Annotated in this window: 49 protein-coding genes (1 of these 49 cut by a window edge); 6 read left to right on the forward strand and 43 right to left on the reverse strand. The window is 71.5% G+C overall.

Translation table 11 applies throughout. The features are described from left to right. Nucleotides 1-235 precede the first annotated feature (235 nt). Nucleotides 236-1444 (reverse strand): ROK family transcriptional regulator, encoded by a 1209-nt coding sequence (locus tag ACFXOA_RS18630; RefSeq protein ID WP_385029157.1) that lies wholly within the window; start codon nucleotides 1442-1444, stop codon nucleotides 236-238. Nucleotides 1445-1580: 136 nt separating this feature from the next. Here ACFXOA_RS18630 and ACFXOA_RS18635 point away from each other — a divergent pair, with 136 nt between their 5' ends. Then, nucleotides 1581-2810, forward strand: coding sequence for an MFS transporter (locus ACFXOA_RS18635; RefSeq protein WP_385029160.1), 1230 nt, complete (start codon nucleotides 1581-1583; stop codon nucleotides 2808-2810). Between the two features lie 48 nt (nucleotides 2811-2858). On the opposite strand, the gene ACFXOA_RS18640 is transcribed toward ACFXOA_RS18635, so the two are convergent. The 8 genes from ACFXOA_RS18640 to ACFXOA_RS18675 all read right to left on the reverse strand — a co-directional run bounded on the left by ACFXOA_RS18640 (nucleotide 2859) and on the right by ACFXOA_RS18675 (nucleotide 12396). Continuing rightward, the gene (locus ACFXOA_RS18640; RefSeq protein ID WP_385029163.1) at nucleotides 2859-4244 is read right to left on the reverse strand and encodes a phosphomannomutase/phosphoglucomutase; all 1386 of its coding nucleotides are present in this window, start codon (nucleotides 4242-4244) and stop codon (nucleotides 2859-2861) included. Continuing rightward, on the reverse strand, nucleotides 4228-5823 hold the full coding sequence (locus ACFXOA_RS18645; protein WP_385029431.1) for an alpha-amylase family glycosyl hydrolase: 1596 nt from the start codon (nucleotides 5821-5823) through the stop codon (nucleotides 4228-4230). Before ACFXOA_RS18645 ends, ACFXOA_RS18640 begins: the two co-directional genes overlap by 17 nt. Nucleotides 5824-5828: 5 nt before the next feature. Then, nucleotides 5829-7028 carry a Gfo/Idh/MocA family protein gene (locus ACFXOA_RS18650; RefSeq protein ID WP_385029166.1) on the reverse strand — a complete coding sequence of 400 codons (1200 nt, stop codon included), beginning with the start codon at nucleotides 7026-7028 and terminating at the stop codon, nucleotides 5829-5831. Further along, nucleotides 7025-8098, reverse strand: coding sequence for a glycosidase (locus ACFXOA_RS18655; RefSeq protein ID WP_385029169.1), 1074 nt, complete (start codon nucleotides 8096-8098; stop codon nucleotides 7025-7027). The genes ACFXOA_RS18650 and ACFXOA_RS18655 overlap by 4 nt, the downstream gene beginning before the upstream one ends. A 6-nt stretch (nucleotides 8099-8104) precedes the next feature. Then, nucleotides 8105-8977 (reverse strand): carbohydrate ABC transporter permease, encoded by an 873-nt coding sequence (locus ACFXOA_RS18660; protein ID WP_385029172.1) that lies wholly within the window; start codon nucleotides 8975-8977, stop codon nucleotides 8105-8107. Nucleotide 8978: 1 nt separating this feature from the next. Further along, nucleotides 8979-9932, reverse strand: a complete 954-nt coding sequence (locus tag ACFXOA_RS18665) for a carbohydrate ABC transporter permease (protein ID WP_385029175.1) — start codon at nucleotides 9930-9932, stop codon at nucleotides 8979-8981. Next, nucleotides 9929-11221: an extracellular solute-binding protein gene (locus tag ACFXOA_RS18670; RefSeq protein ID WP_385029178.1), complete on the reverse strand. Its 1293-nt coding sequence runs from the start codon at nucleotides 11219-11221 to the stop codon at nucleotides 9929-9931. The genes ACFXOA_RS18665 and ACFXOA_RS18670 overlap by 4 nt, the downstream gene beginning before the upstream one ends. 155 nt (nucleotides 11222-11376) lie before the next feature. Further along, complete coding sequence (locus tag ACFXOA_RS18675) at nucleotides 11377-12396, reverse strand: LacI family DNA-binding transcriptional regulator (protein WP_385029181.1); 1020 nt, start codon at nucleotides 12394-12396, stop codon at nucleotides 11377-11379. Nucleotides 12397-12764: 368 nt separating this feature from the next. On the opposite strand from ACFXOA_RS18675, the gene ACFXOA_RS18680 reads away from it, so the two are divergent. Beyond that, nucleotides 12765-14159 (forward strand): uracil-xanthine permease family protein, encoded by a 1395-nt coding sequence (locus tag ACFXOA_RS18680; RefSeq protein WP_385029183.1) that lies wholly within the window; start codon nucleotides 12765-12767, stop codon nucleotides 14157-14159. A 173-nt stretch (nucleotides 14160-14332) separates the two neighbouring features. After that, entirely contained in the window at nucleotides 14333-16600 is a 2268-nt protein-coding gene (locus tag ACFXOA_RS18685) for a penicillin acylase family protein (protein WP_385029187.1), read from the forward strand. 46 nt (nucleotides 16601-16646) lie between these two features. On the opposite strand, the gene ACFXOA_RS18690 is transcribed toward ACFXOA_RS18685, so the two are convergent. From ACFXOA_RS18690 to ACFXOA_RS18710, 5 genes are all read right to left on the reverse strand, one after another. After that, the gene (locus ACFXOA_RS18690) at nucleotides 16647-18338 is read right to left on the reverse strand and encodes a flavin monoamine oxidase family protein (RefSeq protein WP_385029190.1); all 1692 of its coding nucleotides are present in this window, start codon (nucleotides 18336-18338) and stop codon (nucleotides 16647-16649) included. A 79-nt stretch (nucleotides 18339-18417) separates the two neighbouring features. After that, on the reverse strand, nucleotides 18418-19215 hold the full coding sequence (locus tag ACFXOA_RS18695) for a carbon-nitrogen hydrolase family protein (RefSeq protein WP_385029193.1): 798 nt from the start codon (nucleotides 19213-19215) through the stop codon (nucleotides 18418-18420). A 238-nt stretch (nucleotides 19216-19453) separates the two neighbouring features. After that, nucleotides 19454-19909 (reverse strand): Lrp/AsnC family transcriptional regulator, encoded by a 456-nt coding sequence (locus ACFXOA_RS18700; protein ID WP_385029196.1) that lies wholly within the window; start codon nucleotides 19907-19909, stop codon nucleotides 19454-19456. Between the two features lie 119 nt (nucleotides 19910-20028). Next, nucleotides 20029-21489: an aldehyde dehydrogenase family protein gene (locus ACFXOA_RS18705; protein WP_385029199.1), complete on the reverse strand. Its 1461-nt coding sequence runs from the start codon at nucleotides 21487-21489 to the stop codon at nucleotides 20029-20031. A gap of 193 nt (nucleotides 21490-21682) precedes the next feature. After that, nucleotides 21683-23149, reverse strand: a complete 1467-nt coding sequence (locus ACFXOA_RS18710; protein ID WP_385029202.1) for a GuaB1 family IMP dehydrogenase-related protein — start codon at nucleotides 23147-23149, stop codon at nucleotides 21683-21685. Nucleotides 23150-23439: 290 nt separating this feature from the next. Between ACFXOA_RS18710 and ACFXOA_RS18715 the strand changes: the two genes are divergently transcribed. Beyond that, the gene (locus ACFXOA_RS18715) at nucleotides 23440-24558 is read left to right on the forward strand and encodes a terpene cyclase (protein ID WP_385029205.1); all 1119 of its coding nucleotides are present in this window, start codon (nucleotides 23440-23442) and stop codon (nucleotides 24556-24558) included. A 72-nt stretch (nucleotides 24559-24630) separates the two neighbouring features. Here ACFXOA_RS18715 and ACFXOA_RS18720 read toward each other — a convergent pair whose 3' ends face one another. The 4 genes from ACFXOA_RS18720 to fmt form a co-directional block, all read right to left on the reverse strand. Further along, nucleotides 24631-25617 (reverse strand): sugar-binding transcriptional regulator, encoded by a 987-nt coding sequence (locus ACFXOA_RS18720; RefSeq protein ID WP_385029434.1) that lies wholly within the window; start codon nucleotides 25615-25617, stop codon nucleotides 24631-24633. 139 nt (nucleotides 25618-25756) lie between these two features. Next, a complete protein-coding gene (gene rpe, locus ACFXOA_RS18725; protein ID WP_385029208.1) occupies nucleotides 25757-26440 on the reverse strand; it encodes a ribulose-phosphate 3-epimerase in 684 nt (227 codons plus the stop codon). Nucleotides 26441-26543: 103 nt separating this feature from the next. Beyond that, a complete protein-coding gene (locus tag ACFXOA_RS18730) occupies nucleotides 26544-27977 on the reverse strand; it encodes an RsmB/NOP family class I SAM-dependent RNA methyltransferase (RefSeq protein ID WP_385029211.1) in 1434 nt (477 codons plus the stop codon). Between the two features lie 91 nt (nucleotides 27978-28068). Further along, the gene (gene fmt, locus ACFXOA_RS18735) at nucleotides 28069-29001 is read right to left on the reverse strand and encodes a methionyl-tRNA formyltransferase (RefSeq protein ID WP_385029215.1); all 933 of its coding nucleotides are present in this window, start codon (nucleotides 28999-29001) and stop codon (nucleotides 28069-28071) included. 260 nt (nucleotides 29002-29261) lie between these two features. Here fmt and ACFXOA_RS18740 point away from each other — a divergent pair, with 260 nt between their 5' ends. Beyond that, complete coding sequence (locus ACFXOA_RS18740) at nucleotides 29262-29765, forward strand: hypothetical protein (protein ID WP_385029218.1); 504 nt, start codon at nucleotides 29262-29264, stop codon at nucleotides 29763-29765. A 90-nt stretch (nucleotides 29766-29855) separates the two neighbouring features. Here the strand turns inward: ACFXOA_RS18740 and ACFXOA_RS18745 are convergent, their stop codons facing one another. The 14 genes from ACFXOA_RS18745 to pyrR form a co-directional block, all read right to left on the reverse strand. Then, complete coding sequence (locus ACFXOA_RS18745) at nucleotides 29856-31994, reverse strand: primosomal protein N' (RefSeq protein WP_385029221.1); 2139 nt, start codon at nucleotides 31992-31994, stop codon at nucleotides 29856-29858. A 179-nt stretch (nucleotides 31995-32173) separates the two neighbouring features. Continuing rightward, nucleotides 32174-33382: a methionine adenosyltransferase gene (metK, locus tag ACFXOA_RS18750; protein ID WP_385029224.1), complete on the reverse strand. Its 1209-nt coding sequence runs from the start codon at nucleotides 33380-33382 to the stop codon at nucleotides 32174-32176. 219 nt (nucleotides 33383-33601) lie between these two features. Next, nucleotides 33602-34813, reverse strand: coding sequence for a bifunctional phosphopantothenoylcysteine decarboxylase/phosphopantothenate--cysteine ligase CoaBC (coaBC, locus tag ACFXOA_RS18755; protein ID WP_385029227.1), 1212 nt, complete (start codon nucleotides 34811-34813; stop codon nucleotides 33602-33604). 179 nt (nucleotides 34814-34992) lie between these two features. After that, nucleotides 34993-35265: a DNA-directed RNA polymerase subunit omega gene (gene rpoZ / locus ACFXOA_RS18760; protein WP_003970369.1), complete on the reverse strand. Its 273-nt coding sequence runs from the start codon at nucleotides 35263-35265 to the stop codon at nucleotides 34993-34995. A 102-nt stretch (nucleotides 35266-35367) separates the two neighbouring features. After that, entirely contained in the window at nucleotides 35368-35985 is a 618-nt protein-coding gene (gene gmk, locus ACFXOA_RS18765) for a guanylate kinase (RefSeq protein ID WP_385029230.1), read from the reverse strand. Between the two features lie 39 nt (nucleotides 35986-36024). Further along, on the reverse strand, nucleotides 36025-36348 hold the full coding sequence (locus ACFXOA_RS18770) for an integration host factor (protein WP_003970367.1): 324 nt from the start codon (nucleotides 36346-36348) through the stop codon (nucleotides 36025-36027). 245 nt (nucleotides 36349-36593) lie between these two features. Beyond that, nucleotides 36594-37433 (reverse strand): orotidine-5'-phosphate decarboxylase, encoded by an 840-nt coding sequence (gene pyrF / locus ACFXOA_RS18775; protein ID WP_385029233.1) that lies wholly within the window; start codon nucleotides 37431-37433, stop codon nucleotides 36594-36596. Next, complete coding sequence (locus ACFXOA_RS18780; RefSeq protein WP_385029236.1) at nucleotides 37430-38539, reverse strand: quinone-dependent dihydroorotate dehydrogenase; 1110 nt, start codon at nucleotides 38537-38539, stop codon at nucleotides 37430-37432. The genes pyrF and ACFXOA_RS18780 overlap by 4 nt, the downstream gene beginning before the upstream one ends. Before the next feature lie 138 nt (nucleotides 38540-38677). Then, nucleotides 38678-41983, reverse strand: coding sequence for a carbamoyl-phosphate synthase large subunit (gene carB, locus ACFXOA_RS18785; RefSeq protein WP_385029239.1), 3306 nt, complete (start codon nucleotides 41981-41983; stop codon nucleotides 38678-38680). Beyond that, a complete protein-coding gene (carA, locus tag ACFXOA_RS18790; protein ID WP_385029242.1) occupies nucleotides 41976-43118 on the reverse strand; it encodes a glutamine-hydrolyzing carbamoyl-phosphate synthase small subunit in 1143 nt (380 codons plus the stop codon). The genes carB and carA overlap by 8 nt, the downstream gene beginning before the upstream one ends. Further along, complete coding sequence (locus tag ACFXOA_RS18795; RefSeq protein WP_385029244.1) at nucleotides 43115-43738, reverse strand: hypothetical protein; 624 nt, start codon at nucleotides 43736-43738, stop codon at nucleotides 43115-43117. Before ACFXOA_RS18795 ends, carA begins: the two co-directional genes overlap by 4 nt. After that, nucleotides 43735-45021, reverse strand: coding sequence for a dihydroorotase (locus ACFXOA_RS18800; RefSeq protein ID WP_385029247.1), 1287 nt, complete (start codon nucleotides 45019-45021; stop codon nucleotides 43735-43737). Before ACFXOA_RS18800 ends, ACFXOA_RS18795 begins: the two co-directional genes overlap by 4 nt. Nucleotides 45022-45023: 2 nt before the next feature. Beyond that, complete coding sequence (locus ACFXOA_RS18805; RefSeq protein ID WP_385029249.1) at nucleotides 45024-46040, reverse strand: aspartate carbamoyltransferase catalytic subunit; 1017 nt, start codon at nucleotides 46038-46040, stop codon at nucleotides 45024-45026. 89 nt (nucleotides 46041-46129) lie between these two features. After that, nucleotides 46130-46714 (reverse strand): bifunctional pyr operon transcriptional regulator/uracil phosphoribosyltransferase PyrR, encoded by a 585-nt coding sequence (gene pyrR / locus ACFXOA_RS18810; protein ID WP_385029252.1) that lies wholly within the window; start codon nucleotides 46712-46714, stop codon nucleotides 46130-46132. A gap of 221 nt (nucleotides 46715-46935) precedes the next feature. Between pyrR and bldD the strand changes: the two genes are divergently transcribed. Then, nucleotides 46936-47436, forward strand: coding sequence for a transcriptional regulator BldD (bldD, locus tag ACFXOA_RS18815; protein ID WP_014157378.1), 501 nt, complete (start codon nucleotides 46936-46938; stop codon nucleotides 47434-47436). Between the two features lie 170 nt (nucleotides 47437-47606). Here bldD and nusB read toward each other — a convergent pair whose 3' ends face one another. The 11 genes from nusB to alaS all read right to left on the reverse strand — a co-directional run. Then, nucleotides 47607-48038, reverse strand: a complete 432-nt coding sequence (nusB, locus tag ACFXOA_RS18820; protein WP_385029256.1) for a transcription antitermination factor NusB — start codon at nucleotides 48036-48038, stop codon at nucleotides 47607-47609. 2 nt (nucleotides 48039-48040) lie between these two features. Further along, nucleotides 48041-48607 carry an elongation factor P gene (gene efp, locus ACFXOA_RS18825; RefSeq protein WP_385029259.1) on the reverse strand — a complete coding sequence of 189 codons (567 nt, stop codon included), beginning with the start codon at nucleotides 48605-48607 and terminating at the stop codon, nucleotides 48041-48043. 50 nt (nucleotides 48608-48657) lie between these two features. Further along, a complete protein-coding gene (locus ACFXOA_RS18830) occupies nucleotides 48658-49764 on the reverse strand; it encodes a M24 family metallopeptidase (RefSeq protein ID WP_385029262.1) in 1107 nt (368 codons plus the stop codon). Between the two features lie 69 nt (nucleotides 49765-49833). Continuing rightward, entirely contained in the window at nucleotides 49834-50661 is an 828-nt protein-coding gene (locus ACFXOA_RS18835; protein WP_385029265.1) for a Pro-rich N-terminal domain-containing protein, read from the reverse strand. A 115-nt stretch (nucleotides 50662-50776) separates the two neighbouring features. Then, nucleotides 50777-51220, reverse strand: coding sequence for a type II 3-dehydroquinate dehydratase (aroQ, locus tag ACFXOA_RS18840; RefSeq protein WP_385029268.1), 444 nt, complete (start codon nucleotides 51218-51220; stop codon nucleotides 50777-50779). Continuing rightward, nucleotides 51217-52863, reverse strand: coding sequence for a 3-dehydroquinate synthase (aroB, locus tag ACFXOA_RS18845; protein WP_385029270.1), 1647 nt, complete (start codon nucleotides 52861-52863; stop codon nucleotides 51217-51219). Before aroB ends, aroQ begins: the two co-directional genes overlap by 4 nt. Then, on the reverse strand, nucleotides 52860-54044 hold the full coding sequence (aroC, locus tag ACFXOA_RS18850; RefSeq protein ID WP_385029273.1) for a chorismate synthase: 1185 nt from the start codon (nucleotides 54042-54044) through the stop codon (nucleotides 52860-52862). Before aroC ends, aroB begins: the two co-directional genes overlap by 4 nt. Before the next feature lie 199 nt (nucleotides 54045-54243). Further along, entirely contained in the window at nucleotides 54244-55074 is an 831-nt protein-coding gene (locus ACFXOA_RS18855; protein WP_385029276.1) for a shikimate dehydrogenase, read from the reverse strand. Beyond that, the gene (mltG, locus tag ACFXOA_RS18860; protein ID WP_385029279.1) at nucleotides 55071-56825 is read right to left on the reverse strand and encodes an endolytic transglycosylase MltG; all 1755 of its coding nucleotides are present in this window, start codon (nucleotides 56823-56825) and stop codon (nucleotides 55071-55073) included. Before mltG ends, ACFXOA_RS18855 begins: the two co-directional genes overlap by 4 nt. Nucleotides 56826-56925: 100 nt before the next feature. Continuing rightward, nucleotides 56926-57399: a Holliday junction resolvase RuvX gene (gene ruvX / locus ACFXOA_RS18865; RefSeq protein WP_385029437.1), complete on the reverse strand. Its 474-nt coding sequence runs from the start codon at nucleotides 57397-57399 to the stop codon at nucleotides 56926-56928. An 8-nt stretch (nucleotides 57400-57407) separates the two neighbouring features. Beyond that, on the reverse strand, nucleotides 57408-57409 hold a 2-nt sliver of the coding sequence (alaS, locus tag ACFXOA_RS18870; RefSeq protein WP_385029282.1) for an alanine--tRNA ligase. 2668 nt of this gene lie beyond the right edge of the window; a 2-nt sliver of its 2670-nt coding sequence is all that appears in the window; the start codon falls outside the window, past its right edge; its stop codon straddles the right edge of the window (only 2 of its three bases are visible, at nucleotides 57408-57409).

Genomic DNA, 57409 nt, shown 5'->3' on the forward strand with positions numbered 1-57409 from the left:
GTGTGTTGTTGTGGTTTTTTTTTTGTTTTACACACCCCCCCCCGGGGGGGGGGCCCCCCCCCCCCCCCCCCCCCGGGGGGGCCCCCCCCCCCCCCCGCCCCCCCCGGGGCTCCGTCGTACGGACCGGGCGCGCGCGGCACGAGGTGAGCCGGGGCGCGTGGCAGGAGGTGGGACCGGGGCGCGTGGCAGGAGGTGGGACCGGGGCGCGTGGCAGGGGGCAGGACCGGGGCGCCCGTCAGACTGCCGGGCTCGGTCCCCCCGGCGCGAACAGCGCGTCCTGCGCCGCGTCCTGCGCCGCGAACAGCGCGCCACGCAGTACCGCACCCCCGCCCAGCACGCCCGCCCTGACCTCCGTGCGCAGCGGTGACATACCCGCCAGCCGCTCCGCCACCAGCGAGGCCAGCACGTCGCCTCCGGCGTGTCCCACCTCGCCGGCCAGGACGAGGCATCCGGGGTCGAGCACGGAGACGACGGACGCGGCGCCCAGCGCCAGCCGGTCCGCGAGTGCGCCCAGGAAGGCCGCCGGGGCCGGCCCGTCTCCTCGCAGCGCGGCCTGGACCACCGGCACCGCGGCCGGTACCTGCGGGTCGTCGGCGGCGGACAGCCCTGCGCCGATGCCGTGGCCGGAGGCCAGTTCGGACACGGCGGCCGAACCCGCCAGGGAGTGGAAGCCTCCCTCGCAGTTGTCCGCCGAGGGGATCCCGGCCGTCCCGGGCATCGGCAGGAAGCCGATCTCGCCCGCTCCCCCCGAGGCGCCCCGGCGCAGCTTTCCGTCGAGCATGACCGCGGCGCCGACGCCATGGCCGAGCCAGAGCAGCACGAAGGTGTCCCGGTCCCGGGCGGCGCCCACCCGGTGCTCGGCGATCGCGGCGAGATTGGTCTCGTTCTCCACCAGGACGGTGGCGGACAGCCGCTGCTGGAGTTCGCCGACCAGGTCCCGGTGCCAGGCCGGCAGCCTGGCGGTGTCCCTGAGCTCACCGGTCACGGGGTCGATCAGCCCGGGGGCACCGATCCCGACACTGTGCAGGGGCGCCGTACCCGCGGTGCGGGCGGTCCGTTCCAGCAGCGCCACGGCACGCTCGACGGCGGGCCGTGTCCCCGTGTCGCCGGCGATCGGCAGGGTGGCCTCGGCGAGCGTGACACCCAGCAGGTCCGTGACCGCGACGGCGACGCTGTCGGTCCGTACGTCGAGGGCGGCCAGATGGGCCCGGTCGGCGACGATCCCGTACAGCCGGGCGTTGGGACCCCTGCGGTCCGAGCCGCTCTCCCCGACGACCCGGACGAGTCCCGCGTCCTGCAGGCGGTCCACCAGGTCGGCGACCGTGGGGCGGGACAGGCCGGTCAGCGACTTCAGCTGAGTGGCCGTCAGCGGACCGTCCTGCTGGAGCAGTCGCAGGGCGAGCCGGTCGTTGATGGCTCGGGCGGTGCTCGGGGATGCGGGCATGCCGAAATCCTTCCAGATGACTGACCGCCCCACGCCGTGGGGTATTTATCAGGCAGGGTTCCTGATAGTTTACGCATCCGACAGGGACGGCGTCGAAACACGGCGAGCGAGGACATCCAGAGGGAGGGCACGGCGTATGACGAAGGATCCAGAGGTCCCGGTCTTCAGCACGGAGCGGATCAGAAGGGCCAGGTACGCGGTCGCCGCGGTCTTCACCGTGCACGGCGCGGTGACCGGGAGCTTCGCGACCCGGGTCCCGTGGATCCAGGACCACGCCTCGGTCAGCGCGGGGCAGCTCGGGCTCGCCCTCGCCTTCCCCGCCGTCGGCGCCTCGCTGGCCATGCCGCTGGCCAGCCGGATCAGCCACCGCTTCGGGGCCCGCACCGCCCTGCGTGGACTGCTGGCCCTGTGGACGCTCGCGCTGGTCCTGCCCGCGCTGGCACCGAACCTGGTCACCCTGTGTGCCGCGCTCTTCGTGTACGGGGCGTCGGCGGGCATGTCCGACGTGGCGATGAACGCACTGGGCATCGAGGTGGAGAACCGCCTCGACAAATCGATCATGTCCGGGCTCCACGGCATGTGGAGCGTCGGCGCGCTGATCGGCTCGGCCGCGGGCACGGTGGCCGCCCACATCGGGACGGACGCCCGGCTCCACCACACCGTCATGGCACTCGTCCTGACCGTGCTGGGCATGATCGCCTGCCGGGGCGTACTCGATCTGCGCAGCGCGCCGGACGCGGAGCCGCCGCCCCGCTTCGCCCTGCCGCCCAGGTCGGCCCTGATCATCGGCGCCGTCGGGTTCTGCGCGGTGTTCGCCGAGGGGGCGAGTCTGGACTGGTCCGCGGTCTACCTGAAGGACGTCCTGGACGGTTCGGCGGGGCTGGCGGCCGCCTCCACCACCGCGTTCGCACTCACGATGGCGGTGGCCCGGATCGCCGGGGACCGGGTCGTCGACCGTTTCGGGGCGGTGCGCACCGTACGGACCGGCGGACTGCTGGCGACCGCCGGGGGGCTGCTCGTCGTGCTGGCACCCGTCCCCGCGGTGGCGATGTGCGGGTTCGGGCTGCTCGGTCTCGGCGTGGCGGTGGTGGTGCCGCTCGCCTTCGCGGCTGCCGGGCGCAGCGGACCGAACCCGAGCCAGGCCATCGCGGGCGTCGCGACCGTCACCTACACCTGTGGACTCGTAGCCCCCTCGCTGATCGGTTCGCTGGCCGAGGCGACGTCGCTGGTGGTGTCCTTCGGCGTAGTGACGGCCCTGGCCTTCGGCCTGGTCCTGGCCGCCGGGGTGCTGCGGGCGGGCGACCGGAAGGTATCGGGTTCGGAGGTCACGGCACCCGCGCCCGCGAAGAGCCCCACCGGAAGCTGATTCCGCGCCGGGCGGGCGGGCCGGACCTGGGTGGTCCGGCCCGCCCGCTCACGCGCGTACGAGGGAGAGCACCGCGTCGCGCAGGCGGCTCGCCGTCTCCGCGTCGCGTGCCTCCACATTGAGCCTGAGCAGCGGTTCCGTGTTGGACGGCCGGAGGTTGAACCACCAGTCCGGGCCGTTCACCGTGAGACCGTCGAGCTCGTCGACGCTCACTCCTCCGGCCCGCTCCCACTCGGCGCGGACCGCGGCCGTACGCCCGGCCGGGTCGGTCACCGTGGAGTTGATCTCGCCGGAGGCGGCGTAGCGCTCGAACCGGCCGGTCAGCTCGGAGAGCGGCCCGCTCTGCCCGCCCAGGGCCGCGAGGACGTGGAGGGCCGCGAGCATGCCCGTGTCGGCGTTCCAGAAGTCGCGGAAGTAGTAGTGCGCGGAGTGCTCCCCGCCGAAAACCGCGCCCGTGCGGGCCATCTCCGCCTTGATGAACGAGTGCCCGACCCGGGTGCGTACGGGGGTGCCCCCCGCCTCGCGGATCACTTCGGGCACCGTGCGCGAGGTGATCAGGTTGTGGATCACCCGGGCGCCCGGGTGCCGGGAGAGCTCACGGGAGGCGACCAGCGCCGTGACGGCGGACGGTGAGACCGGGTCGCCCTTCTCGTCGACGACGAAGCAGCGGTCGGCGTCGCCGTCGAAGGCGAGGCCGAGGTCGGCGCCCTCGGCCACGACCCGGGCCCGCAGGTCCACGATGTTGGCCGGGTCGAGCGGGTTCGCCTCGTGGTTGGGGAACGTGCCGTCGAGCTCGAAGTACATCGGGACCACGTCCAGCGGCAGGCCCGCGAGCACGGCCGGCACCGTGTGCCCGGCCATGCCGTTGCCCGCGTCGACGACGGCCTTCAGCGGCCTCACGGAACCGAGGTCGACGAGCGAGTGCAGATACGCGGCGTACTCCCCCAGGGTCTCCCGGCGCGTCAGCGAGCCCTGCCGGGCCGCGGGTGCGGGGGCGCCTTCGTCGGTCCAGCGCTCGACGAGCGTACGGATGCCGGCGAGGCCGGTGTCCTGGCCGACCGGCACGGCGCCCGCCCGGCACAGCTTGATGCCGTTGTAGCGGGCGGGGTTGTGCGACGCCGTGAACATGGCGCCGGGCATGCCGAGCGAGCCGGAGGCGAAGTACAGCTGGTCGGTCGAGCAGAGGCCGATCCCGGTGACGTCGGCTCCCTGCGCGCGGGCCCCGCGGGCGAAGGCCTCGGCGAGCCCGGGTGACGAGGGCCTCATGTCGTGTCCGACGACGACGGAGTCCGCTCCGGTGACCCGCACGAAGGCCGCGCCGAAGAGGCCGGCCGTCGTCTCGTCCCACTGGTCGGGAACCACGCCGCGCACGTCGTAGGCCTTGACCAGTCCGGACAGGTCGGTGCGGTGCGCCGGTTCAGTCTCGGACGCCATCGGGGTCTCCTTCGGTGAGCCATACGGCGGTGTCGGGCGGCAGCAGACCCATGACCGGCGGGCCGCTGCTCAGCACGGGGCGTCCGGTCAGGCCGAGCGAGTCGAGGGGCAGGGGCCGGCTGTCCAGGTTGACCACACAGGTCAGATCCCCGCGCCGGAGGGCGAGATGGGGTGCCCCGGGTGCGGAGAGCCAGGCCGGCGGTGCCGACGGGTCCGGCGCGGGAAGGCCGCGCCGCAGCCGCAGCGCCGCCCGGTAGAGCTGGAGGGTGGATCTCGGGTCGTGGTCCTGCGCCGCTGCCGTGAGCGCCGCCCAGTCGTCGGGCTGCGGCAGCCAGGTCGCGTCCGGCGAAGCCGTGGTGAATCCGTAGGGTGCGGTGTCACCGGACCAGGGCAGCGGCACCCGGGCGCCGTCGCGCCCCCGTTCGGTGCGGCCCGAACGCTCCCACAGCGGATCGAGGATGCGGCTGTCGGGGATCTCGGCCTGGGGCAGGCCCAGTTCCTCGCCCTGGTAGAGATACGCGGATCCGGGCAGCGCCAGCATCAGCAGGGCGGCCGCACGGGCGCGGGCACGCGATCCGTAGCGGGTCACCGGACGCACGGCGTCGTGGCTGGACAGCAGCCAGGTGACGGCGCTCCCCGGCACGGTGAACGACCCCTCGATCACCCGGCGCAGCTCCTCCGCGTCCCAGGACGCCTCCAGGAAGGCGAAGTTGAACGCCTGGTGCATCTCGTCGGGTCTGATGTAGCGGGCCAGCCGCTCCGGGTCGAAGACCGCGGACTCGGCGACCATCACCCGGTCCTCGGGGGCGACGGCGCCGGGCGGCGCCGGATGGGTGTCCAGCAGCGCGCGCCAGCGGCGGTAGAGCGGGTGGAGCTCCTCCTGGTCGTAGTAAGGCATCAGGTGGTTGCGCAGCGGGTCCCGGTGCTGGCCGGGGCCGGCGTCGGGCAGGCCCTCGGCCTTGAACAGGGCGTGCGCGACATCGACGCGGAAGCCGTCCACGCCCCGGTCGAGCCAGTGCCGCAGCACCTGGGTGAACTCGTCCTGGACCTCGGGGTTCCGCCAGTTCAGGTCGGGCTGTTCCGGAGCGTGCAGGTGGCAGTACCACGCACCGTCCGCTGTCCGGGTCCACGCGGGGCCGCCGAACGCCGACTGCCAGTCGTTGGGCGGCAGTTCGCCGTCGGACCCCCGGCCGTCGCGGAAGAGGTACCTCTCGCGTTCCGCCGAGCCGGGACCGGCCGCGAGCGCATCCTGGAACCAGGGGTGCCGGTCGGAGGTGTGGTTCGGGACCAGGTCGACGATCAGCTTGAGGCCCAGTTCGTGGGCGCGCGCGGTCAGCCGGTCGACGTCCTCGGGTGCCCCCAGGTCCTCGGCTACACCGGTGTGATCGGCGATGTCGTAGCCGCCGTCGGCCAGTGGCGACGGGTAGAACGGCGTGATCCACACGGCGTCCGCGCCGAGCTCCTTGATGTGCGCCAGACGCGCGGTCACGCCCGGTAGGTCACCGATGCCGTCGCCGTCGGAGTCGGCGAAGGCACGGGGGTAGACCTCGTAACAGACCATGTCCTGCCACCAGTTCACGCCGGTCATCCCGCGTACCTCACTGCCTGCTCACGACCGGTGCGGGCCGACACGGTCGCCGCCTCGGCCACCGCGACGGCGGTCAGCCCGCTCGCGGCGTCCGCCACCGGGGCCGTGCCCTCGTGCACCGCGCGGACCAGGTCGGCCATCGCGGCGCGCACGCTCTGCGCGTACACGTACGGTTTCCGGGCCTCACCGCCGAGGTCGATGACGACCCGGACGTGATGGGGCACGGTGCGCCGCTCGCCCCTCCCCCGGGCCGGCTCGGCGCTGCCGGCGTCGCGGTCGACGTGGACCGTGACGCGCTCCTCGCCGTGCGGCCGGAACCCGTCCACGGCCAGCAGTGCGCCCGCCTCCTCCGGGATCCGCTCCCAGCCTCGGGCACCCTCCTCGTCCGTCCAGACGGAGAGCTCCGCGTGGACGGGGATCCAGCCGCTGATCCGCGACTCGGCGAAGCCGTGGTCCAGGCGCATCAGCTGGCGTTCCGCGCGGTGGGCGTGGGTGAAGGAGTGGAGGTGCGAGGCGAGGACCCCACCGGGGTGGACGACGTCGGCGCTCACCATGTCCACGGGGCCGCCGGGACGTGCCACGGCCGTGGCACGGACGCTCACCGGGTCCGATCCGATCAGCTCCCGGGCGGCGTCGAAGAAGTGCACGCCGTGCTCGACGAATATCCCTCCGCTGTGCTCCGGGTCCCAGAACCAGTGGCCGGGTCCGAGGTCCTCGTCCGCGGCGTCGTTCTCGAAGAGGAACCGGCGCGGGGGCGCGAGCAGCCCCCGGTCGGTCAGGCGCCGTACGGCGCGCAGCAGCGGGTTGTAGCGCAGTACGTGGTCCACGACCAGGACGCGGCCGGCGCGGTCGGCCTCACGGGCGACGGCCGCCGCGTCCTCGGTCGTGGTGGCGAGGGGCTTCTCGCAGAAGACGTGGCGCCCCGCACGCAGTGCGGTGGTGGCCATCGCGGCGTGCGTGGCGGGCGGCGTCGCGATCAGCACCGCCGACACGTCGTCGCGCGTCAGCAGTTCGTCGAGACCGGGGAGCGCAGGCACTCCGTGCCGGGTCCCGAGCCGCTCCGCCCGTTCGCGCGAGGGGTCGGCGACGGCCGCCAGGCGCAGGCCGGGCAGGCCCGCCACGGCGTCCAGGACGAACTCGGCGAAACCGCCGCAGCCGACCAGGCCGAGACCGAGGGGTGCGGGGGCGCCGGTCATGCGGTGCGCTCCAGGAGGGCGACGCCGATGTGCGCGTCGGCCATGCCGTAGAAGACGTACAGCGCGCCGTCGATCTCCTCGATCGCCGTCGGGAAGACGACGTTGGGGACGGTGCCCGCACGCTCCTCCTCGGTCTCCGGGGCCATCAGCGGCTTGTCGGACCGGGCGACGACACGCGACGGGTCCGCCGGGTCGAGGATCATCGCACCGGCCGCGTAGGACACGTCCTGGTTCTGCGCCCACGGGTCCTCGATGGAGCCCGAGACACCGTGGTGGATCAGCAGCCAGCCCTCGGGCACGCGGATCGGCGCCGGGCCACCGCCGATCTTCAGCGACTCCCACGGGTGCTCGGACAGCGCCACCAGGCGGTGGTCACGGGGGCGGGTCAGGGCGCGGATGTCGGCCTCGGCCTCGGCGACGGGGACGTAGGAGATCCAGATGCCGGGGCGCTCGTCGGTGACACCGGCGGGCAGGTGCACGCCCTCGCCCGGACGGAACCAGCCCAGGTCCCACATCGGGCGGTGCAGCATGGCGTACGCCATCTCACCGTCCGGGCCGGGAACCGGCTCGGGGAAGTGGACGACGTCCTTGTTCGGGAAGAGGTTGAGGTCGGTGTCCAGGTCGGCCTGGTACTGGAACTGGATCGGTCCGAGCCGGGTCCAGTCGGTGAGGTTCTCGGAGACGGCGAGAGCGGGCTTCGGGCCGAGCGGGCCGTAGGCGACGTAGCTCATCACGTGCTTGCCGAGCGAGGGGATCCAGGTGATGCGGGGGTCCTCGACACCGGCGTTGTTCTTGCCGCGTTCCCAGCCCTCGTCGGGGGCGAGGACGACGCCACGGCGCTCGACGCCGTCGGGGACGCCGGCCTCGTCGAAGGTCACCTCGGCGAGGCCGACCCGGGAGACGTTCCCCTCGGAGACCAGACGCGGCAGCAGGTGGAGCCTGCCGTCGGGGGTACGGCCCGCGGCGGGGTTCAGCACGCCCTCGGTCTCGTTCGCCTCGCCGGGCAGCGGGGACATCACGACGCCCTTGCGCACCATGCGGTAGGGGATGTGGGGGGTGGTGTTGCTCATGTGCGATCAGCCCTTTGTTGCGGAGTCGATGTCGGTGGAGGTGAAGTGGCGCTGGAACAGGAGGAACAGGGCCACCGCGGGGAGTGCCAGCACGCAGGCGCCGGCCAGCAGGGCGCCGGCCGGGTTGGCCACCGTGCCCTGGAGGTTGGAGAGGAAGCTCGCGAGCGAGACGGCGAGCGGCTGCATGTCGGCGTTCTTGGTGACCAGGAACGGCCACAGGAACTCGTTCCACGGGCCGATGAACGTCAGCAGGAGCGCGGTGAGCACGGCGGGCCTGGCCATCGGCAGGGCGATCCGCCACAGGATGCGCAGTTCGCTCGCGCCGTCGATGCGGGCGGCCTCGAAGAGCGACTGCGGCATCTGGGAGAAGAACTGGCGGAAGAGGAAAACCGCCGTGGAGTTGATCGCGAACGGCAGGATCATGCCGAGGTAGTTGTCGCCGAGCCCGTAGTCGCGCACGACCAGGACGTACAGCGGCAGGGTGAGCAGCTGGAACGGGACCATCTGCACGAGCAGCAGCGCGGCGAAGACCGCGCCCCTGCCGGGGAACCGGAGCTGTGCCAGCGCGTATCCGGCGAGGACGCCGAAGACGAGTGTGCAGATCAGGACGCCGATCGTCATGATCCCGGAGTTGAGCAGGGAACGGCCCAGCGAGATGGCTCCGTTGACGGCCGTGTAGTTGTCGCCCGTCAGGCCGGTGGGCAGGGCGGCCGACAGGTCGCCGACGGTCTTCCTCCGCAGCGAGCCGACGATCATGTAGTAGAAGGGGAACAGGAAGGCGACCGCGCCGACCGACAGCAGGACGAGCCGCCCGGTGCGCCCGCGGCGGCGGGCGACGGGGTTCCGGGGCCGCGAGGGCCCGGTGGTGGTGGCGCTCATGTCAGTTGCCCCTCTCGGTGAGCTTGCGGGCGGCGAGCGAGATGACCATCACGAAGGCGACGAGCACGACGCCGATCGCGGCGGCCGAGTCGGGGTGCCCCTGCTCGATGCCCTTCTGGTACATCAGCAGCACCGGTGAGGTGGAGGCGTGGTCGGGGCCGCCGCCTCCGGTCAGCAGGTACGGCTCGCTGAACAGGTTGGCGCCGGTGATGATCGCGTAGATCACCACGAGCGTCGTCGCGGGGCGCACCCCGGGCACCGTCACGGAGAAGAACTGCCGCACCGGGCCGGCGCCGTCCATGGCGGACGCCTCGTACAGCTCCTTGCCGACGTTCTGCAGCGCGGCGAGGTAGAGCATCACGAAGAAGCCGAGCTGCTTCCAGGTGACGAAGACCGCGATCATCGGCATCGCGAGGTGCGAGTTGACCAGCCACGACGGGTCCGGCGCGTGCGTGCCGAGGAGGTGGTTGACGAAACCGTCCGAGCCGAAGAGGAACTGCCACACGGCGACCAGGGCGACGCTCGCCGTCACGTACGGCACGTAGAAGGCGGCCCGGAAGAAGCCGCGCCCTCTGATCTTCGAGTTCAGTGCCGAGGCGAGGACCAGCGAGAGCCCCACGGTGAGCGGCACGTTGATGACCAGGAAGATCGCGATGTTGAGGAAGGCCCGGCCGACCACCGGATCGGTGAAGACGTCCCGGTAGTTCGACAGGCCCACCCACGGCGAGTCGATGTGGGTGCCCGGAGCGGTGAAGTAGAAGCGGTGGAAGGAGATCCACACGGTGTAGACGAGTGGCACCGCGAACACGACGAGGACGAACAGCAGGTACGGCGACACGAACAGCGCGCCGGCCCGGGACCGTCCGCCGTCCTTGCGGCGTGGTCCCCCGGTCCGGGACGGGGCGGGTTCAGGCGTCGCCGAGGGCGTCGGGGCGGACTGGAGATGCACGCTCATGACGGGTCTCCGTACTCGTTCAGCAGGTCGGTGATCGTGGACGAGGCGTTGCGCAGCCCCGCCGCCGTGGACTGGCGGCCGAAGACGACCGACTTCGTCCACTCGTCCCGGAATGCCTGCCAGATGTCGACGGAACCGGGCACGTTGGGCACTTCCACGACCCGGCCGGCCTGTTCGGCGAAGGGCTTGTACGTCGGGTGTGCCTTGAAGAAGCCGGCGTACCTGCCCGTCAGGTCCTCACGCATCGGCATCTGGCCCGTGGTGTCCAGGAACGCGCCGTCCTGGCCGGCGGAGGTCGCGAACTTCAGCAGGTCCCAGGCCGTGGCCCGGTTCTCGCAGGAGGTGAACATCGCCGCGGACTTCTCGTCGCTGAAGGAGTGCTTGCCGCTGCCGCCGTCGGCGGTCGGCACCGGGGCGACCCCGATGTCCACACTGTCCTTGTAGGCGGCGACGGCCCACGGTCCGACCGTCGCCATCGCGGACTTGCCGTCACTCATGGGGTCGCCCGGGTACGCCTCCTGCGGCGCCAGCTTCTCGGCGTACAGCTTCCGCCAGAAGGCGGCGACCTGGCGCCCGGCCGGCGAGTCGAACTGCGGGGCCCCGTTCTCGACGAGCTGCCTGCCGCCGCTCTGGGCGGCGAAGGCCGGGTAGAAGTCGTACCAGGGCTGGAAGAAGTCGCTGCTGGGCGACGGCCATATCGCGGCCTTGGCGACACCGGAGCGCACCAGCGTGCGCGAGGTCTCCAGGAACTGGTCGTAGGTGGCGAGCTTCGGGTGCTCCGGGTCGAGTCCGGCCTTCGCGAACAGCTTCTTGTTGTAGAGGATCATGACCGGGTTGCTCTTCCAGGGCAGCTGGTAGAACTTCCCGTCCGCCGACCGGTACTGGTCGGTCAGGGAGCCCCCGCGACCGGTGATGTAGTCGTCACCACCCGGCAGGTCGCTCAGGGGCACGAGCCCGTTCTGCTTCTGGAAGGTGGGCACCGCCGCGGGTGAGGTGTTGAAGACCAGGCAGGCGCTCGTACCGGCGATGATCGAGGCGCTGATGGCCTCCTCGGACGTCTTGCCCGACGGTATCTGCTGCGCGGTGACGTGCTGGCCGGGGTGGCTCCTGTTCCAGGCGGCGACCATCTGCTTCCCCCAGCTCACCTCCTGCGCGTTGTTGGAAAGCCAGACCGTGATCGGACCGCGTGCGTCCTTCGCGGTGGCCGGGTCCACGGCCTGCCGGCCGCAGCCCGTCGCCGCCCCCGCCAGTGCGAGCGCGACCAGCGCGTACGCCGTTCTCCTCAGCATGATTGATCAACTGTTCACGCGCGGCACCGTTGCCGTGCGGAGGTTCCGGTGCGCGCGGGGGCGACCGGTGGGTATGGGCCCGCGAGTCCGCGAAGCCGTCCGTGCGCGGGGCGAACCGCGGGATCCGCGGGTCCGTCGCCACAGGGACCGTCGCGTCACCCGCGCGGAGCGGGCCCGATCGACGCTCGGGGGATGAACCTGGCGGGCGGCAGCTCCACATGGGCCACCTCGCCGGTGGCGATCAGCGCGTCGAGCGCGCGGGCCGCCGCCTCTCCCCAGCCGCGGGCGTCCGCACGTGCGGAGGAGAGCGGCGGGTAGGTGTAGCGGGTCAGGGGCACGTCGTCGTAGCCGACCACCGAGAGCTGGTCGGGCACGCGGATCGACAGCTCCTGGGCGACCGAGAGTCCTGCCATGGCGGCGAGGTCGGTGCCGTAGACGATCGCGGTGGGCGGTTCGTCGAGGGCGAGGAGTTCCCTGGTGGCACGGTCACCGCCGTCGGCGCTGAACCCTCCGGGGCGCACCGGCCCCTCGGGCAGGCCGAGCTCCCGCAGCGTCCGTTCCCAGGCCTCCCTGCGCCGGTGGGCGTGCCGTAGTTCCTGCGGCCCCTCGACATGGGCGATACGACGGTGTCCCAGCTCCGCGAGCCGTCGGACGGCGGCCGCGTACGCCGGCTCGTCGTCCAGACTCACCGTGGACAGGCCACCGCTCCATTCGGGCTGCCCGACCACGACGGCGGGCAGCTCCAGCTCCCGTACCAGCCGGGGCCTCGGATCGTCCGCGCGCAGGTCGGTCAGGAGGACACCGTCCACCTGCCGCTGCGCGGCCAGCCTCTCGTACACCGCCTGTTCGTCCTCGGGCGTCGTCAGATGGACCATGAGGCCGTCCCCGCGGCGGCCGATGACCGCCTCGACGCCGGCCATGAAGGCCGGGAAGAACAGGTCGCTGCCGATCTGCTCCGGGTCCCGGGCGAGGACGAGCCCGATCGCCCCGGCCTGGCCGAGCGACAGCGCCCTCGCCTGACGGCTGGGCGTCCATCCGAGCTCCGAGGCCGCCGCGAGGATCCGCGCCTTCGTCTCCTCGGCGACTCCGGGGCGGTCGTTCAGCGCGAAGGAGACCGTGGCACGCGACACACCGGCACGCTGCGCTACATCCGCGATGGTGGGCTTGCGTGCCATGTGCCGTACTCCCTGACGTGCCTCTGGGCTTCTGCCGACGCGACGCGTGCGGCCTGCGTTCAAACCGGTTTGAGCCGCCGAACGAGAACAACCAAACCGGTTTGGATGCCGACCGTCAAGGGTCTGGCTTTTGTGATCTGCGTCGCTCCCCGCCCCTCGTCGCCCGTCCGTCGGCGCGTGCCGGACGGGCGCCCGGCCCTCCTCCCCGCCCGCGGCACCGGTCTGCCGGGGCACGCGGCGCGCGGCGGCGGGGAGGCGGTCCGGGCGTCGGCACCACTACCATGGCGCTGATCTTTTCCGCAGGTGAACACCGAACACCGGGTCGCGGACCCGCCGGCACACCGAGCAGCCCTTCAGGAGTGACCCCCATGAGTCTCGGCGTGCGCTGGACCCTGCACGGCGACGGAAGGACCCCCGCCCCGGGGGCCGTCGTCCGCCCCGACGAGCGGCTGTCCTGGCCCCGCACGTTCGGGCTCGGCGCCCAGCACGTGGTCGCGATGTTCGGCGCGTCCTTCGTCGCCCCGGTCCTGATGGGGCTGGACCCGAACCTCGCGATCATGATGTCCGGTGTCGCCACCGCCATCTTCCTGCTGGCGACGAAGGGCAGGGTGCCCAGCTATCTGGGGTGCTCGCTCTCGTTCGTCGGCGTGGCCGCCACGATCCGGGCCACGGGCGGAAGCAGCGCCACGGTGACGGGCGCCGTCCTGGTGGTCGGTGCCGTGCTGTTCCTGGTGGGGCTCGTCGTGCAGCGGTTCGGCGCCCGGATCATCCACGCGGCGATGCCTCCCGTGGTGACCGGGGCCGTCGTCATGCTGATCGGCTTCAACCTGGCGCCGGTGACGGCGTCGACCTACTGGCCGCAGGACCAGTGGACCGCACTCGCCGTGATGCTCTTCACCGGCCTGGCCGTGGTGTGCCTGCGGGGCTTCTTCTCGCGTATCGCGATCTTCCTCGGCCTGGTCTTCGGGTACCTGCTGTCCTGGGTCCTCGACCTGGTCTTCGGGAAGATCCACTCCCCCGCGGGTGGGGCGCAGGCCGTCGATCACTGGCGGCTGGACCTCTCCGCCGTGGGGGGCGCCGACTGGGTCGGGCTGCCGTCCCTCCACGCGCCGAGTTTCGAGTGGTCGGCGATCCTGGTCGCCCTGCCGGTCGTGATCGCCCTGATCGCTGAGAACGCCGGTCACGTCAAGGCCGTCGGCGAGATGACGGGCGACTCGCTCGACGACAAGCTGGGCACCGCCATCGCCGCGGACGGGGCCGCTTCCGTGCTGTCCACGGCCGTCGGCGGGCCGCCGAACACCACGTACTCGGAGAACATCGGGGTGATGGCGGCGACCCGGGTCTACTCGACGGCCGCGTACTGGGCGGCCGCCTTCTTCGCCCTGCTCTTCGGTCTGTGCCCCAAGTTCGGCGCGGTCGTCGCCGCGATCCCCGGCGGTGTGCTCGGGGGGATCACCGTCATCCTCTACGGCATGATCGGTCTGCTCGGCGCACAGATCTGGCTCAACGCCGGGGTCGATCTACGTAATCCGCTGAACCTCGTGCCGGCCGCAGCGGGCATCATCATCGGCGTCGGCGGGGTGAGCCTGAAGATCACCGACAACTTCGAACTGAGCGGCATCGCGCTCGGCACGATCGTCGTGATCACCGGCTACCACGCCCTGCGCGCCTTCGCCCCGGCCCACCTGAAGACGCGGGAGCCGCTGCTGGACTCCGGGACCTCGCAGTACGACGAGCAGCCCCCGGCCGGCGGCAAGGACTGACACCGGCCTCGCACGCCGCCTTCCCGCCCCCGTGCGGTGGTGGAGATCAGGTGAGGGCTGCCCGGACCGTGACCAGGGATCTTGTCAACGCCCCACCTCGTGGATAGGACTGTCCGCGTGGATGATCACCGGAATCCACGCGTCCTGCCGCGACAGCCGATGGGGAGCATGCGATGAGTGACGTACGGAGCACGGGACAGACCCCGGGGCGGCACGGAGGAGTGAGCCGGCGCCGTGTCCTGGGCGGTGCCGCCGGGCTGGCCGCCGTCGCGGCGGGGCTGCAGGCGGGCAGCGCGGCCGCCGCGGCGGCGGACACGGCTTCGGACACGGCCCGGCGACGCGCGCACGGCGCGCGTGTGACGATCACCCGCGACGACTGGGGCGTCCCGCACGTGGTCGGCGAGAGTGACGCCGACGCCGTGTTCGGGATGATGTACAGCCAGGCCGAGGACGACTTCAACCGGGTCGAGACCAACTATCTGACCGCTCTCGGCCGGCTCGCCGAAGCCGAGGGCGAGAGCGCGATATGGCAGGACCTGCGCCAGCGGCTCTACCTCGACCACGACGAGCTGAAGAAGGAGTACGCCAGGTGCCCCGCCTGGCTGCGCGCCCTGATGCGGGCGTGGGCGGACGGTCTCAACCACTACCTCGCCACCCACCCCGAGGTGCGCCCCCGCGTGATCCACCGCTTCGAGCCGTGGATGCCGCTGAGCTTCTCGGAAGGCAGCATCGGCGGCGACATCGAGTCGGTCCCGCTCAGCCGGCTCGAAGCGTTCTACACCAGGCGCGAAGTGCCGATGACCGACGACGAGACCGGTCTGGCGTTCCGCGAGCCGACCGGATCCAACGGCATGGCCATCGCACCGAGCCACACCCGCGACGGCCACGCGCTCCTCCTCATCAACCCCCACACCAGCTTCTTCTTCCGCGCCGAGCAGCACGTGACGAGCAAGCAGGGGCTCGATGTCTACGGGGCAGCCACCTGGGGCCAGTTCTTCATCTACCAGGGTTTCAACGCCCGCACCGGCTGGATGCACACGACGTCCGGGGTCGACAACATCGACAACTTCGCCGAGACGATCGTGAGCGGCACGCACGGCACGGGCGGGGGGTACTCCTACCGCTACGGCGACGAACTGCGCCCGGTGACCACGAGGACCGTCACACTGTCCTTCCGCACCGAGGACGGCGGGCAGGAGCGGCGGAGCTTCACCACCTTCGCCACCCACCACGGGCCGGTCGTCCGCGAGGAGGACGGGAAATGGATCACCTGTGCGTTGATGAACAAGCCCGTCGACGCGCTCAAGCAGAGCTTCCTGCGCACCACGACGAAGGACTACGAGGAGTACGTCCGGATCGCCGAACTCAAGGCGAACAGCTCCAACAACACCCTCTTCGCGGACTCCAAGGGCGACATCGCCTTCCTGATGCCGCAGTTCATGCCGAAGCGCGACGACCGCTTCGACTACCTCCGGAACGTCGACGGCAGCGACCCCGCGACCGACTGGAACGGACTGCACAGCCTCGCGAGCATGCCGAAGGCCGTGAACCCCAGGAACGGGTGGGCCTTCAACACCAACAACTGGCCCTGGACAGCCGCCGGCGACGAGAGCCCGGACGCCGCGGACTACCCGCGCTACTTCGACAAGGCCGGCGAGAACCCGCGCGGGCCGCAGGCGATCCGGGTCCTCACCGCGCGCAAGGACTTCACGCCGAGGACGCTGATCGAAGCCGCCTTCGACCCGTACCTCACGGCCTTCGCCCGGCTGCTCCCCGGCCTCGTCGCCGCATGGGACAGGCTTCCCCGCGGCAGCGCGGAGCGGAAGCGGCTCGCCGGCCCGATCGCCCTGCTGCGCGACTGGGACTACCGCTGGTCGGTGGAGTCGACGGCCATGTCTGTGGCGGTGTTCTGGGGTGAGGACCTGTGGACGATGACCGCGCAGGCGGCTGCGGACGCCGGTCTCTCGGGATGGGACTACATGGCCGGCCACGCCACCGACGCACAGCGCCTCGAGGCGCTCGGCACGGCATCGGCGCGGCTGGAGCGGGACTTCGGCAGCTGGGGTGTCAAGTGGGGCGAGATCAACCGCTACCAGCGCAACGACGGCGCGATCGTCCAGCAGTTCGACGACGACAAGCCGAGCATCCCCGTTCCCTTCGCCTCCTCGCGCTGGGGTTCGCTCGCGTCGTTCGGCGCGAAGGCCTACCCGGGTACGAAGCGCTACTACGGCACAAGCGGCAACTCCTTCGTCGCGGTGGTGGAGTTCGGGCCGCGGCTGCGCGCGTGGGCGGTCACCGCCGGCGGGGTGAGCGGCCACCCCGGCTCCCCGCACTTCGACGACCAGGCCGCACGCTACGCGAGCGGCGACCTGCGGCGCGTCTACTTCTACCCCGACGAGCTGGAGGGGCACGTGGAACGGAGGTACCGGCCCGGGATCTGAGGTTGCCTGCCGCGGGGCGGCCACGGCAACCGCCCCGCGTCCCGTCTCAGCCTTCCGGGAGCTCCACGGGCGCGAGCTCGTCGAAGACGTCACCGGGCCCCGGATTCGTGGGGTCGGTGGCGCCGCCGAACTGCGTCATCACGCCCCATACGGCGTTGAGCGCGGTCTGGACGGCGCCCTCGGCCCAGCCCGCCGTCCAGGAGATGTCGTCGCCCGCGAGGAAGAGGCCGCGCTTGTCCTCGGGCAGCCGGTCCTGCATGAAGTGGGTGAACAGGCGCCGCTGGTAGCGGTAGTGGCCGGGCAGGTTGGCCTTGAACGCGCCCATGAAGTACGGCTCGTTCTCCCAGGAGACCGTGACCGGGTTGCCGATGACGTGCTTGCGGATGTCGACTCCCGGATAGATCTCGCCGAGCGACTTGAGCATGACGTCCATCCGCTCCTCCGGGGACAGCGGCAGCCACTTCAGGCTGTCGTCGCACCAGGTGTAGGAGAGGCAGATGACGGCCGGCCTGTCCGGTCCGTCGTCGAGGAGGTACGTCCCGCGGGTCATCCGGTCCGTGAGCGTCATGGACATCCGGTCCCGGCCGGTGGCCTCGTCCTTGTCGAGCCAGAAGGGCCGGTCGACCGGCACGAACAGCTTGGACGACTCCATGTAGTGGGTGCGCTCCATCGCCGTCCAGTGGTCGATCGGGAAGAGCGCGTCGTCACAGGCGATCTTGGAGAGCAGCAGCCAGGACTGTCCGGTGAACACAGCCGCCCGGTAGGTGCGTATGTCACCGGTGGAGTCGGTGACCGTGATCCGGTTCCCGGCGGTGCGGTCCAGCCTGGTGACGGCGGTCCGCGGCTCCCCGCCGTGCAGCGAGGAGAGCGAGGTGCCGAGCGGCCAGTGTGTGATCTTCCGCGGTTCCCGGTCCCACAGCCTGAGCGGGAGCTGCTGGCTGCCCCCCACGATCCCCCGGTGGTGGTCGTCGGCCTCGGTGTAGACGACGCGCAGGATCTCCAGGATCGAGTTGGGGAAGTCGGTGTCCCAGCCCCCGGTACCGAAGCCGACCTGGCCGAAGATCTCCCGGTGCCGGAAGGAGGAGAAGGCGTCGGAGGCGCAGAGGAAGCCGTAGAACGTCTGGTCGTCGAGCTTCTCGACGAGCTTCGCCCAGATCTCCCGGATGCGCGGTACGTCGCGCTCCCGCATCGCGCGGTTCATGTCGGAGAAGTCGGCGCCCTCCTCCAGGCAGGTGTTCCAGGCGTCCATGACCTCCCGGTACACGGCCGGCAGGTCCTCGATGGTGCGGGCGTAGTGGGACTCGCCCTTGAGGTCGACGACGGTCGAGGGGGTCGCCGGGGAGAGGGGGTTGGGGAACGGCCTGGTCTCCAGCCCCACCAGGTCGATGTAGTGCTGGAGCGCGGTGGAGGACGGCGGGAAGCGCATGGCCCCCATCTCGGCGGTCAGCGAGGGGTCGCATCCGTCGAAGCCGACGGTACGCAGCCGGCCGCCGATGCGGTCGGCTTCGTAGACGACCGGCTTGAGGCCCATCTTCATGAGTTCGTAGGCGGTGATGATGCCGGAGAGCCCGCCGCCGATCACGGCGACCTCGGTGCCGTGCTCGGTGGCCGGGATCTGCCCGATGCCGGCCGGGTGCGCCAGGAAGTCGTCGTAGGCGTAGGGGAAGTCCGGCCCGAACATGGTGATCGGCGGCTGCGCGTCGGTGTGCTGGACGGCGTTGGGCACCGTGGACGTCATGGGGTACGGACTCCTTGCGCGGAAGCGTCGGAAGCGTCGGGAAGCGGCGGAAAGGTGGGGCAGGCGAGGGCGGGGATGCTCAGACGAGGGAGCCGTACAGCCCCGGCACGCGGTCCCGCAGGTAGGGGTTGACGGCGCGTGAGGCGGACAGCAGCCCGGGGTCGACCTCGCCGACGAGGAGTTCCTCCCCGTGTCCCGCACGGACGCGTACGGTGCCGTCGGGGCCTGCCAGGCAGCTGAGCCCCGTGAAGTCGAACTCGCCCTCCGCGCCGGCCCTGTTGGCGTACGCGATGTAGAGCTGGCTCTCGAAGGCGCGCACCGGGACCACGGCCTGCGCGACGAACGGGAACGGCTGCATCAGCGCGGTCGGCACCAGCAGGAGTTCGGTCCCGGCCAGCGCGTGGGCGCGCACGTTCTCCGGGAACTCCACGTCGTAGCAGATCAGCAGCCCGATCCGTACACCGTCGAGCTCGGCCTGGACTACCGGCGTGTCACCGGGGGTGAACCACTTCTCCTCGAAGTCACCGAACAGGTGGGTCTTGCGGTAGTTGGCGAGCGGGCTGCCGTCCGGGCCGATCAGCTGCGCGGCGTTGTGGATACGGTCGCCGGCGCGCTCCGGGTAGCCGTAGAGGACGGCGAGGCCGTGGCGTGCGGCGATGGCCGCGACCTCACGGGCTCCGGGCCCGTCGGCGGGCTCGGCGAGTGCGGGTACGGCGTCCCCGATGGCGTAACCCGTCAGGAACAGTTCGGGCGAGACCAGCAGCCGTGCCCCCGCCCCGGCGGCGCGGGCCGCGGCCGTGTCGAGCGCCTTCAGGTTCTCAGGGACGGCGCCGGGCCGTCCGGAGCTCTGGAGCAGGGCGGTACGCAACGGCGGCATGGCTGACCTCGGACGGGGCGGGCGGGGCGGGAGACGTATCGAAGGTACGGCCCGCGGATCACCCTGGACAAGGCGCGATTGTTGCGCGTCGACCATCGATCCGTTGCGCGTGAGGGCCCTCCTGCGGCGATTCGTTGCACGGGAGGAATTCGCAGGTCAGACCTGTGATCTCGGTCTCCGCCCGGGCCTGCCCGGTTCGTTCGCCTGCCCGGTTCGTTCGCCTCAGGCCCGGCCGCCCTCAGGCCGGCGGTGCCGAGGAGAAGCGCCGCAGCAACGGGGACAGGACCAGGACCGACTTCGTCCGCTCGACGTAGGGCTCCCCGGCGATGCGCTCCAGCACCTGCTCGAAGTGCCGCATGTCGGCGGCGAAGACCTGGACGATCGCGTCGGCGTCGCCGGTGACCGTGGACGCCGAGGCGATCTCCGGATAGGCGGACAGGCCCCGTTTGATCGCCTCGGGGGCGGTGTTGCGGCTGCAGTAGATCTCGATGAAGCCCTCGGTCTCCCAGCCGAGCGCCGCCGGGTCGACCCGCACCGTGAAACCGGTGATGGCGCCCTCGGCGCGGAGCCTGTCCACCCGGCGTTTCACCGCGGGGGCGGAGAGGCCGATCAGGGCGCCGATGTCCGCGTAGGAGCGGCGGGCGTCCTCGGCGAGGGCGTGGACGATGCGTTCGTCGAGGTCGTTCAGGCGCACGTCGGGTGGATCATCTCTCTGCGGCGGTGGTTCGGGGGCGGCACGGGCCGCCCCCGAAGTAGACCACGGGCGCGCCACGAGGGGCGCGCCCGCCGCAGGGCGCGGAGCGGTCGGACGGGTCAGAAGGGGAACTGCGAACGGCCGTGCTGCACGGAGATCCACTTCTGGGTGGTGAAGGCCTCGAGCATGGACTCCCCGTTGAGACGCCCGAGCCCGGAGTTCTTCTCTCCGCCGAACGGGACGATGGGCTCGTCGTGGACGGTGCCGTCGTTGATGTGGATCATGCCGGTGTGGATCCGCTGCCCCACGCGTACGCCGCGTTCGACGTCCGCGGTGTGGACGGCGCCGCTCAGTCCGTACGGGGTGTCGTTGGCGATCCGTACGGCCTCGTCCTCGCCGTCGAAGGGGACGAGGAGGGCCACCGGGCCGAAGATCTCCTGCCGCAGCACCGGGGAGTCGGCGGCGAGACCGGTCAGCACCGACGGGCTCACCACGTTGCCGTCGGCCCGGCCGTGCAGGAGGGCCGTCGCGCCCGCCTCCACCGTCTCGTCGACGAGCCGGGAGACGGCCTCGGCCTGCGAGGAGTTGATGAGCGGGCCGATGTGGGTGGCGGGGTCGGCGGGGTCGCCGACGGTCAGGGACGCGACCTTGGCGACGAACTTCTCGGTGAACTCCGCCTCCACCGCCCGGTCGACCAGGATGCGGTTGGCCGCCATGCAGACCTGGCCCTGGTGGATGTAGCGGCTGAAGACCGCGGCGTCGACGGCGTAGTCCACATCGGCGTCGTCGAGGACGATCAGGGCGCTGTTGCCGCCCAGTTCGAGGACGGCGCGCTTGAGGTTGGCCGCGCAGACCGTCGCCACGTGGCGGCCGACCTTGTCGGACCCGGTGAAGGAGATGACCTGCGGAACGGGGTGCTCCAGCAGGCTGTCACCGATCTCGGCTATGTCGGTCACCACGACGTTGAGCAGCCCGGCGGGGAGCCCCGCCTCCTCGAAGACCTTGGCGATCAGGGTGCCGCCGCAGACCGGGGTGTTCTGGTGCGGCTTGAGGACCACGGCGTTGCCCAGGGCGAGCGCGGGCGCGACCGACTTGAGCGACAGCAGGAAGGGGAAGTTGAAGGGGCTGATGACGCCGACGACTCCGGCGGGCAGCCGGTAGACGCGGTTCTCCTTGCCGTCGGTGGGCGAAGGAAGTATCCGGCCCGTGGACCGCAGGGTGAGCTGCGCGGCCTCGCGCAGGAACTCCTTGGCCAGGTGCAGTTCGAAGCCGGCCTTCAGCCGGGTGCCGCCCAGCTCCGCGACGATCGCCTCGGCGATCTCGGCCTCGCGCTCCTCGACCACGCGCAGCGCCTTCTCCAGCACCGCCCGGCGGGCGTACGGATTGGTACCGGCCCACTCCGGCTGCGCCCGCTCGGCCGAACGGTATGCCTGGTCGACCTCGCCCGTGGTGGCGACGGTGATGGAGGCGAGCTTCTCCCCGCTGTACGGGTTGAAGTCGATGATGTCCCAGGATCCCTTCCCCGGCCTCCACTCGCCGTCGATGAACTGCTGGGCCAGATCGGTGAAGAAGGAGGTCATGGAATCCCTTACCGCAGAGAGGCAGGCAACTGATTGCGACTCATATTACTTATTGCGCAGTCGCGTTGGTGGGGGGACCGTGGTTCGGATGCGTGAACTCCCGGTGCGGCAGGGGCCCTTGGACATGCGAGTGCCCCTCCCGGCACGGACTCCCGGGAGGGGCACTCGGACGCGGGGCGCGGGGCCCGCGCCATCAGCTCCAGCTGGCGTGCAGCGGCTTGCCCTCCGCGTACCCTGCGGCACTCTGCACGCCCACGATCGCCTTCTCCGCGAACTCCTCGAGCGAGGAGGCGCCCGCGTAGGTGCAGGAGGAGCGGACACCCGCGATGATCGAGTCGACCAGGTCCTCCACGCCGGGGCGCGTGGGGTCGAGGAACATCCGCGAGGTGGAGATGCCCTCCTCGAACAGGCCCTTGCGGGCACGGTCGTAGGCGGACTCCTCGGAGGTGCGGTTCCTGACCGCACGCGCCGACGCCATCCCGAACGACTCCTTGTAGTACCGGCCGTCGGCGGACTGCTGGAGGTCACCGGGCGACTCGTACGTGCCCGCGAACCAGGAGCCGATCATCACGTTGGACGCACCGGCGGCGAGGGCCATCGCCACGTCGCGCGGGTGGCGGACACCGCCGTCGGCCCAGACGTGCTTGCCGTGCTTCCTCGCCTCGGCGGCGCACTCGAGGACGGCCGAGAACTGCGGCCGCCCGACGCCGGTCATCATCCGGGTGGTGCACATCGCGCCGGGGCCCACGCCGACCTTGATGATGTCGGCACCGGCCTCGATCAGGTCGCGCACGCCTTCGGCCGCGACGACGTTGCCCGCGACGATCGGCACGGCCGGGTCGAGCGCCCGCACCGCGGCGACGGCGCTGATCATCGACTCCTGGTGGCCGTGCGCGGTGTCGACGACCAGGGTGTCGACGCCGGCGTCGAGGAGCTGCTTGGCCTTGCCGGCCACATCGCCGTTGATCCCTACGGCCGCGGCGATGCGCAGCTTGCCGTCCGCGTCCGTCGCGGGGGTGTAGAGCGTGGCGCGCAGTGCGGCCTTCCGGGTGAGGATGCCGACGAGCCGGCCGTCCGCGTCGACCGCGGGGGCGAGCTTGCGGTTGGCGCCGTCGAGCTTGTTGAAGGCCTCGCGCGGGTCGATGTCCGCGTCGAGCACGACCAGGTCCTTGGACATGACCTCGGACAGCTGGGTGAAGCGGTCCACGCCGGTCAGGTCGTGGTCGGTGACGACACCGACCGGGCGGTTGCCCTCGTCGACGACGACACCGGCGCCGTGGGCGCGCTTGTGGAGCAGGGACAGCGCGTCGGCGACCGTCTGACCGGGGGCCAGCACGATCGGGGTGTCGAGGACGAGGTGACGCTTCTTGACCCAGCCGATGACCTCGGTGACGACCTCGATCGGAATGTCCTGGGGAATCACGACGAGCCCGCCGCGGCGGGCGACCGTCTCCGCCATCCGGCGGCCCGCGATGGCGGTCATGTTCGCGACGACGAGGGGAATGGTGGTGCCACTGCCGTCCGGCGAGGAGAGGTCCACCGCCTGACGGGATCCGACGGCGGAACGGCCGGGGACCATGAAGACGTCGTCGTACGTCAGGTCGTAGGGGACCGAGGGGGAGGCCGTGTAACGACCGGTGCCGGGCTCAAGAAAACGCATAACACTCATTTTTTCACACGAAACCGCGCAGGTCGCTTCCACGAAGACACAGCGATGAGCCCCTGCGTTCGTGCTTTCCTCCAGAAGGAGGCCCAGGGGCCACGGGCAAGTGGAGACCTGCCTTACCCAGGGAGCCTACCCGAACGCGATTCGCTCGTTCGTGATCACTATCGCTGGACCGGGTGACGAACGGTCAGGTAACTTCAAATCCGCAGGTCTCGGTGGTGGGTCACGGCCCACGAACCGGAACGCCTGACGCGCGTCCGGCCGGAGAGGATGGGGATCCGCCTGTGGAGAGCGAACTGCCCTACATCTACTGCCCGTTCCCCTCACGCACCAATCCGCATGTGGGGCACACCCGGGAACATCTCGACGAGTGGACACGGCGCACCGGCCTCGTCCACCGCGAGTCCGCGAGAGAGCGCTTCGAACACGCCGACTTCGGCGCGTTCGTCGGCATGGTCTACCCGACGGCGAACGCCGAGCACCTCGATCTGGTGGCCGACTGGTTCGTCTGGCTCTTCCTCGTCGACGACCAGCTCGACGACGGCCATCTGGGCCGGACGCCCGAGCTCGTACGTGACGTGGTCGAGCGGATGCGTGCGGTGGTCGAAGGGGTCGCTCCCCGCCCCGAGGACGACGAGGAGGCCCCCGCGGCACTCGTCGCCCTGGCCGATCTGTGGGAACGCACGATCCCGCAGGCCGCGCCGCACTGGCGCACCCGCTTCGCCTGGCACCTCATGACCTATCTGACGACCGCGACCACCTGGGAGGCGGGCAACCGGGCGGAGGGCGTCGTGCCCGCCGAGGCGACGTACATCGCCAACCGCCGCCACACCGGGGCGATCCATGTGTGCATGGACCTGATAGAGATCGTGACCGGCACGGGCGCCCCCGAGTCGATCCACAACGACGCCCGGTTCATCACCGCGCTCGAGGCCTCCTGCAACGTCGTCTGCTGGGCGAACGACGTGTACTCCTACGAGAAGGAACAGGTGCTGGGCGAGATCCACAACCTGGTCCACCTGGTCCGTCATCACCGCGGGTACGGGAAGCAGCAGGCCCTGGAGCACGTGTGCGCGGAGATAGCGGCCGAGACGCGGCGCTTCCTCGCCGCCGAGGCCGAGCTCCTCTCCCTCCACCCCGATCTCGGCGGGCTTCTGGTGCCCTACCTCGACGGGATGCGCAGCTGGATGCGGGGCAATCTCGACTGGTCCCGGCAGACACCCCGCTACAACCCGGCGGAGGTCGGTCAGTACGCGGAGCCTGAGGCCTATCTGGAGGAGTCCGTGCTCGGTGTCGGCGGGGAACCACCCGAGTCCGGTACGGGGGTGCCACGGCAGGCCTCCGCGGGCACCCGGCAGGAGGTCGCCGACGAGCGGCTGAGGGCTGGACACGGCCCGCGCTGACGGCGAGGCGAAGCGTGAGAGGCGCCGGACACCCCAGGGTGTCCGGCGCCTCCCGTGCTTCGCGGGGCGAGGTCAGTCGTCGGGGTCGGCCCGCTCCAGCGCCGGCCGCTGGCCGGCGGCCGACTCCGTCAGCAGGTAGTCCGCGGCAGCGGTGTCCGTCACCAGGCTGGTGACCAGTCCGGACCGCAGCACCGCGCCGATCGCCGCAGCCTTGCGCTGGCCGCCGGCGATGGCCACCACCTCGGGAATCCTGCGCAGCCGGTCGGCCTCCACGGTGATGCAGCGCTCGCCGAGGTCCCGCCCGACCCGGCGCCCGTGGGTGTCGAAGAGGTGGGCGGACATCTCAGCCGCCACTCCGAGGGAGGCGTAGTGCTGCCGCTCCTCGTCCGAGAGCATGTCGTGGACGGTGGAGATGCCTGGTTCCCAGGATCCGATGGAGACCGCGGCGACGGTCACCTTGTCGAAGTACTCGTAGGCGCGGGCGATCCCCGTCTGGTGCCGGAGCGCCGCCGCGGTCGCCGGATCGGGCAGCAGCATCGGGGCGTAGATGGGGTGGGCCTCACCGCCGGAGACCTGTGCGGCACGGCGGACCGCCTCCACCGAGCCGCGCTCGGCCGTGCCGGCGTCGTAGACACCGGTCAGCTGGACGACGGTGCACGGCGGGAGCCGGTCGAGGGCCGCGGCCATGTGGATGGTGGACCGCCCCCAGGCCAGCCCCAGCACGTCGCCCTCGTCGACCAGCTCGCCGAGCAGGTCGGCCGCGACCTCGCCCAGGTTCTCCGGATCCGCGGCGTCGTCCTGCTCCTCCGCCGGGGACTCGACCACGACGGCGTGCCGCAGGCCGTAGCGGGCGCGCAGGGCGTCCGAGCGCTCCGCGTCGAGCTCGGCCGGTACCCGGATCTCGATGCGTACGAGATCCCGCTCGAGGGCGGTCTCCAGGACCCTGGCCACCTTGAAGCGGCTGACGCCGAACTCCTCGGCGATCTGGATCTTGGACTTTCCCTCGAGGTAGAACCGGCGGGCCATGGCCGCCGCCTGCACCAGCTCCGCGGGTCCCATCCGCATGGCTGACCGACCCGCCGAGATGCCAGACACCGCGATCTCCTCACTGCTGTTCACACGCTCGTTACGCCGTCCATCCTGTCAGATCCGGCGATGCTTGATCAGGCCCGTCGGGCCGCGTTCATCTGAGCTTGGTTCAGTGGCCGCATGCCCAGGGCGCCGAAGCGGTGACCGCGTCCGCCTGCGCGCGGAGCGCCCGCACCGCCTCGGCGGGGTCATCGGCCCCGTAGACGGCCGAACCGGCGACGAAGACGTCAGCGCCCGCCTCCGCGCACCGCTCGATGGTGGAGGCGGAGACCCCGCCGTCGACCTGCAGCCAGAGCTCGAGTCCGTGCTTGGCGATCAGCTGACGGGTGCGGCGGATCTTGGGGAGCATGATGTCGAGGAACGCCTGCCCGCCGAACCCCGGCTCGACCGTCATGATCAGCAGCATGTCCAGCTCGGGGAGCAGGTCCTCGTAGGGCTCGATGGGTGTGGCGGGCTTGAGCGCCATCGACGCGCGGGCGCCCTTGGCCCTGATCTCCCTCGCGAGCCGCACGGGTGCGGCCGCGGCCTCCACGTGGAAGGTGACCGAGCCCGCACCGGCCTCGACGTACTGCGGGGCCCAGCGGTCCGCGTCCTCGATCATGAGGTGGCAGTCCAGCGGGGTGTCCGTGGCCCTGCTCAGCGACTCCACGATGGGCACGCCCAGCGTCAGGTTGGGCACGAAGTGGTTGTCCATGACGTCGACATGGAGCCAGTCGGCGCCCTCCACGGCCTTCGCCTCCTCGGCAAGGCGGGCGAAGTCGGCGGACAGGATGCTGGGGTTGATCTGGGCCATGCCCCCAAGCCTGCCATGCTTCGCGCGACTTCCCCGCCCCGGTGGGCCTCAAAGCCTCACGGGATCATCACGGTTCGCGCAATCCCGGCTTTTCCACCCACGATCAGGCCGTGCGGCGCAGCAGGGCGAGGTACATGGCGTCGGTGCCGTGCAGATGCGGCCAGAGCTGGATGTCCGGACCGTCACCGAGCGCGGGCACACCGGGGAGGAGGGGGCGGGCGTCGATCCACTCGGCCTCGACCGGCGCTCCGCCTCGCCCCTTGAGCACGTCCTCGACGACGACCCTGGTCTCCGCGAGATGCGGTGAGCAGGTGGCGTACCCGACGACCCCGCCGATCCGGACGGCCTTCAGCGCCTCCCGCAACAGCCCGCGCTGCAGGGGCGCGAAGCCCTCCAGATCCTCCGGGCGGCGGCGCCAGCGGGACTCGGGGCGGCGGCGCAGCGCTCCGAGGCCCGAGCACGGGACGTCCATCAGCACGCGGTCGAAGGAGCCGGGCCGCCACGGCGGCCGCGTGCCGTCGGCGGTGATCACCTGGTACGGGCCGGGGTTGCCGGCCAGCGCCCGCTCGACGAGCCGGGCCCGGTGCGGCTGCTTCTCGGAGGCGAGCAGGGCCGCTCCGCGCTCCGCGGCGAGCGCGGCCAGCAGCGCGGCCTTGCCGCCCGGGCCCGCGCAGCCGTCGAGCCACCTGGTGTCGTCGCCCTCGACCGGGGCGTTCGCCAGGGCGGTGGCGACGAGCTGGCTGCCCTCGTCCTGTACTCCGGCGCTGCCGTCCCGCACCGCGGCCAGGGATCCGGGCTCGCCGCCCTCGGCCATCCGCACGGCGTAGGGCGACCAGCGGCCCGGCAGGCCGCTGTCCTCTCCGAGCGCGTCCAGCAGTTCCGCGGTGGTGGAGCGGCCGGGGCGGGCGGCCAGGGTGACCTCGGGCCGCTCGTTGTCGGCCTCCAGCAGGTCCTCGATCCCGGCGCGGCCGCCTCCCAGGGAGTCCCAGAGGGCGGAGACGACCCAGCGGGGGTGGGAGTGCACCACCGAGAGGTGCTCCTCGGCGTCCTCCTCGTACGGGGGCGCGACCCGCTCGACCCACTCCTCCAGGTCGTGCGCGGAGACCTTGCGGAGCACCGCGTTGACGAACTTGGCGCGGCCCTCCCCCAGCACGACCCTGGCCAGCTCGACGCTGGCGGAGACCGCGGCGTGGGTGGGGATGCGGGTGCCGAGAAGCTGGTGGACGCCCATGTTGAGCACGTCGAGGACCGGCGGGTCGACCTCGCGCAGCGGCCGGTCGATGCAGGCCGCGACGATCGCGTCGTAGGTGCCCTGGCGGCGGAGGGTCCCGTAGACCAGCTCGGTCGCCAGCGCGGCGTCCCTGCCCTCGAAGTCGCCCTTGGCGCGCGCCTTCTTCAGCAGCGGGGGCAGGACGAGGTTGGCGTAGGCGTCGCGTTCGTCGACCGCCCTGAGCACCTCGAAGGCGAGGAAGCGGACCGGGTCCTTCTTGGGACGCCGGTGCGGCTTGGCGGGACGGCGGCGCTGCTGGTCGTTCACGTGAAAGGTGCTCCGCTGATGGTGAGGGGGCCGAACCCGTCCAGCGTACGTCGCCGCCGCAGGGCCCCGGCCCCCGGCGGCGGCCCCGCCCTCAGGCTCCGAGCAGCTCGCCGTGGACGATGCGCACGCCGCGCGCCCAGTCGGCGGCCCGCATCGGCTTCTTGCCCTGCGGCTGGACCCAGAGCAGTTCCACGGCGTGCGAGCCCGTGCCGGCGTAGACGTTGTTCTTGCCCGCGGAGAGTTCGCCCGGCGCCAGGTCGGTGCGGTCGACGACGGGGACGGCCTGGACCAGCTTGAGGCGCTCACCGCGGAAGACGGTCCAGGCCCCGGGGGCGGGCGTGCAGCCGCGCACCACCCGGTCGACCCGCAGGGCGGGCGCGGACCACTCGACCTGTGCGTCCTCGACGTTGATCTTCGGCGCGAGCGTGACGCCGTCGGCCGGCTGGGGCACGGCGTGCAGGGTGCCGTCCTCGATGCCGTCCATCGTCGCCGCGAGCAGCCCCGCGCCCGCGAAGGCGAGCCGGGTGAGGAGGTCGCCGCTGGTGTCGGTGGGCCGGATCTCCTCGGTGAGGACCCCGTAGACGGGCCCCGAGTCCAGCCCTTCCTCGATCAGGAAGGTGGAGGCCCCGGTGACCTCGTCGCCCGCCATGAGCGAGTGCTGCACGGGCGCGGCACCCCGCCAGGCGGGCAGGAGGGAGAAGTGCAGGTTCACCCAGCCCCTGGCGGGCACGTCCAGCGCCACCTTGGGGAGCAGGGCGCCGTAGGCGACCACGGGGCAGCAGTCGGGCGCGATCTCGCGCAGCCGGGCCAGGAAGTCCTCGTCGCGGGGCCTGGCGGGCTTCAGCACCTCGATGCCGGCCTCCTCGGCGCGCTCGGCCACGGGGCTGGCGACCAGCCGGCGTCCGCGCCCGGCCGGCGCGTCGGGGCGGGTCACCACGGCGGCCACCTCGTGGCGCTCGGAGGCGATCAGGGCGTCCAGGGCGGGGACGGCGACCTCGGGGGTGCCTGCGAAGACGAGCTTCATGGGTGGCGGACTGCCTCTCGGGCCGGAACGAACGTGGCGAGCAGCACACAAGTCTAGTGCCGCGGCCGTCGCGGCCCCCTCCGGCCCGCCAGGGCCCGCGACGGGGGCGCACGCGGGGCCCGGGCGCCCCGCTCATGTGCGCATACGCCCCTCTTGCGTGACCACATGGCCGTGTGACGCGTTGGTCAAGAGAGATTGACCGAAGCGGACCGCCCTCGCGCGGTCCGATCCCTTTCAACGCCGGTTCGAAAGGCTTGTTCATGGCCGACCACGCAACCCACGACGCCCAGGCGCGTGCCCGTCTGCACCTGTTGGTGCGGGACATCGAGCGGGTCCGGCGGCAGGTGGACGCTCTGCGTACCCTGACTGCGCAGCTCGGCAACGTCTACCGCCCCCGCCGGTCCGGCCCGTCCGCGGGCTTCGTCGTCTACGGCAGGGCACCGGCCCCGACCGTCCGGCTGGCCCAGGAGCTGCGGGACAGCGTCGAGACGCTGGTGACGGCGGCGGTGGACTTCGACCGCTCGCTGGGCTTCTCGTGGGACGCGGTGGGTTCCGCCCTCGGGGTCACCAAGCAGGCGGTGCACCGCCGTTACGGCGCGCGCCGCGCCACCCCGCAGCCGGGGACTGCCGAGACCGCCCCGGAGACCGCCAACCGCGCGGTTGCGGCCGGACCGGGTTCGTCGCCCTCGGTGCCCGCGGCCCGTTCCATGCCGCCGCAGCCCTCCGACCGCCCCGGCGCCTTTCCCGGCCCGCGCAACGGCTGAGGCCGCTCGGCACCGGGGCCGCATCGCTCCGTGCGGGCGCCGCGGGGCGCCTCCCCACCGCCCTGACGCGGCCGGCGGTGTCCGGCCGCGTCACCCGATGTCCTGCGGGTCGATCCTGATACGGACCGGGTCTCCGGTGCCCTTGGCCGTACGGGCGGCCTGCGCGGCCTTCAGCGCGGCGGCGAGTGCCGCGCCCCTCCCGGGCGGAACCCTGACCAGGGCCCTCTCCCAGACGTCTCCGGGCGGCGGGCCGCCCTGTCTGCGGGGCCTGCCCGGTGCGGCGCCCGGGACCGGCACCGGGCCGAGCACCTCGGCCTCCGGGGGGAGGTCGGCACCGGCGAGACAGGCGGCCACCGCCTCCGGTGTGCCGGTCACCGAGGCCATGCGGGACACCGGCGGGAAACCGAGTTCCGCGCGCTCGGCGAGCTCGCGGCGAGCGTGACCGACCGGGTCCCAGCGGACCAGTGCCTGCACGGGCCGCAGCGTGGGCTCCGCGACGATCACCACGGTTCCGCCCTCGCTCTGCCCGCGCACCAGCGCGGCGGCCGCCGTCCAGCGGCGCAGCGCCTCCTCCCCCGCCCTGAGGTCGGGCCGGCCAACCATCGCCCACCCGTCCAGGAGCAATGCCGCCGCGTACCCTCCCTCGGCCACCGGCTCGGCGCCCGGGGTGCTCACGACGAGCGCCGGCTGATCGGGGACGGAGTCCAGGACGTGGTCGCGCCCCGACGTCCGCACCGGGACGGCGGGAAAGGCCCGGCCCAGCTCCTCGGCGGTGCGGCGGGCTCCGACGATCTGGGCCCGCAGGCGCAGACCGCCGCAGGCGGCGCAGCTCCACGCCGTCTCCGCCCGGCCGCACCACGCGCAGTCCAGGTCACGCTGGTCCGGGGCCTGCAGCGGCCCGGCGCAGTGCCGGCACCGCGCCGGCTCCCGGCAGCGCTCGCAGGCGAGCCGGGGGGCGTAGCCGCGGCGGGGCACCTGGACGAGGACGGGGCCGTCGCGCAGACCGTCGCGGACGGTCTGCCAGGCGAGAGTGGGCAGCCGCGCCGAACGGGCCGCGCCGTCCCGGGCCAGCTCCCCGTCGCCGACCGTACGGACGAGCGGCGCTGCGCTCCGCAGCTGTTCGCGGTCGGCCCGCAGAGGCAGGGCCCATCCGCTCTCGACCAGCTGCGCGGCCTCCACGGTGCAGCTCGTGCCGCCCAGCAGGAACGCGCAGCGGCCGTATGCCGCGCGGAGCTCCAGGACCTCCCTGACGTGCGGGAACGGGGCGTTGTCGTCGCTGTGGCTGGAGTCCCCGTCGTCCCAGACCGCGACCAGTCCCAGGTCGTCCACGGGCGCGAACATGGCGGCCCTGGTCCCGACGACCGCCCGCACCGAGCCGCGCCGGACCGCGAGCCACTGCCGGTAGCGCTTCTCGGGTCCCGAGTCCGCGGTCAGCAGGGCATGACGCCCCTCCCCCAGGACGGCGGTGAGCGCCTCGTCGACCCGCCCCGCGCTCCGCCCGTCGGGTACGACGACGAGGGCCCCGCGGCCCGAGGCGAGCGTCGCCGCCACGGCCCGCGCGATCTCCTGCGGCCAGTGCGGTCCGGGCAGCGCGGTCCACACCGCGCGGGGCGCACCTCCCTCGGCGAGGGCCCGCAGGAATCCGGGGCCCTGGGCGTACCGCTCCCAGGTCCCCGGCTCCGGGGCGGGCGGTGGGGGCAGCGGCGCCGGGGAGGGCTTGGCCTCCGCCCGGCCGTTGCGCGGCGGGACGGCGAGTTGCAGGACATCCGCGAGGCTGCCGGCGTAACGGTCCGCGACGGCACGGGAGAGGGCGAGCAGTTCGGGCGAGAGGACCGGCTCGGGTGAGACGACGTAGGCGAGGGCCGCCAGGGCCCCCTGGTAGTCCGATGTGGCGCGGCGCTCGATCAGGAAGCCGTCGACCAGACCTCCGCCCTCCCGCCTCCCGCCCCGGACCTGGCGCCCTCCGGCGCCGAAGCGGACCCGCACCCGCACGCCCGGCTGCGCCTCGGCGTCGAGCTCCTCGGGAACGGCGTAGTCGAAGTACTGGTCGAGATGGAGCGCGCCCCTGTTCACGAGGACGCGGGCGACGGGCAGTTCCCCGGCGAGCGCCGCCCCCCGCCAGGTCCGGGGCTTGGCCCGCGGCACCTTGGCGCGTCGCACCGTCTCCCGGATGAGGGCAAGCTGCTCGGGGGCCCCGGGCTCCTCGGCCCGCTCGTCGTCGCTGCTCACAGCCACCTTCCTACCAGACACCACTGACACGCCCCGGCCGCCGCCCGGGCGAGGGCGGACGCACGGGGGCCCGGACGCCGTGCGCGGCGTCCGGGCCCCTGCTGATGTTCTTCGAGCGTCTGTCCGGCCAAAGAGTGTCCCGCATCTCCCGGCGCTCGCCGGGAGATGCGGGACAGCCCTCAGAGACCCGCGGCCGTGCGCAGCGCGTCGACGCGGTCGGCACGCTCCCAGGTGAAGTCGGGGAGCTCGCGGCCGAAGTGGCCGTACGCCGCCGTCTGGGCGTAGATCGGGCGGAGCAGGTCGAGGTCGCGGATGATCGCGGCCGGGCGGAGGTCGAAGACCTCACCGATGGCGTGCTCGATCTTCTCCGTGTCGACCGCGGCCGTGCCGAAGGTCTCGACGAACAGGCCCACCGGCTCGGCCTTGCCGATCGCGTAGGCGACCTGGACCTCGCAGCGGGTGGCGAGGCCGGCCGCGACGACGTTCTTGGCGACCCACCGCATGGCGTAGGCGGCCGAGCGGTCGACCTTGGACGGGTCCTTGCCGGAGAAGGCACCGCCGCCGTGGCGGGCCATGCCGCCGTAGGTGTCGATGATGATCTTGCGGCCGGTGAGGCCGGCGTCGCCCATCGGGCCGCCGATCTCGAAGCGGCCGGTCGGGTTCACCAGCAGCCGGTAGCCCTCGGTGTCCAGCTTGATGCCGTCCTCGATGAGCTGGTTCAGGACGTGCTCGACGACGAACTCGCGGATGTCGGGCGCGAGCAGCGAGTCCAGGTCGATGTCGGAGGCGTGCTGCGAGGAGACGACCACCGTGTCGAGCCGGACGGCCTTGTCGCCGTCGTACTCGATGGTGACCTGGGTCTTGCCGTCCGGGCGCAGGTAGGGGATGGTCCCGTTCTTGCGGACCTCGGAGAGGCGGCGCGAGAGCCGGTGCGCGAGGTGGATCGGCAGCGGCATCAGCTCGGGCGTCTCGTCGCAGGCGTAGCCGAACATCAGCCCCTGGTCGCCGGCGCCCTGCTTGTCGAGCTCGTCCTCGTCCCCCTCGACCCGCTTCTCGTACGCGGTGTCGACGCCCTGGGCGATGTCCGGGGACTGCGCCCCGATGGACACCGAGACGCCGCAGGAGGCTCCGTCGAAGCCCTTCTTGGAGGAGTCGTAACCGATCTCCAGCACCTTGTTGCGCACGAGGTTGGGGATGTCGGCGTAGGCCTTGGTGGTGACCTCACCCGCGACATGCACCAGACCGGTGGTGATCAGGGTCTCGACGGCGACGCGCGAGGAGGGGTCCTCGCGGAGGAGGGCGTCGAGGATCGTGTCGCTGATCTGGTCAGCGATCTTGTCGGGGTGGCCCTCGGTGACGGACTCCGAGGTGAAGAGACGGCGGGACACATCGCTCCCTGGGGTTGCAGCGGCTGCTGGCTGATCATTTGATGGAACTCCGGGAGCTGCGCCCGGCACATTCCGTCGACCAGTTTATCGGTCGCTTCCGGTGATTGGGTCACGCGTCTCGCCCCTTGGGAGGTCTGTGACCTGCCGCACTGTTGACAGCGGTACGACAATCCCCCCATCCGGGCGTGACACGTGGGTTCCTTCCCTGACCGGCGGCACTTACGCAATCCGGCCGAAACGCGCCGCGACCAGGTCCCACACCGTATCGGCAAGAGCCTCCTTGGGCCCATACGGCACGGCGGTCTCGCTCCCGTCGGTCCCGAGGACGACCGCCTCGTTCTCCTCCGAGCCGAAGGTCTTGCGCTCCCCCACCTCGTTCACCACGAGCAGGTCGCAGCCCTTGCGGCGGAGCTTCTCCCTGCCGTGGGCGAGGACGTCGTCGGTCTCGGCGGCGAACCCGACGACGATCTGACCGGATCTCGACCGCTCGGCCGCGACCTCGGCGAGGATGTCGGGATTGCGGACGAGTGCGACGGGTTCGGGCTCGTGGCCGTCCTTCTTCTTGATCTTCCCGGTCGCGTACTCGGCCGGACGGAAGTCGGCGACCGCGGCCGCCATCACGACCACGTCCGCGTCGGCCGCGGCCTTCACCACGGCCTCGCGCAACTGGACCGCGGTACCCACGCGCAGGACGTCGGCGCCCGCCGGGTCGGGCAGCCCGGTGTTCGCCTCCACGAGGGTCACCCGGGCGCCGCGGGCCACGGCGGTGCGGGCGAGAGCGTAGCCCTGCTTGCCCGAGGACCGGTTGCCCAGGTAGCGCACCGGGTCGAGCGGCTCCCGCGTCCCCCCGGCGCTGATCACCACGTGCCGGCCGGCGAGGTCCGGCTCGACGGGGCCACGGGCCAGTACGCGCCGGCAGACCTCGTAGATCTCACCGGGGTCGGGCAGCCGGCCCTTGCCGGTGTCGACACCGGTGAGCCTCCCGACGGCGGGCTCGATGACGACGGCGCCACGGCGGCGCAGGGTCGCGACGTTCTCCCGGGTGGCGGGGTGCTCCCACATCTCGGTGTGCATGGCGGGCGCGAAGACCACCGGACAGCGCGCGGTGAGGAGGGTGTTGGTGAGCAGGTCGTCGGCCAGCCCGTGGGCCGCCTTGGCGAGCATGTCGGCGGTGGCGGGGGCGACCACGACGAGATCCGCCGCCTGGCCGATGCGGACGTGCGGCACCTCGTGCACGCTCTCCCACACCTCGCTCGACACCGGGTTGCCGGAAAGGGCCGACCAGGTGGCGGCCCCGACGAAGTTCAGCGACGCCTCGGTCGGGACGACCCGCACGTCGTGGCCGGACTCGGTCAGCCGCCGCAGCAGCTCGCACGCCTTGTACGCGGCGATGCCTCCGCTGACCCCCAGGACGACCCTAGGCTTCTCCACTGCGTCTCCCCGCACTCGTGTCTCCGCACTCGTGTGCGGCGTCGTGACGTACTCCCCCATGCTGCCTCACCGCACCGGGCGGTCCGCGCGGGGTGCGGACACACCTGCGGACACACCACAGGCCCGGCGGGTACCGACCGCCGGGCCTGTGGTGAAGGTGCGTCGCCGCGTACCGCTGATTACTGCGCGGGGCCCTCGATGGCCTCGGAGGTCAGCAGTCCAGCGTTGATCTCGCGGAGCGCGATCGAGAGCGGCTTCTCGTGCACGTGGGTGTCGACGAGCGGACCGACGTACTCGAGGAGGCCTTCGCCGAGCTGCGAGTAGTACGCGTTGATCTGGCGCGCGCGCTTGGCGGCGTAGATCACGAGGCTGTACTTCGAGTCGGTGGCCTCGAGGAGCTCATCAATCGGCGGGTTGATGATGCCCTCGGGCGTGGTGATGGAAGAGGACACTCTCTGCCTTCCGAAGGGGATAGAGATCAAAGAGATCTTTGATCATGCTGGTTCCGCAGTGGTGATGCTCTGCGTCCGTGGACCGTGGAGGGACCGGGTGGGTCAGCTCTCGGTACCGCGGAGGCCGGAAGCCTGCAGCATCAACGTTAGCAGCTCGCGTGCGACGTCCTCGACGGAGGTGTTGACGAGCGTCGTGTCGAACTCCGACTCGGCGGCCAGTTCGACCTTGGCCGCCGCGAGCCGGCGTTCGATCACGTCGGGCGCCTCGGTCCCCCGGCCGGTGAGCCGGCGGACCAGCTCGTCCCAGCCGGGCGGTGCGAGGAAGACGAGCTGCGCCTCGGGCATCGACTGGCGGACCAGCCGGGCGCCCTGGAGGTCGATCTCGAGCAGCACCGGCTCGCCCGCCTCGAGGCGGTCGAGCACGGCCCGGCGCGGGGTTCCGTACCGGTTGCCCGCGAACTCGGCCCACTCCAGCAGCTCGCCGTTGGCGATCAGCTTGTCGAACTCCTCGTCGTCGACGAAGAAGTAGTGGACACCGTTGCGCTCTCCGGGGCGGGGCTTGCGTGTCGTGGCCGACACGGAGAGCCACACCTCGGGGTGGACCTTGCGCATGTGGGCGACGACCGTGCTCTTGCCGACCCCGGAGGGGCCGGAGAGCACGGTCAGCCGCGGACGTACGTCCGGGGGTACGGGGGACGTCCCCCGGGATGTTGCAGCCATGGGGCCGATTATCCCCGCTCTCAGGAGTGCCCGAGAACGTCAGGCCGGGCTGCCGCCGAACTCACGCTCCAGGGATGCGATCTGGTTGGAGCCGAGACCCCGGACCCGGCGGCTCTCGGAGATGCCCAGCCGCTCCATGATCTGCTTGGCACGGACCTTGCCGACGCCCGGGAGGGACTCGAGGAGGGCGGAGACCTTCATCTTGCCGATGACGTCGTTCTCCTGGCCCTGCTTGATGACCTCGTGGAGCGAGGCGCCGGAGTGCTTGAGTCGATTCTTGACCTCGGCCCGCTCCCGGCGAGCCGCGGCGGCCTTTTCGAGCGCGGCTGCGCGCTGTTCAGGGGTAAGGGGCGGAAGAGCCACGCCTACGTCACCTCGGATGTCGATCTGTCGGATACGGACCGGCGGGGAGCCCTGATGGCCCCACACCTGGTGAGCAACGAACAACGCGTGCTCGTTGGCTCTCGACGGAGACTAGCGGCCAAGGCCGCCCGAGTCAGCGAGAACAGCGGAAAAGTCCTGGTCAGCCTCTGTCGACCCGGACATATCGGCCATAACAACCCCGTTTTCGGGTCAGGTTTCCGTCAACAGCCAGTTACGTGGCATGGTCAGCTTCCCTGAACGGCCGTACGGATCTCGTCCGCGAACCGTCCGGCGGCCTCGCGCAGCCCTGCCGCGTCCGGTCCGTGGCGGAGCACGCCCCGGCTCACGCTGGGGACGACGTTGCCCACCGCGGCGCCGAAGACGCGCGGCAGATCCGCCGGCGTGGCGCCCTGCGCGCCGATGCCCGGGGCGAGCAGCGGGCCGTTGACCGACAGATCGGCGCCCGCGTCACCGAGGGTGGCTCCGACGACCGCGCCGACGGAGCCGAGCGGCGTCGCGCCCGCGTTCTCCGCGGCCATGTGGTCGAGCATCACCTGGGCGAGTGACCGGCCGTCCGCGGAGGTCGCCCGCTGCACCTCGGCACCCTCCGGGTTCGAGGTGAGGGCGAGCACGAAGACCCCCGCGCCGGAGACCGCGGCGGCGTCGAGCGCGGGGCGCAGCGAGCCGAATCCGAGGTAAGGGGAGACGGTGACCGCGTCGGAGAAGAGCGGCGAGTCCTTGTCGAGGTAGGTGGCGGCGTAGGCGCCCATCGTGGAGCCGATGTCGCCCCGCTTGGCGTCCATGAGCACGAGGGCTCCCGCCGCGCGCGCCTCCTCGACGGCCTTCTCCAGGACCGCGATCCCGCGCGAGCCGAAGCGTTCGAAGAACGCGGACTGCGGCTTGAGCACGGCGACCCGGTCGGCCAGCGCCTCCACGACCGTCCGGGTGAAGCGCTCCAGGCCGGCGACGTCGTCGTTCAGGCCCCAGGAGGTGAGGAGCGAGGCGTGCGGGTCGATGCCGACGCAGAGCGGCCCGCGGGTGTCCATGGCGTGGCGCAGTCGCGCGCCGAAGGGTTCAAGGGTCACTGCACGGCCTTCCGTGTCTCGGCGCCGACGGCCTCGGCGAGGGTGGCGTAGGGGGATGCGGCGAGGCGCGCCGCCAGGCCCTTGTGGATCGAGCGGGCGTAGAACGGGCCCTCGTAGATGAAGGCGCTGTAGCCCTGCACCAGGGTGGCGCCCGCCAGGATGCGCTGCCAGGCGTCCTCGGCGGTCTCGATGCCTCCGACGCCCACCAGGGTGATCCGGGTGCCCACACGGGCGTACAGGCGGCTCAGGACCTCCAGGGATCGCTCCTTGAGGGGCGCCCCGGAGAGACCGCCGGTCTCCCCGGTCAGGGAGGCTGGGGACTTCAGGCCGAGGCCGTCCCTGGCGATCGTGGTGTTGGTGGCGATGATGCCGTCCAGGCCGAGCTCGACGGCCAGGTCGGCGACCGCGTCGACGTCCTCGTCCGCGAGGTCCGGGGCGATCTTGACGAGCAGCGGCACCCTGCGGGCGGTGACGGTGCGGTCGGCCGCCTCGCGCACCGCGCTGAGCAGCGGGCGGAGCGCCTCGGTGGCCTGGAGGTTGCGCAGACCGGGGGTGTTCGGGGAGGAGACGTTGACGACGAGGTAGTCGGCGTGGGCGGCCAGCCGCTCGGTCGACTTCACGTAGTCGCCGACCGCTTCGGCCTCGGGGACGACCTTCGTCTTGCCGATGTTGACGCCGACGGTCGTACGGAAGACCGGGTTGCGGGCGGCGAGGCGCTCGGCCACGGCCGCGGAGCCCTCGTTGTTGAAGCCCATGCGGTTGATCAGGGCCCGGTCGGCGACCAGGCGGAAGAGCCGCTTCTTCGGGTTGCCCGGCTGGGGCTCACCCGTGACCGTGCCGATCTCGATGTGGTCGAAGCCGAGCATCGACATCCCGTCGATGGCCACGGCGTTCTTGTCGAATCCGGCGGCGAGTCCGAAGGGTCCGTGCATCCGCAGGCCGAGGGCCTCGGTGCGCAGTTCCTCGTACCGGGGGGCGAGCGCGGCGGCGACGAAGGTGCGCAGCACGGGGATACGGGCGGCGAGGCGGATCCAGCGGAAGGCCAGGTGGTGCGCCCCCTCGGGGTCCATCCGCTTGAAGACCAGCTGGAAGAAGAGTTTGTACATCTGGGTGTCCTCATGAAGAGGGGGACACCGTTTCCGGTGTCCCCCTGCTGGGCGGCTTGGCCGTGCGTCGGATCAGGCCGGATCAGGCCCGGTGCGAGCCGGACCCCGCGGGCCCGGCCTGATCCGGTCGGCAGGTCCTCAGCGGGCCGCGGTCAGGTGCTCGGCGTGCTCCTGGAGGGAACGTACGCCGACCCCGCCGTGGTTGAGCGCGTCGATGCCCTGGACGGCGGCGGCGAGCGCCTGGACCGTGGTCAGGCAGGGCACGGACCGTGCCACGGCCGCGGTGCGGATCTCGTAGCCGTCGAGCCGGCCGCCCGTGCCGTACGGCGTGTTGACGATGAGGTCGATCTCGCCGTCGTGGATGAGCTGCACGACGGTCTTCTCGCCGTTGGGGCCCTCGCCCTCGGACTGCTTGCGCACGACGGTGGCGTTGATGCCGTTGCGCTTGAGCACCTCGGCGGTACCGGAGGTGGCGAACAGCTCGAAGCCGTGGGCGACGAGTTCACGGGCCGGGAAGATCATCGTGCGCTTGTCGCGGTTGGCGACCGAGATGAAGGCACGGCCCTTGGTGGGCAGCGGGCCGTAGGCGCCGGCCTGCGACTTGGCGTACGCCGTGCCGAAGACCGAGTCGATGCCCATGACCTCGCCGGTCGAACGCATCTCCGGGCCGAGGACGGTGTCGACGCCGCGCCCGTGCACGTCGCGGAAGCGCGACCACGGCATGACGGCCTCCTTGACGGAGATCGGCGCGTCCAGCGGCAGGGTGCCGCCGTCGCCCTGCTTCGGCAGCAGGCCCTCCTCGCGCAGCTCGGCGATGGTGGCGCCCAGCGAGATGCGGGCGGCGGCCTTCGCGAGCGGGACCGCGGTCGCCTTCGAGGTGAAGGGGACGGTCCGCGAGGCGCGCGGGTTGGCCTCGAGGACGTAGAGGATGTCGCCGGAGAGCGCGAACTGGATGTTGATCAGTCCGCGGACGCCCACGCCCTTGGCGATGCCCTCGGTGGAGGCGCGCAGCCGCTTGATGTCGTAGCCGCCGAGGGTGATCGGGGGCAGCGCGCAGGCGGAGTCGCCGGAGTGGATGCCGGCCTCCTCGATGTGCTCCATGACGCCGCCGAGGTAGAGCTCGGTGCCGTCGTAGAGCGCGTCGACGTCGATCTCGATCGCGTCGTCGAGGAAGCGGTCGACCAGGACCGGCCGGGTGGGGCTGATCTCGGTGGACTCGGAGATGTACGAGGAGAGCCGGGCCTCGTCGTAGACGATCTCCATGCCGCGGCCGCCGAGCACGTACGACGGGCGGACGAGCACGGGATAGCCGATCTCGTCGGCGATGGCCTTGGCCTCGCCGAAGGTGGTGGCGGTGCCGTGCTTCGGCGCGGGCAGGCCGGCCTCGGCGAGGACCCGGCCGAACGCTCCGCGGTCCTCCGCGGCGTGGATGGCCTCCGGTGAGGTGCCCACCACGGGCACGCCGTTGTCCTTGAGCGCCTGCGAGAGGCCGAGCGGGGTCTGGCCGCCGAGCTGGACGACCACACCGGCGATCGGGCCCGCGAGGGACTCCGCGTGCACGATCTCCAGGACGTCCTCGAGGGTGAGCGGCTCGAAGTAGAGCCGGTCCGAGGTGTCGTAGTCGGTGGAGACGGTCTCCGGGTTGCAGTTGACCATCACCGTCTCGTAGCCGGCGTCGCTCAGGGCGAAGGAGGCGTGGACACAGGAGTAGTCGAACTCGATGCCCTGGCCGATGCGGTTCGGGCCGGAGCCGAGGATGATCACCGCGGGCTTGGTGCGGGGCGCGACCTCGCTCTCCTCGTCGTAGGAGGAGTAGAAGTACGGCGTCTTCGCGGCGAACTCGGCGGCGCAGGTGTCGACCGTCTTGTAGACCGGGCGGATGCCCAGCGCGTGGCGGACCTCGCGCACGACGTCCTCGCGGAGCCCGCGGATCTCGGCGATCTGCACGTCGGAGAAGCCGTGCCGCTTGGCCTCGGCGATCAGGTCGGCGTCCAGGCGCTCGGCGGAGGCCAGCTCGTCGGCGATCTCCTTGATCAGGAAGAGCTGGTCGACGAACCAGGGGTCGATCCTCGTCGCGTCGAAGACCTCCTCCTGGGTGGCCCCGGCGCGGATCGCCTGCATCACGGTGTTGATGCGGCCGTCCGTGGGCCGGACGGCCTCGGCGAGCAGTTCGGCCTTGTCGCCGGGCTCCCCGGTGAAGGCGAACTGCGAGCCCTTCTTCTCCAGGGAGCGCAGGGCCTTCTGGAGGGCCTCGGTGAAGTTGCGGCCGATCGCCATGGCCTCGCCCACCGACTTCATGGTGGTGGTGAGGGTGGAGTCGGCGGAGGGGAACTTCTCGAAGGCGAAGCGCGGGGCCTTGACCACGACGTAGTCGAGCGTCGGCTCGAAGGAGGCCGGCGTCTTCTCGGTGATGTCGTTGGGGATCTCGTCCAGCGTGTAGCCGACGGCCAGCTTGGCGGCGATCTTGGCGATCGGGAAGCCGGTGGCCTTGGAGGCGAGCGCCGAGGAGCGGGAGACGCGCGGGTTCATCTCGATCACGATGATCCGGCCGTCGGCCGGGTCGATCGCGAACTGGATGTTGCAGCCGCCGGTGTCGACGCCGACCTCGCGGATGATCGCGATGCCGATGTCACGCAGCCGCTGGTACTCACGGTCGGTGAGCGTCATCGCCGGGGCGACGGTGATGGAGTCACCGGTGTGGACGCCCATCGGGTCGAAGTTCTCGATGGAGCAGACGACCACGACGTTGTCGTTCTTGTCGCGCATCAGCTCCAGCTCGTACTCCTTCCAGCCGAGGATGGACTCCTCCAGGAGCACCTCGGTGGTCGGGGAGAGCGTGAGGCCCTGTCCGGCGATGCGGCGCAGCTCCTCCTCGTCGTGGGCGAAGCCGGAGCCGGCGCCGCCCATGGTGAAGGAGGGGCGGACGACGACGGGGTAGCCGCCGAGTTCGTCGACGCCCTTCAGGACGTCTTCCATGGAGTGGCAGATGTAGGAGCGGGCGGACTCGCCGTGCCCGATCTTCTTCCGCACCTCCTCCACGACGCCCTTGAAGAGGTCGCGGTCCTCGCCCTTGTTGATGGCCTCGACGTTGGCGCCGATGAGCTCGACGCCGTACTTCTCCAGGACGCCGTTCGCGTGCATGGAGATGGCGGTGTTGAGCGCGGTCTGGCCGCCCAGGGTGGGCAGGAGCGCGTCGGGGCGCTCCTTGGCGATGATCTTCTCGACGAACTCGGGGGTGATCGGCTCGACGTACGTGGCGTCGGCGATCTCCGGGTCGGTCATGATCGTCGCCGGGTTGGAGTTGACCAGGATGACGCGCAGGCCCTCGGCCTTGAGGACGCGACAGGCCTGGGTGCCGGAGTAGTCGAACTCGGCGGCCTGCCCGATGACGATCGGACCGGAGCCGATGACCAGGACGGACTGGATATCGGAGCGCTTAGGCACGCTGGCCCTCCATCAGGGTGACGAAACGGTCGAAGAGGTACGCGGCGTCGTGCGGGCCCGCGGCTGCTTCGGGGTGGTACTGGACGCTGAAGGCCGGCTGGTCGAGCAGCTGGAGCCCTTCGACGACCTGGTCGTTCAGGCATACGTGGGAGACCTCGGCGCGGCCGAACTCCGTGTCGGAGACCCGGTCGAGCGGAGCGTCGACGGCGAAGCCGTGGTTGTGCGCGGTGACCTCGACCTTGCCGGTCGTGCGGTCCTGCACCGGCTGGTTGATGCCGCGGTGGCCGTACTTCAGCTTGTAGGTGCCGAAGCCGAGCGAGCGGCCGAGGATCTGGTTTCCGAAGCAGATGCCGAAGAGCGGGGTCTTCCGCTCCAGGACGCCGCGCATGACGGAGACCGGGTGGTCGGCCGTGGACGGGTCGCCGGGGCCGTTGGAGAAGAAGACGCCGTCGGGCTCGACCGCGTACACGTCCTCCAGGGTGGCGGTGGCGGGCAGGACGTGCACCTCGATGCCGCGCTCGGCCATGCGGTGCGGGGTCATGCCCTTGATGCCGAGGTCGATCGCGGCGACGGTGAACTTCTTCGTGCCGATCGCGGGGACGACGTACGCCTCCTTGGTGGCGACCTCGGCCGCGAGGTCGGCGCCGCTCATCTCGGGGGCCTGGCGGACCTTGGCGAGCAGCACGCCCTCGTCCTGGACGGCGTTGCCGGAGAAGATCCCGACGCGCATCGCGCCGCGCTCGCGCAGGTGGCGGGTGAGCGCGCGGGTGTCGATGCCGCTGATCCCGACGACGCCCTGGCTCGCGAGCTCCTCGTCGAGGGTGCGGCGGGAGCGCCAGTTGGAGGGGATCCGGGCGGGGTCGCGGACGACGTAACCGGAGACCCAGATCCTCCCGGACTCGGGGTCGTCGTCGTTCACACCGGTGTTGCCCACGTGGGGGGCGGTCATGACGACGACCTGGCGGTGGTACGAGGGGTCGGTCAGTGTCTCCTGGTAGCCGGTCATGCCGGTGGAGAACACCGCCTCGCCGAAGGTCTCCCCCACGGCCCCGTAGGCGCGGCCGCGGAAGGAGCGGCCGTCCTCCAGGACGAGTACGGCGGGAGCTTTACCTGCTCCCCGGGTGGAGATCGTCATCGTGCGGTGCCTTCCGTCGTGCTGATGGTGGTGCTGCTGAGGTTGGTGCCGGCTGTGCCGGTGAGGTGGCCGACGGCGTCGACCCATGCCTGGTGCTCGGCCGAGCGGTCGGAACGGAATCCCGAGTCGATCGGCGTGCCGCCGTGCTCCCAGGTGATGACCAGCAGGCCGCCCTCGGGCAGCACCTTGCCGGCCAGCGCCTTCTCGAGCCTCGCCCCGCGCAGCGCGTCGGCGGGCACGAAGAAGTCGGCCGCCCCGGGGCGTACGACGTCGAGGCCTTCGGCGGTCAGGGTGAGCTCGACCCGGCTGCGGGTCCCGAGGCCGTGCGCCACGATCCGGTCGAGCCACTGCCCGGCGGTCGTGGAGGCGTGGTAGCGGCCGGTCAGTGTGAGGAGCTTCTCGCCGTCCGCGAAGCCCTCGGGTGTGACCGGGAGCTCGGGCAGGGCGGACTGCAGGCGCTCACGCCACTTCCATCCCTGGCGCATCAGCCAGTAGACGAAGGCGATGAGGACGAGCAGGCCGAGGACCCAGCTGATGCGGGCGGACCAGTCCGTCACCTCGGCCGACTTCTGTTCGGCGGCCATATGGTACAGCTGATGAGCTGGGCTGAGTGTTGTCACGCGAGCTTCCCGTCGACGACCGTGGCACGGCCCCGCAGGAAGGTGTGGGTGACTCGTCCGGGCAGCTCGCGACCCTCGTAGGGAGTGTTGCGGCTGCGGGAGGCGAAGCCCGCGGGGTCCACTGCTCCACGGTATGACGGATCGACCAGAGTGAGGTTGGCGGGCTCACCCGCCGAGACGGGCCGGCCGTGTCCTTCGAGCCTGCCGATGGCCGCCGGACGGGCCGACATGCGGTCGGCGACACCGGCCCAGTCGAGGAGTCCGGTCTCCACCATCGTCTGCTGGACGACGGACAGCGCGGTCTCCAGGCCCACCATGCCCATGGCGGCGGCGGCCCACTCGCAGTCCTTGTCCTCGTGGGGGTGCGGGGCGTGGTCGGTGGCCACGCAGTCGATGGTGCCGTCGGCGAGGGCCTCGCGCAGCGCCATGACGTCGGCCTCGGTGCGCAGCGGCGGGTTCACCTTGTAGACCGGGTTGTAGGTCCGGACGAGTTCGTCGGTGAGGAGCAGGTGGTGCGGGGTGACCTCGGCGGTCACGTCCCAGCCCTTGGACTTGGCCCAGCGGACGATCTCCACCGAGCCCGCGGTCGACAGGTGGCAGATGTGCACGCGGGAGCCGACGTGGGCGGCGAGGAGCACGTCGCGGGCGATGATCGACTCCTCGGCGACGGCCGGCCAGCCGCCGAGTCCGAGTTCGGCGGAGACGACGCCCTCGTTCATCTGGGCGCCCTCGGTGAGGCGGGGCTCCTGGGCGTGCTGGGCGACGACGCCGTCGAAGGCCTTCACGTACTCCAGCGCGCGGCGCATGATCACGGCGTCGTCGACGCACTTGCCGTCGTCGGAGAAGACCTTCACCCCGGCGGCGGAGTCGTGCATGGCGCCGAGCTCGGCCAGCTGCTTGCCCTCCAGGCCGACGGTGACGGCGCCGACGGGCTGCACGTCGCAGTAGCCGGACTCCCTGCCGAGGCGCCAGACCTGCTCGACGACGCCCGCGGTGTCGGCGACGGGGAAGGTGTTGGCCATGGCGTGCACCGCGGTGTAGCCGCCGACGGCGGCGGCCTTGGTGCCGGTGAGGACGGTCTCGGAGTCCTCGCGGCCGGGCTCGCGCAGGTGGGTGTGGAGGTCGACGAGGCCCGGCAGCAGGATCTGGCCGGCGGCCTCGATCACGGTGGCGTCGCCCGCCTCGATGCCGGTGCCGGTCTCGGCGATGGTCTCGCCGTCGATGAGGACGTCCTGCGGCTCGCCGCCAAGGACCTTCGCACCGCGGATCAGGATCTTGCTCATGGTTACTTGTTCTCCTCGGTACGGGCGGAGGCGGAGGGCAGGGCGGTCTCGGAACCACCGAGCAGCAGGTACAGGACGGCCATTCGGGTGGAGACGCCGTTCGCGACCTGCTCCACGGCGGTGCAGCGGTCGGAGTCGGCGACCTCGGCGGTGATCTCCATCCCGCGGACCATCGGGCCGGGGTGCATCACGATGGCGTGCTCGGGCATCCTGGCCATGCGCTCGCCGTCGAGGCCGTAGCGGCGGGAGTACTCGCGCTCGGTCGGGAAGTAGGCGGCGTTCATCCGCTCACGCTGCACACGGAGCATCATGACCGCGTCCGACTTCGGCAGCACGTCGTCCAGGCGGTAGCTGACCTCGCAGGGCCAGCTCTCGACGCCGACCGGCACGAGGGTGGGCGGGGCCACCAGGGTGACCTGCGCGCCCAGGGTGTGCAGGAGGTGGACGTTGGAGCGGGCGACGCGGCTGTGCAGGATGTCGCCGACGATCGTGATGCGGCGCCCTTCGAGGTCCCGGCCGATACCGGCGTCGGGTCCGACCAGCCTGCGCCGCATGGTGAAGGCGTCGAGCAGGGCCTGGGTGGGGTGCTCGTGGGTGCCGTCACCGGCGTTGACGACCGCGCTGTCGATCCAGCCCGAGGTCGCCAGGCGGTAAGGGGCTCCGGAGGCGCCGTGCCGGACGACGACGGCGTCGGCGCCCATGGCCTCCAGGGTCAGGGCGGTGTCCTTGAGCGACTCGCCCTTGGAGACGGAGGAGCCCTTGGCGGAGAAGTTGATGACGTCGGCGGAGAGGCGTTTGGCGGCGGCCTCGAACGAGATCCTCGTCCGGGTCGAGTCCTCGAAGAAAAGGTTGACGACCGTTCGTCCACGCAGGGTGGGGAGTTTCTTGATCGGCCGGTCCGCGACCCGCGCCATCTCCTCGGCGGTGTCGAGGATCAGCACGGCGTCGTCGCGGGTGAGGTCGGCGGCCGAGATGAGGTGACGGGGGGTACGGGGGTTGTCCCCGGCGGGGCGCAGCATCTGGGAGTCTCCGGGAAGGGTGGAGGAATCGGGCAGGCGGGCGTGCGGCAGCGTCCGTGCGGCTCCGGGCCGCACGGGGATCGACGCTGCTACTGCTCGCCTGCCGGGACGGTCTGCTTGACGCCGAGCAGCACGGTGTCGCGGCCGTCCTCCTCGGCGAGCTGGACCCTGACCGTCTCCCGCAGCGAGGTGGGGAGGTTCTTGCCGACGTAGTCGGCCCGGATCGGGAGTTCGCGGTGTCCTCGGTCGACGAGCACGGCGAGCTGGACGGCACGGGGCCGGCCGATGTCCCCGAGCGCGTCGAGCGCGGCCCTGATGGTGCGGCCGGAGAAGAGGACGTCGTCGACGAGGACGACGAGGCTGCCCTCGATGCCCTCACCGGGGATCTCGGTGCGGGCGAGTGCCCGCGCCGGACGCATCCTGAGGTCGTCGCGGTACATCGTGATGTCGAGTGACCCGACCGGCGTCTTCCGGCCGGTGATCTCTTCGAGCTTTCCGGCGAGCCGGCGGGCGAGGTAGACCCCGCGGGTCGGGATGCCGAGCAGCACCACGTCGTCGGCGCCCTTGGCGCGTTCGACGATCTCGTGGGCGATGCGGGTCAGTACCCGGGCGATGTCGGGAGCCTCGAGAACGGGGCGTGCCGCATTGCCGGGGTGGTCATGCTGTGCGTCCATAAGAAACGGACCTCCTTCTCCGCCTCACTGGACGGACGTTAAAGGACGTCGAAATTGCGTCATCCACGTTACCAGGGCTTGTGTGAGGCCCCGGCCCCACCCCCGTGAGGTCGCAGTGCGGACCTTTCGGCTTGACGCAGCCAAGTAACGCTGCGTAACCTCACAGTGAGTTACCAGCCACGCGGCCCAGCCGCAGAATGTTCCAGCGTCCGGGGAGCCTTATGTCCAGCGAATACGCAAAGCAGCTCGGGGCCAAACTCCGCGCCATCCGCACCCAGCAGGGCCTCTCCCTCCACGGCGTGGAGGAGAAGTCGCAGGGCCGCTGGAAGGCTGTCGTGGTCGGTTCCTACGAGCGCGGGGACCGCGCGGTGACCGTGCAGCGCCTTGCCGAGCTGGCCGACTTCTACGGTGTCCCGGTGCAGGAGCTCCTGCCCGGCACGACCCCCGGCGGTGCGGCCGAGCCCCCGCCGAAGCTGGTCCTGGACCTCGAGCGCCTGGCGCACGTGCCGCCGGAGAAGGCCGGTCCGCTGCAGCGCTACGCGGCGACGATCCAGAGCCAGCGAGGCGACTACAACGGCAAGGTGCTCTCCATCCGCCAGGACGACCTGCGCACCCTGGCCGTGATCTACGACCAGTCGCCGTCGGTTCTCACGGAGCAGCTGATCAGCTGGGGCGTGCTGGACGCCGACGCGCGCCGCGCGGTCGCCCACGACGAGGGCTGACCGGACCGCACGACAGACGACGGGAGAACGCCGGGTGGCGGGCTTGAGGCCTGCCACCCGGCGTTTTCTCGTGTCCGGACGCCGTTCGCGCGCGAGGCGGTGCCGGTACGCGGAAGGGACCACGGCCGATGGCCGTGGTCCCTTCGTCCGGCTCGCGCCGCCGCCGGGGGCTACTGCTCCCGGCGGAGGTTCGGCTTGAGGTCCTTGAAGCGGGCCAGCAGGCCGTTCACGAACGCCGGGGAGTCGTCCGTGGAGAACTCCTTGGCGAGCTGGACCGCCTCGTCGATGACCACGGCGTCCGGGGTCGAGTCCATCCAGACCAGCTCGTACGCACCGAGCCGGAGGATGTTCCGGTCGACGACCGGCATGCGGTCGATCTCCCAGTCCACGGCGTAGGTGACGATGAGGTCGTCGATGCGGTCCGCGTACTGCGCGTACCCCTCGACCAGCTCCATCGTGAATTCGCCGACCGGGGGCTGACGGTCGTCGGTCCGCGAGTGGCGCACCCAGTCCGCGAGGACCGTCTGCACGGACTCACCGCGCTGGTCGGCCTCGAAGAGGATCTGGAAGGCGCGCTTGCGGGCCTTGTTCCGGGCAGCCACGGTTAGCTGTTCACCCGGCCGAGGTAGTCGCCCGTACGGGTGTCGACCTTGATCTTCTCGCCGGTGGTGACGAAGAGCGGCACGCCGATCTCGTAACCGGTCTCCAGCGTGGCGGGCTTGGTGCCGCCGGTGGAGCGGTCGCCCTGGACGCCCGGGTCGGTGTGCTGGATGGTCAGCTCGACCGCGGCGGGCAGCTCGACGTAGAGCACCTCGCCCTCGTGCTGGGCGACCGAGGCCTCGAAGCCCTCGATCAGGAAGTTGGCGGCGTCGCCGACGGCCTTGCGGTCGACCATGAGCTGGTCGTACGTCTTCATGTCCATGAAGACGAAGTACTCGCCGTCCATGTACGAGAACTGCATGTCACGGCGGTCGATGGTGGCCGTTTCGACCTTCACGCCGGCGTTGAAGGTCTTGTCGACGACCTTGCCGGAGAGCACGTTCTTGAGCTTGGTGCGCACGAAGGCGGGGCCCTTGCCGGGCTTGACGTGCTGGAACTCGACGACGGACCAGAGCTGGCCTCCGTCGAGCTTGAGCACCAGGCCGTTCTTGAGGTCGTTCGTGGAAGCCACGGTTGCGGAATCTCCTGGACTGAAGCTGGTGGAACGACCGAGGATGCGCGCTAGAGCGCGAGCAGCTCCTTGGTCGTAATGGTGAGTAGCTCGGGTCCGCCGTCCGCCTCGGGGCGCACGACGAGCGTGTCATCGATCCGGACACCGCCCCGGCCCGGGAGGTGGACCCCCGGTTCGACGGTGACCGGCACACAAGCGTCCAGTTTACCCATGGCTTCCGGTGCCAACTGCGGGTCCTCGTCGATTTCGAGTCCGACGCCGTGCCCGGTGCTGGGCGGGAGGCCTTCCGAGTGGCCCGCCGAGTCCAGGAGATGCCGGGCGGCACGGTCCACGTCACGGTAGGCGGCGCCGGGGACGAGTGCCTCCCGGCCGGCTCTCTGAGCGGCGAAAACAAGGTCGTAGAGCTCGATCTGCCAGTCCGCGGGGCTGGTCCCGATGACGAAGGTCCGGCCGATCTCGCACCTGTAGCCGTGGTAGTTCGCGCCCAGGCGGACGGAGAGGAAATCTCCCTCCTCGACCCTGCGGTCGGTGGGCCGGTGCCGGCCCAGACCGGAGTGGTGACCCGTGCCGACGGATGTGGCGAAGGCGGGGCCGTCGGCACCGTGGTCGACCAGCCGGCGTTCGAGCTCCAGTGCGAGGTGGCGTTCGGTGCGCCCCACCAGGATCGATTCGAGGAGCTCGCCCAGGGCCTGGTCCGTGATCTCGGCGGCGATACGCAGACAGGCGATCTCCTCCTCGTCCTTCACCAGGCGCAGCTGCTCGACGGTGCTGCCGAGGTCTCCCAGCCGCAGGCGGGGGGCGACGGCGCTCATGGCGCGGTGCCGGGCGACGGTCAGATCGTGCTCCTCCACGGCCAGGGAGCCCGTGTCCATGCCTCCGGCCAGGCCCGCGGCCACGACGACCGGGTCACCGTCGTTCTCCGGGAGCAGGTGCAGCTTCAGCTGTTCGTCCGGGCGTCCTCGGGCGGGTTCCCCGGCCGGTGCGCGGCCGCACAGCAGGACGTCCTCGCCGGGGCCGAGCAGCAGCACGGCACCGGGCGGGGCTCCGCCCGCGAGATAGCGGACGTTGGCGGGGCGGGAGACCAGGGCGGCCGCGTGTCCGGCGGCGGCGAACCGGTCGCGCAGCAGCCCGCGTCGGACGGCGTACACCTCTGACATGAGTCCGAGCCTACGAGCGGGGGCGCGGCACCGCCCGGCCAGCGCACCCGACCGGGCAGCGCGCCGGTCCTACCAGGCCGGCGGGCTGGCTATGGAGCGGGCCAGGACGTCGTCCAGGACGCGGGCGGTCGTCTCGACGTCGTAGGTGGAGTTGTCGATGATCGGCAGCCCGGAGCCGTACCAGCCGGCCATCCGCCCGTGGATCCGGGCGACCTCCTCGTCGGAGAGCCTGCGGTTGCCGCTGCGCGCCGCGTTGCGCTCCAGGACCACCTCCAGCCCGGGGAGGAGGACTACGGGCAGCAGTCCGGGGCCGACGTGCCGCTTCCAGCCGCCGAGGCCGACCACGGGCCGGTCCGGGAAGACGGCGTCGTCGAGGATGCAGGAGATGCCGTTGGCCAGGAAGTTCCGCGCTGCGAAGCCGCAGGTGCGCCGGGCCAGCCGGTACTGGGCCTCGGAGTGGTCGTTCCATCCGGCCTGGGGGTCGGCGAAGCCGGAGCAGACCCATTCGCGTACGTCGTCCAGGGAGACATGGGCCGTGGGGACGCGGCGGCGCCCCGCCCAGAGCTTCGCGACCGTGGTCTTGCCCGCGCCGGCCGGCCCGATCAGGAGCACGGCCAGGGTGGCGGAGCCGGTCCCCGGCTCCGCGCCGGGCGCGGGCAGCGCGACGGGCCCGCCCGGCGGCAGCTGGACGTGCCCGGTGGTGTCGGGCAGGGGCGGGGAGGGGAGGGGGTGCGGAGGTACGGGTGCCTGCTGCGGCCCTCCGGGCGCCGGGGGCGGAAGCGGCGGCCCCGCCTGGCCCGGGTGCGGCGGCCCCGGGTGCTGGGCGTGGTGCGTCCACGGTCCGTGGCCGGAGGGCCCCTGGGGCGGAGGCAGCGGAGCCCCCACTGCGTGCTGCATCCGGTGCCACTCCGTCTCGTACAGGCAACTGCCTCTGGTGGAACGGCAACCGTACCCTCCCCGGCCGCCACAGGGTGAACGGGCGGGGAGGGTACGAAGTGCCCGTGCCTGTCCCTCAGTCCGTCAGTTCGTCGGCCAGGGCCCGCAGGGCGAGCCGGTAGGAGCCGATGCCGAAGCCGGCCACGGTGCCGGTGGCGACCGGGGCGATGACGGAGGTGTGCCGGAACTCCTCGCGTGCGTACGGGTTCGAGATGTGCACCTCGATCAGCGGCGCGGTGCGCTGGGCCGCCGCGTCGCGCATCCCGTACGAGTAGTGCGTGAAGGCCCCCGGGTTGATGACGACCGGGACCGAGCCGTCCGCCGCCTCGTGGAGCCAGCGGATCAGCTCGCCCTCGTCGTTGGTCTCGCGGACCTCGACGTCGAATCCGAGCTCCTTGCCGAGCGCCTGGCAGGTGTCCACCAGACCGGCGTAGGAGGTCGCCCCGTACACGTCGGGCTCCCGCGAGCCGAGGCGTCCGAGGTTCGGGCCGTTGAGCACGAGGACGCTGCGGGCCGTCACGCGGAGACCTCCCCGTAGGCGGCGAGCAGCACGGCCGGGTCCGGGCCTTCCAGCACGGCGGGCTTGCCGATGCCGTCCAGGACGATGAAGCGGAGCAGGTCGCCCCGGGACTTCTTGTCGACCTTCATGTTCTCCAGGAGCTTGGGCCACTGGTCACCCCGGTAGGTGAGCGGCAGCCCGACGGACTCCAGGACGGCGCGGTGCCGGTCGGCGGTCGCGTCGTCGAGGCGGCCGGCGAGCCGTCCGAGCTCGGCCGCGAAGACCATGCCGACCGAGACGGCGGCGCCGTGGCGCCACTTGTAGCGCTCGTTCTTCTCGATGGCGTGGCCCAGCGTGTGCCCGTAGTTGAGGATCTCCCGCAGGCCGGACTCCTTGAGGTCGCTGGAGACGACCTCGGCCTTGACCCTGATGGAGCGCTCGATGAGCTCCGCGGTGTGCGGACCTGCGGGCGTCCGGGCGGCCTCGGGGTCCGCCTCGATCAGGTCGAGGATCACCGGGTCGGCGATGAAACCGGCCTTGATGATCTCTGCCAGGCCGGAGACGTAGTCGTGGACCGGCAGCGAGTCCAGTGCGGCCAGGTCGCAGAGGACCCCGGCCGGCGGGTGGAACGCGCCCACGAGGTTCTTGCCCTCCGCGGTGTTGATGCCCGTCTTGCCGCCGACGGCCGCGTCGACCATGGCGAGCACCGTCGTCGGCACCGCGATCCAGCGGACCCCGCGCAGCCAGGAGGCGGCGACGAATCCGGCGACGTCGGTGGTGGCACCGCCGCCGACGCCGACGATGACGTCGGTCCGGGTGAAGCCGGTCTGTCCGAGCGCCTTCCAGCAGTAGGCGGCGACCTCGACGGTCTTGGCCTCCTCGGCGTTCGGCAGCTGGATCGCGATGGCCTCGTAGCCCTGGGCGGCGAGGTCCTCGCGTACGGCCTCACCGGTCTCGGCGAGCGCTTCGGGGTGCAGTACGGCGACCCGCTTGGCGCGGTCCCCGATGAGGTTCGGGAGCTCGCCGAGGAGCTGACGCCCGACGAGCACCTCGTAGGCGTCGGTGCCCGCGGAGCCGGCGATCTGGATGCGCGTGGTGCCCTGCTCGGTCATACCTGGGTTCTCCCGGCCGGACGTCACGGTCTGGTCCGTGCGCTCCGGCAGCTCCGTTGCGTCGATGATCGCCTGGGCGACCTCTTCGGGGGTGCGTTCGTCGGTGGCGACGGTGACGGCGGCCACCTCTTCGTAGAGGGGGCGCCGGGCGTCCATCAGCTCACGCCACTGCCGTCGCGGGTTCACCGCGAGCAGCGGGCGGGCGGTGTTCAGCCCGACTCGCCGGACGGCCTCGTCCACGTCCATGGAGAGGTAGACGACGCGGTGGCCGGCGAGGAGCGTGCGCGTGTCGGCGTCCAGCACTGCCCCGCCACCGAGGGCGAGCACACCGGTGTGCTCGTCGATCGCGTCCCGTACCGCCTGCCGCTCCAGGGCGCGGAAGTGTTCCTCGCCCTCGTCGAAGAAGATCTCCGAGATCGCCTTGCCCGCAGTCGCCACGACGTCGGCGTCGGTGTCGCGGTAGGTGGTGCCGAGGCGCCCGGCGAGCAGCTCCCCCACCGTGGACTTGCCGACGCCCATCGGGCCGACGAGGACGATCAGTGGGCCGCTCACCGGATCTGGAGGTGGGAGAGGTAGGACTGGACGTTGCGGTGGGTCTCGGCGACGCTGTCCCCGCCGAACTTCTCCGCGACCGCGTCGGCGAGCACCAGGGCGACCATCGCCTCCGCGACGATGCCTGCGGCCGGGACGGCACAGACGTCGGACCGCTGGTGGTGGGCCTTGGCGGCCTCACCGGTCACCACGTCGATGGTGGCGAGCGCGCGGGGCACGGTGGCGATGGGCTTCATCGCGGCGCGGACGCGCAGCAGTTCACCGGTGGTGAGACCGCCCTCGGTGCCGCCGGCGCGGCCGGAGGCGCGCTTGATGCCGTTCTCGGTGGCGAGGATCTCGTCGTGGGCCTTGGAGCCGGGCACCCGTGCCAGGTCGAACCCGTCACCCACCTCGACGCCCTTGATGGCCTGGATGCCCATCAGGGCACCGGCCAGCCGGGCGTCCAGCCTGCGGTCCCAGTGGACGTGCGAGCCGAGGCCGACGGGCACGCCGTAGGCGAGGACCTCGACGACACCGCCGAGCGTGTCGCCGTCCTTGTGGGCCTGGTCGATCTCCGCGACCATCGCCTTCGACGCGTCGGCGTCGAGGCAGCGCACGGGGTCGGCGTCGAGCCGCTCGACGTCGGAGGGCTTCGGGTAGACGCCGTAGGGCGCCTTGGCCGCGGCCAGCTCGACGACGTGGGAGACGATCTCGATCCCCGCGGTCTCCTTGAGGTACGAACGGGCGACGGCGCCGAGGGCGACGCGGGCCGCGGTCTCCCGGGCGCTCGCGCGCTCCAGGACCGGGCGGGCCTCGTCGAAGCCGTACTTCTGCATGCCGGCGAGGTCGGCGTGGCCGGGGCGCGGGCGGGTCAGCGGGGCGTTACGGGCCTGCTCGGCCAGCACCTCGGGGTCCACGGGGTCGGCCGACATGACCTGCTCCCACTTGGGCCACTCGGTGTTGCCCACCATCACCGCGACCGGCGAACCCATGGTCAGGCCGTGCCGGACGCCGCCGAGGAAGGTGACCTCGTCCTTCTCGAACTTCATCCGGGCGCCCCGCCCGTAACCGAGCCGTCGCCTGGCGAGCGCGTCCGCCACCATCTCCGTGGTGACGGGGATACCGGCGGGAAGACCCTCCAGCGTCGCCACCAGTGCGGGGCCGTGCGACTCTCCGGCGGTCAGCCAGCGCAACCTGCTCAACGGTGCTCCTCATGCTCGCGCCTGTAAATCCGACGGCGCGACCGGGTGCGCGGCCCTGGCCCGCCGCCCCTGATCCTCCCACGAACGGGGACGACCGCCTGCCTCCGGTCCAGGGGACGGACGCGGCGGGTCCCGTCCCCGAGCCGGGAGAACGGGAACCTGCGCCGGTACGGAACGTCAGCCGCGGGTCGCGCGGGCCCTAATGGCCCTGCGCCACGAGGGCCGCTTCCCCCGCCGCGCGCATGACCCCGAGCGGAGCGTCCAGCCCCGTCATCTGCTCCACCTGGAGGACGGCCTGGTGCACCAGGAGGTCGAGGCCTCCCACGACCTGGGCACCGGCTCCGGACCAGCGGGAGGCCAGGGCCGTGGGCCAGGGGTCGTACAGCACGTCGAAGAGGGTGCCAGGCGTCACCGGGATCGCTTCCGCGAGCGCGTCCGTGGCACCGGCGGGTGTCGTGGCGATCACCAGGGGTGCGTGCAGGGCCTCTTCGGCATCTGCCCAGTCGGCGATCCGGACGTCGACGCCGAGGCGTTCGCCCCAGCCGCGCATCTCGTCGGCCCGTGCCGCGCTGCGCACGTACGCCGTGACCGGGCCCGAGCAGATCTCCGCCATCGCCGCCAGCGCGGAGGACGCCGTGGCGCCCGCGCCGAGAACGGCCGCCGTCTCGACCTTCTCGACCCCTCGCTCACGAAGCGCCGCGATCATGCCGGGGATGTCGGTGTTGTCACCGGTCCGGCCACCGTCCTCGTCGAAGACCACGGTGTTGACGGCCTCGACCGACGCCGCCGTCCCACTCACCTCGTCGAGCAGCGGGATGATCGCCCGCTTCAGCGGCATGGTCAGGGAGAGGCCCGCCCAGGACCTGTCCAGCTCCGCGACGAACCCGGGGAGCGCCGCCTCGTCCACCTCGAAGCGGTCGTACGACCAGTGCTCCAGGCCCATGGCCGCATAGGCGGCCCTGTGCAGGACCGGGGAGAGGGAGTGGGCGATCGGGGAGCCGAGGACGGCTGCCCTGCGGTGGGGATTCACTGGCCTGCCTTGTTCTGTTCGTACTTCTCGCGGTTGCGCTCGTGCTCCTCGTTGGTCACGGCGAAGACGGTCTTGTCCTCGGTGACGGAGACGAAGTAGTACCAGGGACCGTCGGCGGGGTTGATCGCCGAGTGCAGGGCGTCGGCACCGGGGTTGGAGATCGGACCGAGCGGCAGGCCCTTGATGCTGTACGTGTTGTAGGGGTCGTCGATCTTCCGGAGGTCGTCGACCGCGCCCACGTCCAGCGTGCTCTCCGCACGGATGTAGTTGACGGTCGAGTCGAATTCGAGCCGTCCGACCGTCTCACTGTTGTCCGGCTTGAGCCGGTTGTAGACGACCCTCGCGACCTTGTCGAAGTCGTGCTTGTACTTGCCTTCCTTCTGAACCAGACTCGCCACGGTGATCACGTCGAGCGGCGACTTCAGGTTCAGCTTCTTGGCGTTCTCCTCGAGGTCGAGCTTCCCGTATTCCTGGTTGGCCCGGGTGACCATCTTCTTCAGGGTGTCCTCGGGCTTCGAGCCCTTGGGCACCGCGTAGGCCGCCGGGAAGAGGAATCCTTCCAGCGGGTCCTTGATCTTCGGGTCGTCGTCCGCCCAGTCGGGCAACCCGAGGCTCTCGGCCTTCGTCTTGGCCACCCCGGCCGTGGTCCCGGCTTTCAGGTCCAGCCTCTTGTCGATCTTCGCGTAGATATCGGCAGCGCTCGTTCCCTCGGGAATGACCAGCGCGTTCTGGCTCTTCGGGTCCAGCATGAGCTCGACGGCGCTGTCCGCGGACATCTCCTTCTTCAGGAGGTACACACCGGCCTGGAGGGACTTCCCCTTGGGATTCGCTCCCTGCGCCGAGATGAAGGCGTCTTCGGACTTGACCACCCCCGCCTTCTTCAGGATGTTCGCGATCTCGTTCCCGTACGCGCCCTCCGGGATCTCCACCTCGACCGACCCCGTGCCGCTGCCCGTGTAGTCGGGCGCCTCACCGAACTGGCTCTGGTAGTAGGAGTACCCGAAGTAGCCGACGACCCCGAGCCCGCCGACGAGGACCGCCGCCACGCCGAGGCAGGCGCAGCCGTTGCGGCTCTTCTTCTTGTCCTTGCCACGGCGCTCGCCGCCGCCCCGGCGGGACTCGCGCGGGTCGTCGTCGTACTCGTCCCGGTCGTCATCGCGGGAGCGGGAACGGGAGCGCCTGCCGGCTTCACGGTCGTCGGCTGGCTCGTCCGCACCCGTGAAGAAAGGATGCGTCTCCTCCTGCGGGACGTCCGGGTCCCAGTCCTGCGCCTGCTGCTGCGCGTGCGACTGCTCCCCGGGGGCCTGGTCACGGCGGCCGGGAGGCTGCGGCGGGGGGTAGGCGTCGGGGGTGCCGTAGTGATCGGCCTGGCCGCCGTACTCTCCGGGGTTGCCGCCGTACGGGTGCTGCTGGGCCGCCCCGTACGGCATGGCCGCGTGACCGCCGGTGTCCCACCCGCCGTCGCCGTACTGCGGCTGCTGCTGGTGCTGCTGCTGCGCGTAGGGGTCCTGCCCGCCGTACGGCTGCTGCTGGTACGGGTCCTGCGGGTACTGCTGCTGGGCGTACGGGTCCTGCTGGTAACCCTGCTGGGCGTAGGGGTCCTGCGCGTAGGGCTGCTGGTGGCCGTCGTACTGGCCCTGGCCCTGATCCTGGCCGTGGGCGGCCTGATGGCCTCCCCACCCCTGGTCCCCGTACAAGGGGTCCTCGGGATGCCACGGTTCGGAGCCGGAGCCCCGGCCATACTCAGTCATCGATCCCCTTGAGCCGCGAGACGACGCTCCGCCTCTTCGCTTTGCTGTGCGGTGTCTGTTCGAACACCGGCGCATCGCGCGGAACGTTACCGTATCGCGATCAGGCCACCACTTCGACGCCCTCTCCCGGAGCAGCGCCTGACGCCCGTTCGGACTCCAGAGCGTTCTGGAGGATCACCACAGCGGCAGCCTGGTCGATGACAGAACGGCCCTTCTTGGACTTCACGCCCGAAGCGCGCATGCCCTGAGCGGCCGTCACTGTGGTCATCCTCTCGTCCAGCAGACGTACGGGAATCGGCGCGATGGCACGGGCGAACTCCTGGGCGAAGGCGCGCACCTTCGCGGCCGCGGGCCCCTCGCCCCCACCCAGGGAACGAGGGAGACCGACGACGACCTCGATCGGTTCATACTCCTCGACGATCTGTCCGAGCCGCCGGTGGGCGGCCGGGACGTCACGTCCCGGCACGGTCTCCACCGGCGTCGCGAGGATCCCGTCGGGGTCGCACGAGGCGACCCCGATACGGGCGTCACCGACATCGATCGCGAGTCGGCGTCCACGGCGCATCTGCGACATCTCCGGCGTC

Source organism: Streptomyces sp. NPDC059166, from assembly GCF_042755185.1.
Taxonomy (GTDB): domain Bacteria; phylum Actinomycetota; class Actinomycetes; order Streptomycetales; family Streptomycetaceae; genus Streptomyces.

What these genes read in the sequence shown, in the direction of transcription:
- ACFXOA_RS18805 (WP_385029249.1), bottom strand. Translation starts at nt 46,040, where the DNA reads ATGCTGCGCCCCGCCGGGGACAACCCCCGTACCCCCCGTCACCTCATC.
- ACFXOA_RS18695 (WP_385029193.1), bottom strand. Translation starts at nt 19,215, where the DNA reads ATGCCGCCGTTGCGTACCGCCCTGCTCCAGAGCTCCGGACGGCCCGGC.
- ACFXOA_RS18780 (WP_385029236.1), bottom strand. Translation starts at nt 38,539, where the DNA reads ATGTACAAACTCTTCTTCCAGCTGGTCTTCAAGCGGATGGACCCCGAG.
- ACFXOA_RS18640 (WP_385029163.1), bottom strand. Translation starts at nt 4,244, where the DNA reads ATGGCGTCCGAGACTGAACCGGCGCACCGCACCGACCTGTCCGGACTG.
- ACFXOA_RS18655 (WP_385029169.1), bottom strand. Translation starts at nt 8,098, where the DNA reads ATGAGCAACACCACCCCCCACATCCCCTACCGCATGGTGCGCAAGGGC.
- ACFXOA_RS18835 (WP_385029265.1), bottom strand. Translation starts at nt 50,661, where the DNA reads ATGCAGCACGCAGTGGGGGCTCCGCTGCCTCCGCCCCAGGGGCCCTCC.
- ACFXOA_RS18830 (WP_385029262.1), bottom strand. Translation starts at nt 49,764, where the DNA reads ATGTCAGAGGTGTACGCCGTCCGACGCGGGCTGCTGCGCGACCGGTTC.
- ACFXOA_RS18635 (WP_385029160.1), top strand. Translation starts at nt 1,581, where the DNA reads ATGACGAAGGATCCAGAGGTCCCGGTCTTCAGCACGGAGCGGATCAGA.
- bldD (WP_014157378.1), top strand. Translation starts at nt 46,936, where the DNA reads ATGTCCAGCGAATACGCAAAGCAGCTCGGGGCCAAACTCCGCGCCATC.
- ACFXOA_RS18705 (WP_385029199.1), bottom strand. Translation starts at nt 21,489, where the DNA reads ATGACCTCCTTCTTCACCGATCTGGCCCAGCAGTTCATCGACGGCGAG.
- fmt (WP_385029215.1), bottom strand. Translation starts at nt 29,001, where the DNA reads ATGAAGCTCGTCTTCGCAGGCACCCCCGAGGTCGCCGTCCCCGCCCTG.
- ACFXOA_RS18800 (WP_385029247.1), bottom strand. Translation starts at nt 45,021, where the DNA reads ATGAGCAAGATCCTGATCCGCGGTGCGAAGGTCCTTGGCGGCGAGCCG.
- mltG (WP_385029279.1), bottom strand. Translation starts at nt 56,825, where the DNA reads ATGACTGAGTATGGCCGGGGCTCCGGCTCCGAACCGTGGCATCCCGAG.
- ACFXOA_RS18680 (WP_385029183.1), top strand. Translation starts at nt 12,765, where the DNA reads ATGAGTCTCGGCGTGCGCTGGACCCTGCACGGCGACGGAAGGACCCCC.
- ACFXOA_RS18670 (WP_385029178.1), bottom strand. Translation starts at nt 11,221, where the DNA reads ATGCTGAGGAGAACGGCGTACGCGCTGGTCGCGCTCGCACTGGCGGGG.
- ACFXOA_RS18660 (WP_385029172.1), bottom strand. Translation starts at nt 8,977, where the DNA reads ATGAGCGCCACCACCACCGGGCCCTCGCGGCCCCGGAACCCCGTCGCC.
- ACFXOA_RS18720 (WP_385029434.1), bottom strand. Translation starts at nt 25,617, where the DNA reads ATGGGACCCGCGGAGCTGGTGCAGGCGGCGGCCATGGCCCGCCGGTTC.
- ACFXOA_RS18685 (WP_385029187.1), top strand. Translation starts at nt 14,333, where the DNA reads ATGAGTGACGTACGGAGCACGGGACAGACCCCGGGGCGGCACGGAGGA.
- ACFXOA_RS18650 (WP_385029166.1), bottom strand. Translation starts at nt 7,028, where the DNA reads ATGACCGGCGCCCCCGCACCCCTCGGTCTCGGCCTGGTCGGCTGCGGC.
- ACFXOA_RS18690 (WP_385029190.1), bottom strand. Translation starts at nt 18,338, where the DNA reads ATGACGTCCACGGTGCCCAACGCCGTCCAGCACACCGACGCGCAGCCG.
- ACFXOA_RS18710 (WP_385029202.1), bottom strand. Translation starts at nt 23,149, where the DNA reads ATGCGTTTTCTTGAGCCCGGCACCGGTCGTTACACGGCCTCCCCCTCG.
- gmk (WP_385029230.1), bottom strand. Translation starts at nt 35,985, where the DNA reads ATGGCTGCAACATCCCGGGGGACGTCCCCCGTACCCCCGGACGTACGT.
- ruvX (WP_385029437.1), bottom strand. Translation starts at nt 57,399, where the DNA reads ATGTCGCAGATGCGCCGTGGACGCCGACTCGCGATCGATGTCGGTGAC.
- rpe (WP_385029208.1), bottom strand. Translation starts at nt 26,440, where the DNA reads ATGGCCCAGATCAACCCCAGCATCCTGTCCGCCGACTTCGCCCGCCTT.
- ACFXOA_RS18675 (WP_385029181.1), bottom strand. Translation starts at nt 12,396, where the DNA reads ATGGCACGCAAGCCCACCATCGCGGATGTAGCGCAGCGTGCCGGTGTG.
- ACFXOA_RS18740 (WP_385029218.1), top strand. Translation starts at nt 29,262, where the DNA reads ATGGCCGACCACGCAACCCACGACGCCCAGGCGCGTGCCCGTCTGCAC.
- carA (WP_385029242.1), bottom strand. Translation starts at nt 43,118, where the DNA reads ATGACGATCTCCACCCGGGGAGCAGGTAAAGCTCCCGCCGTACTCGTC.
- ACFXOA_RS18665 (WP_385029175.1), bottom strand. Translation starts at nt 9,932, where the DNA reads ATGAGCGTGCATCTCCAGTCCGCCCCGACGCCCTCGGCGACGCCTGAA.
- pyrR (WP_385029252.1), bottom strand. Translation starts at nt 46,714, where the DNA reads ATGGACGCACAGCATGACCACCCCGGCAATGCGGCACGCCCCGTTCTC.
- ACFXOA_RS18630 (WP_385029157.1), bottom strand. Translation starts at nt 1,444, where the DNA reads ATGCCCGCATCCCCGAGCACCGCCCGAGCCATCAACGACCGGCTCGCC.